Source organism: Uliginosibacterium flavum, assembly GCF_040566545.1.
In the GTDB taxonomy this organism is placed as follows: Bacteria; Pseudomonadota; Gammaproteobacteria; order Burkholderiales; family Rhodocyclaceae; genus Uliginosibacterium; species Uliginosibacterium flavum.
In genome coordinates this window covers 112,753-160,255 of record NZ_JBEWZI010000011.1, presented here as the reverse complement: position 1 = coordinate 160,255, position 47,503 = coordinate 112,753, and the positions used below count along the sequence as shown (strand labels likewise).

The 47,503-nt window shown below is 61.1% G+C and carries 43 protein-coding genes and 1 riboswitch (1 of these 44 cut by a window edge); of the genes, 22 read left to right on the top strand and 21 right to left on the bottom strand.

Annotation, left to right across the window (positions count from 1 at the left end; all coding sequences use genetic code 11):
• The 3 genes from ABXR19_RS11975 to nrdG form a co-directional block, all read left to right on the top strand.
• The coding region (locus ABXR19_RS11975; RefSeq protein WP_354601368.1) for a putative bifunctional diguanylate cyclase/phosphodiesterase at positions 1–1,240 on the top strand (1,240 nt) is incomplete at its 5' end.
• 219 nt (positions 1,241–1,459) lie between these two features.
• A riboswitch (cobalamin riboswitch) is annotated at positions 1,460–1,658 on the top strand.
• 180 nt (positions 1,659–1,838) lie between these two features.
• Positions 1,839–4,040 carry an anaerobic ribonucleoside-triphosphate reductase gene (gene nrdD, locus ABXR19_RS11970; RefSeq protein WP_354601367.1) on the top strand — a complete coding sequence of 734 codons (2,202 nt, stop codon included), beginning with the start codon at positions 1,839–1,841 and terminating at the stop codon, positions 4,038–4,040.
• Entirely contained in the window at positions 4,037–4,483 is a 447-nt protein-coding gene (gene nrdG, locus ABXR19_RS11965) for an anaerobic ribonucleoside-triphosphate reductase activating protein (protein WP_354601366.1), read from the top strand. Before nrdD ends, nrdG begins: the two co-directional genes overlap by 4 nt.
• A 177-nt stretch (positions 4,484–4,660) precedes the next feature.
• Here the strand turns inward: nrdG and ABXR19_RS11960 are convergent, their stop codons facing one another.
• The 9 genes from ABXR19_RS11960 to ABXR19_RS11920 form a co-directional block, all read right to left on the bottom strand.
• On the bottom strand, positions 4,661–5,086 hold the full coding sequence (locus ABXR19_RS11960) for a F0F1 ATP synthase subunit epsilon (RefSeq protein WP_354601365.1): 426 nt from the start codon (positions 5,084–5,086) through the stop codon (positions 4,661–4,663).
• A 99-nt stretch (positions 5,087–5,185) separates the two neighbouring features.
• On the bottom strand, positions 5,186–6,610 hold the full coding sequence (gene atpD / locus ABXR19_RS11955) for a F0F1 ATP synthase subunit beta (protein ID WP_354601364.1): 1,425 nt from the start codon (positions 6,608–6,610) through the stop codon (positions 5,186–5,188).
• A 23-nt stretch (positions 6,611–6,633) separates the two neighbouring features.
• Positions 6,634–7,503 carry a F0F1 ATP synthase subunit gamma gene (atpG, locus tag ABXR19_RS11950; protein ID WP_354601363.1) on the bottom strand — a complete coding sequence of 290 codons (870 nt, stop codon included), beginning with the start codon at positions 7,501–7,503 and terminating at the stop codon, positions 6,634–6,636.
• A 13-nt stretch (positions 7,504–7,516) separates the two neighbouring features.
• Entirely contained in the window at positions 7,517–9,055 is a 1,539-nt protein-coding gene (atpA, locus tag ABXR19_RS11945; protein ID WP_354601362.1) for a F0F1 ATP synthase subunit alpha, read from the bottom strand.
• Between the two features lie 10 nt (positions 9,056–9,065).
• Positions 9,066–9,602, bottom strand: coding sequence for a F0F1 ATP synthase subunit delta (locus ABXR19_RS11940; protein ID WP_354601361.1), 537 nt, complete (start codon positions 9,600–9,602; stop codon positions 9,066–9,068).
• A gap of 3 nt (positions 9,603–9,605) precedes the next feature.
• Complete coding sequence (locus ABXR19_RS11935) at positions 9,606–10,079, bottom strand: F0F1 ATP synthase subunit B (protein WP_354601360.1); 474 nt, start codon at positions 10,077–10,079, stop codon at positions 9,606–9,608.
• A 43-nt stretch (positions 10,080–10,122) separates the two neighbouring features.
• Positions 10,123–10,380 carry a F0F1 ATP synthase subunit C gene (atpE, locus tag ABXR19_RS11930; protein ID WP_354601359.1) on the bottom strand — a complete coding sequence of 86 codons (258 nt, stop codon included), beginning with the start codon at positions 10,378–10,380 and terminating at the stop codon, positions 10,123–10,125.
• Positions 10,381–10,445: 65 nt separating this feature from the next.
• A complete protein-coding gene (atpB, locus tag ABXR19_RS11925; protein ID WP_354601358.1) occupies positions 10,446–11,324 on the bottom strand; it encodes a F0F1 ATP synthase subunit A in 879 nt (292 codons plus the stop codon).
• Between the two features lies 1 nt (position 11,325).
• Positions 11,326–11,667, bottom strand: a complete 342-nt coding sequence (locus ABXR19_RS11920; RefSeq protein ID WP_354601357.1) for an ATP synthase subunit I — start codon at positions 11,665–11,667, stop codon at positions 11,326–11,328.
• A 608-nt stretch (positions 11,668–12,275) separates the two neighbouring features.
• Between ABXR19_RS11920 and aas the strand changes: the two genes are divergently transcribed.
• The 4 genes from aas (at position 12,276) to ABXR19_RS11900 (ending at position 19,954) form a co-directional block, all read left to right on the top strand.
• Entirely contained in the window at positions 12,276–14,456 is a 2,181-nt protein-coding gene (gene aas, locus ABXR19_RS11915; protein WP_354601356.1) for a bifunctional acyl-ACP--phospholipid O-acyltransferase/long-chain-fatty-acid--ACP ligase, read from the top strand.
• A 153-nt stretch (positions 14,457–14,609) separates the two neighbouring features.
• Positions 14,610–16,766 carry an AMP-binding protein gene (locus ABXR19_RS11910; protein WP_354601355.1) on the top strand — a complete coding sequence of 719 codons (2,157 nt, stop codon included), beginning with the start codon at positions 14,610–14,612 and terminating at the stop codon, positions 16,764–16,766.
• Positions 16,767–16,921: 155 nt separating this feature from the next.
• Entirely contained in the window at positions 16,922–18,814 is a 1,893-nt protein-coding gene (locus tag ABXR19_RS11905; protein ID WP_354601354.1) for an MFS transporter, read from the top strand.
• A 240-nt stretch (positions 18,815–19,054) separates the two neighbouring features.
• Complete coding sequence (locus ABXR19_RS11900) at positions 19,055–19,954, top strand: substrate-binding periplasmic protein (RefSeq protein WP_354601353.1); 900 nt, start codon at positions 19,055–19,057, stop codon at positions 19,952–19,954.
• A gap of 176 nt (positions 19,955–20,130) precedes the next feature.
• Here the strand turns inward: ABXR19_RS11900 and ABXR19_RS11895 are convergent, their stop codons facing one another.
• Together ABXR19_RS11895 and ABXR19_RS11890 are read right to left on the bottom strand one after the other, a co-directional pair.
• Positions 20,131–22,446, bottom strand: coding sequence for a sensor histidine kinase (locus tag ABXR19_RS11895; protein ID WP_354601352.1), 2,316 nt, complete (start codon positions 22,444–22,446; stop codon positions 20,131–20,133).
• Between the two features lie 254 nt (positions 22,447–22,700).
• Positions 22,701–23,072, bottom strand: a complete 372-nt coding sequence (locus ABXR19_RS11890; RefSeq protein ID WP_354601351.1) for a hypothetical protein — start codon at positions 23,070–23,072, stop codon at positions 22,701–22,703.
• A gap of 441 nt (positions 23,073–23,513) precedes the next feature.
• Between ABXR19_RS11890 and ABXR19_RS11885 the strand changes: the two genes are divergently transcribed.
• The 8 genes from ABXR19_RS11885 (at position 23,514) to ABXR19_RS11850 (ending at position 31,164) form a co-directional block, all read left to right on the top strand.
• The gene (locus ABXR19_RS11885) at positions 23,514–24,707 is read left to right on the top strand and encodes a multidrug effflux MFS transporter (RefSeq protein ID WP_354601350.1); all 1,194 of its coding nucleotides are present in this window, start codon (positions 23,514–23,516) and stop codon (positions 24,705–24,707) included.
• A 48-nt stretch (positions 24,708–24,755) separates the two neighbouring features.
• Positions 24,756–25,346 (top strand): RdgB/HAM1 family non-canonical purine NTP pyrophosphatase, encoded by a 591-nt coding sequence (gene rdgB / locus ABXR19_RS11880; protein ID WP_354601349.1) that lies wholly within the window; start codon positions 24,756–24,758, stop codon positions 25,344–25,346.
• A gap of 8 nt (positions 25,347–25,354) precedes the next feature.
• Positions 25,355–27,412, top strand: a complete 2,058-nt coding sequence (locus ABXR19_RS11875; protein ID WP_354601348.1) for a DUF1631 family protein — start codon at positions 25,355–25,357, stop codon at positions 27,410–27,412.
• 28 nt (positions 27,413–27,440) lie between these two features.
• Positions 27,441–27,782 carry a DUF2782 domain-containing protein gene (locus ABXR19_RS11870; RefSeq protein WP_354601347.1) on the top strand — a complete coding sequence of 114 codons (342 nt, stop codon included), beginning with the start codon at positions 27,441–27,443 and terminating at the stop codon, positions 27,780–27,782.
• 314 nt (positions 27,783–28,096) lie between these two features.
• Complete coding sequence (locus tag ABXR19_RS11865; protein WP_354601346.1) at positions 28,097–28,519, top strand: hypothetical protein; 423 nt, start codon at positions 28,097–28,099, stop codon at positions 28,517–28,519.
• A 68-nt stretch (positions 28,520–28,587) separates the two neighbouring features.
• The gene (hemF, locus tag ABXR19_RS11860; protein ID WP_354601345.1) at positions 28,588–29,643 is read left to right on the top strand and encodes an oxygen-dependent coproporphyrinogen oxidase; all 1,056 of its coding nucleotides are present in this window, start codon (positions 28,588–28,590) and stop codon (positions 29,641–29,643) included.
• Positions 29,644–29,647: 4 nt separating this feature from the next.
• Positions 29,648–30,163, top strand: coding sequence for a hypothetical protein (locus tag ABXR19_RS11855; RefSeq protein ID WP_354601344.1), 516 nt, complete (start codon positions 29,648–29,650; stop codon positions 30,161–30,163).
• Positions 30,164–30,237: 74 nt separating this feature from the next.
• On the top strand, positions 30,238–31,164 hold the full coding sequence (locus ABXR19_RS11850; RefSeq protein WP_354601343.1) for a YwqG family protein: 927 nt from the start codon (positions 30,238–30,240) through the stop codon (positions 31,162–31,164).
• Between the two features lie 26 nt (positions 31,165–31,190).
• On the opposite strand, the gene ABXR19_RS11845 is transcribed toward ABXR19_RS11850, so the two are convergent.
• Complete coding sequence (locus tag ABXR19_RS11845) at positions 31,191–31,763, bottom strand: adenine phosphoribosyltransferase (protein ID WP_354601342.1); 573 nt, start codon at positions 31,761–31,763, stop codon at positions 31,191–31,193.
• 91 nt (positions 31,764–31,854) lie between these two features.
• Here ABXR19_RS11845 and ABXR19_RS11840 point away from each other — a divergent pair, with 91 nt between their 5' ends.
• The 4 genes from ABXR19_RS11840 to ABXR19_RS11825 all read left to right on the top strand — a co-directional run bounded on the left by ABXR19_RS11840 (position 31,855) and on the right by ABXR19_RS11825 (position 34,817).
• Positions 31,855–32,421: a TIGR00645 family protein gene (locus ABXR19_RS11840; protein ID WP_354601341.1), complete on the top strand. Its 567-nt coding sequence runs from the start codon at positions 31,855–31,857 to the stop codon at positions 32,419–32,421.
• A gap of 127 nt (positions 32,422–32,548) precedes the next feature.
• Positions 32,549–34,069 carry a fumarate hydratase gene (locus ABXR19_RS11835; RefSeq protein ID WP_354601340.1) on the top strand — a complete coding sequence of 507 codons (1,521 nt, stop codon included), beginning with the start codon at positions 32,549–32,551 and terminating at the stop codon, positions 34,067–34,069.
• A 117-nt stretch (positions 34,070–34,186) separates the two neighbouring features.
• Positions 34,187–34,549 carry a hypothetical protein gene (locus ABXR19_RS11830; RefSeq protein WP_354601339.1) on the top strand — a complete coding sequence of 121 codons (363 nt, stop codon included), beginning with the start codon at positions 34,187–34,189 and terminating at the stop codon, positions 34,547–34,549.
• A gap of 40 nt (positions 34,550–34,589) precedes the next feature.
• Positions 34,590–34,817 (top strand): DUF2835 family protein, encoded by a 228-nt coding sequence (locus tag ABXR19_RS11825; protein WP_354601338.1) that lies wholly within the window; start codon positions 34,590–34,592, stop codon positions 34,815–34,817.
• A gap of 9 nt (positions 34,818–34,826) precedes the next feature.
• Here ABXR19_RS11825 and ABXR19_RS11820 read toward each other — a convergent pair whose 3' ends face one another.
• From ABXR19_RS11820 to phnG, 8 genes are all read right to left on the bottom strand, one after another.
• Positions 34,827–36,026 carry an MFS transporter gene (locus tag ABXR19_RS11820; RefSeq protein ID WP_354601337.1) on the bottom strand — a complete coding sequence of 400 codons (1,200 nt, stop codon included), beginning with the start codon at positions 36,024–36,026 and terminating at the stop codon, positions 34,827–34,829.
• Positions 36,023–37,171: an alpha-D-ribose 1-methylphosphonate 5-triphosphate diphosphatase gene (locus ABXR19_RS11815; RefSeq protein WP_354601336.1), complete on the bottom strand. Its 1,149-nt coding sequence runs from the start codon at positions 37,169–37,171 to the stop codon at positions 36,023–36,025. The genes ABXR19_RS11820 and ABXR19_RS11815 overlap by 4 nt, the downstream gene beginning before the upstream one ends.
• A gap of 172 nt (positions 37,172–37,343) precedes the next feature.
• On the bottom strand, positions 37,344–38,066 hold the full coding sequence (gene phnL / locus ABXR19_RS11810; RefSeq protein ID WP_354601335.1) for a phosphonate C-P lyase system protein PhnL: 723 nt from the start codon (positions 38,064–38,066) through the stop codon (positions 37,344–37,346).
• Between the two features lie 208 nt (positions 38,067–38,274).
• Positions 38,275–39,054, bottom strand: coding sequence for a phosphonate C-P lyase system protein PhnK (gene phnK, locus ABXR19_RS11805; RefSeq protein ID WP_354601334.1), 780 nt, complete (start codon positions 39,052–39,054; stop codon positions 38,275–38,277).
• The gene (locus ABXR19_RS11800; protein ID WP_354601333.1) at positions 39,051–39,917 is read right to left on the bottom strand and encodes an alpha-D-ribose 1-methylphosphonate 5-phosphate C-P-lyase PhnJ; all 867 of its coding nucleotides are present in this window, start codon (positions 39,915–39,917) and stop codon (positions 39,051–39,053) included. Before ABXR19_RS11800 ends, phnK begins: the two co-directional genes overlap by 4 nt.
• The gene (locus tag ABXR19_RS11795) at positions 39,914–41,038 is read right to left on the bottom strand and encodes a carbon-phosphorus lyase complex subunit (protein WP_354601332.1); all 1,125 of its coding nucleotides are present in this window, start codon (positions 41,036–41,038) and stop codon (positions 39,914–39,916) included. Before ABXR19_RS11795 ends, ABXR19_RS11800 begins: the two co-directional genes overlap by 4 nt.
• A 1-nt stretch (position 41,039) precedes the next feature.
• On the bottom strand, positions 41,040–41,666 hold the full coding sequence (gene phnH / locus ABXR19_RS11790; RefSeq protein WP_354601331.1) for a phosphonate C-P lyase system protein PhnH: 627 nt from the start codon (positions 41,664–41,666) through the stop codon (positions 41,040–41,042).
• Positions 41,666–42,112, bottom strand: coding sequence for a phosphonate C-P lyase system protein PhnG (phnG, locus tag ABXR19_RS11785; protein ID WP_354601330.1), 447 nt, complete (start codon positions 42,110–42,112; stop codon positions 41,666–41,668). The genes phnH and phnG overlap by 1 nt, the downstream gene beginning before the upstream one ends.
• A 141-nt stretch (positions 42,113–42,253) precedes the next feature.
• Between phnG and phnF the strand changes: the two genes are divergently transcribed.
• On the top strand, positions 42,254–42,982 hold the full coding sequence (gene phnF / locus ABXR19_RS11780) for a phosphonate metabolism transcriptional regulator PhnF (RefSeq protein ID WP_354601329.1): 729 nt from the start codon (positions 42,254–42,256) through the stop codon (positions 42,980–42,982).
• 420 nt (positions 42,983–43,402) lie between these two features.
• A complete protein-coding gene (locus ABXR19_RS11775) occupies positions 43,403–44,161 on the top strand; it encodes a hypothetical protein (protein WP_354601328.1) in 759 nt (252 codons plus the stop codon).
• Between the two features lie 1,137 nt (positions 44,162–45,298).
• On the opposite strand, the gene ABXR19_RS11770 is transcribed toward ABXR19_RS11775, so the two are convergent.
• On the bottom strand, positions 45,299–46,459 hold the full coding sequence (locus ABXR19_RS11770; RefSeq protein ID WP_354601327.1) for a glycerophosphodiester phosphodiesterase: 1,161 nt from the start codon (positions 46,457–46,459) through the stop codon (positions 45,299–45,301).
• A 793-nt stretch (positions 46,460–47,252) separates the two neighbouring features.
• Between ABXR19_RS11770 and ABXR19_RS11765 the strand changes: the two genes are divergently transcribed.
• Positions 47,253–47,503, top strand: partial view of an alpha-D-ribose 1-methylphosphonate 5-triphosphate diphosphatase gene (locus tag ABXR19_RS11765; protein ID WP_354601326.1) — the 5' portion only. 907 nt of this gene lie beyond the right edge of the window; the window shows 251 of its 1,158 coding nt (coding positions 1–251); the start codon lies at positions 47,253–47,255; its stop codon lies beyond the right edge, outside the window.

Sequence of the window (47,503 nt, the reverse complement as noted above, 5' to 3'; positions counted from 1 at the left end):
AGCGGTGGTGCTGCTCGATATTGACCATCTGGGTGCCATCAAGGGCACGCACGGCCTTGCCACCAGCGACGAAATACTGCAGAGGGTCAGCCAGCGCTTGCGCAGCCGGATCCGTGACAGCGATGTTCTGGCCCGCTCACGTAGCGATGGTTTCGCGCTGATCGCCAGCCATATCAAAACGGATGCCGGCGTCGACGTATTCTGCGAAAAACTCACCGGGAGCCTGAAGGAGGTTTTCGAGATCGATGGCATCCACTTCAAACTCACCGCCAGCATCGGCATGGCGATGTATCCCGCAGATGCCGTGACGGCCAGTGATCTCCTCGCGGCGGCCGAGTTGGCCCTGCAGGATGCGAAGAACGCTGGTTCCAGCCAGATCCGCGTGTTTCATTCCTCGCTGCAGGAAGATTTCCGGCAACGCATCGGTTTTGAATCTGCGCTGCGCGAAGCGCTTGGCAAGCAGCAGTTTTTTCTCTGCTACCAGCCCCAGGTCTGTGCCACGAGCGGCCGCACGCTGTCCATGGAAGCCCTGATCCGCTGGCAGCACCCGGAATACGGACTGGTCTCGCCCCTCGATTTCATTCCCTTGGCCGAGACCACCGGCCTCATCACCCATATCGGCGCCTGGGTCATCTACACCGCCTGCGCCCAGCTTGCGACGTGGCGGCAGGCGGGGCACGATTCGCTGCGCATGGCCATCAATCTTTCAGCCACGCAGTTGCTTGATCCGTACCTTGAAGAAACCATCCTCGACGCACTCGCGCGCACCGGCCTCACGCCAGCGGATATCGAACTGGAGATCACGGAATCAGTCCTGATCCAGGACCCGAAGCATACGGTCGAGCGCTTCGTCGCCCTGCGCAATCTGGGCCTGCGTCTGTCTATCGATGATTTCGGCACGGGCTACTCATCCCTGAGCTATCTGCGCGTCCTGCCAGTACAGGCCTTCAAACTGGACCGCAGCTTCGTGGACGGCATGAACAAGGATAAAACCAGCCTCGAAATCTGCCGCAGCGCAATCCGGCTGGCGAAAAACCTCAAACTGGATATCGTTGCCGAAGGCGTCGAAACCGAAGAGCAGGCACGCCTGCTGCGCGAACTGGGCTGCCCGATCTTTCAGGGCTACCTCTTCGCCCGACCGCTTGGCGCTGATGCTGCCGGACAACACCTGCAAGGCAATCGACAGCCTTACACCGTCACGCCCCTCATGGGATTCGGGCAGGCACCATCCACGCCTTGAAACGCTCGTCCGGACTGCCAACTACTGAGCCGGAATGATGACTTTCTTTTGAAAAAAAGATAGCAATGCTGGTCTTGCCCTCAACTACATCAATGACCTGCAGATTGTCACTCGGGGAGTTTTTCGAGAACGCCACAGAAACCCCATATGTAGTTGTCCAGCGTCAACTAACGACTATATGTAGTCATTCGCTCCTTGCGCACGCCGAACGCATCAAGCTAAAGTCCGGTCCACGACGGTTCCCGCAAGGGATCAAAAGGGAATCCGGTAGTGACGCATTTGTCGCCGAGCCGGAGCTGCCCCCGCAACTGTAGGCGCGGAATCGCTGCTCACTTCTGCCACTGGGCGTCGCCCCGGGAAGGCCGAGCAACGATGAGGATGCGCCAGCCAGGAGACCTGCCGCCGCATGATCGGATGCTCACCCGCACAGCGGGCGGCATCCCAACCCGGGGCGGGGTGCCTCCCGGCGGATCGTGCCGGACCTTCTCTTGGTCCGGTGCAATTCCCGACCGGCACGCCGCGAAAGCCTGAATGCTTGCAACTCTAAGTGCCGCTTTGACGTGCATCTGCAGCAGGAATCTAGTCTTTGGAGAAGCCCATGCTTGAGGTTCTGAAACGCGACGGTACGACTGCATCATTTGACATCCTGAAAGTGGCGGTGGCCTGCCAGAAGGCAGCCGCCGCTGCGCAGATCGAGAATCCCAGTGCTGTGGCGCTGACGCTGGCCTCCGAGGTCGAGGCGCTGTGCCGGCAGCACTCGCAGAATGTGATCGACATCCCGACCATTCAGCAGCATGTGGAAGACGCGCTGATGCGCTCGCACCCGGAAGTGGCGCGCCTGTACATCGAGTATCGCCATGATCGCGACAGCATTCGTGTGCGCGGCTCCAAGCTGCATGCACAGCTGATGGGGCTGGTCGATAAGACCGATCAGGAGGCGGTGACCGAGAATGCCAACAAGGATGCCAACGTCTTCCCGGTGATGCGCGACCTGATGGCGGGCATCGTCTCCAAGCAGTTCGCCAGCAACTTCCTGAGCAAGGAAGTGCTGCAGGCCCATAACAATGGCGACCTGCATTTCCATGACCTGGATTACTCGCCCTTTCTGCCTTTCACCAACTGCTGTCTGGTGGATCTGCAAGGCATGCTGGGGAACGGTTTTCACCTCGGCAATGCCGGGATCGAGAGCCCGAAGTCCGTTGGCGTTGCTTGCGCTGTCACCGCCCAGATCATCGCCCAGGTGGCCAGCCACCAGTACGGCGGCACGACCATCCCGAACATCGACCAGACGCTCGCGCCCTATGTGCAGAAGAGCTACGAGAAAAATCTGGAAATTGCACGCCAGTACGCCATCGCCGAACCGGAACGCTATGCCCGCGAGCGCACCGAGAAAGAAACCTACGACGGCATTCAGGGTTGCGAATACGAGATCAATACGCTGTTCAGCTCCAACGGCCAGCAGCCCTTCGTGACCTTTTCTTTCGGCATGGGCCGCAGCTGGCAGGAGCGTTCGGTGCAGCGCGCCATCCTGCAGGTGCGCATCAAGGGCATGGGCAAGGAAGGCATCACGCCGGTCTTCCCAAAGCTGGTGTTCTTCATCGAGGAAGGCCTGAACCTCAAGCCGCAAGATCCGAACTACGACATCAAGCAGCTGGCGCTGGAGTGCGCCTCCAAACGCATGTACCCGGACATCATCTCGGCGAAGCTCAATCGTGAGCTGACAGGGTCTTCCATTCCCGTTTCGCCGATGGGCTGCCGCAGCTTCCTCGGCGCCTGGCATGACACCGAGGGCCGTGAAGTGCTGGCCGGGCGCAACAATCTGGGCGTGGTCAGCGTGAATCTGCCGCGCATCGCCATCGAGGCGCAGCAGGATCAGGCGCGCTTCTTCGAGATTCTGGACGAGCGTCTGGAACTGGCGCGCAAGGCGCTGATGATCCGCATTGAACGCCTCGAAGGCGTGAAGGCCAACATCGCGCCCATCCTCTATACCGAAGGCGCTTTCGGCGTGCGTCTGAAGCCGGATGACGAGATTCTGCCCATGCTCAAGAACGGCCGCGCGTCGATCTCGCTGGGCTACATCGGCCTGCATGAAGTCGGCCTGCTGATGTCCGGCGGCGAGCATCCTTACGACAATCCTGCGGTGCAGGACTTTCTGCGCCGCGTCGTCAGCCATCTGGCGCAAGCCACCGTGCGCTGGAAAGAGGAATCGGGCTGGGGCTTCTCGCTCTACTCCACACCCAGCGAGTCGCTCTGTCACCGTTTTTGCAAGCTGGATACGGCACGCTATGGCGAGCTGCCCGGAGTGACCGACAAAGGCTATTACACGAACTCCTTCCATCTGGACGTGGCGCGCAAGGTCACGCCCTTCGAGAAAATCGCTTTCGAGCAGGGCTTTGCCGATTCCGCCTCAGGCGGACACATTACCTACGTGGAGTTGCCCAACATGCGCCACAACCTGAAGGCGCTGGAGCGGATCTGGGATCACGCCATCGAGCACGTGCCCTACTTCGGCACCAATACGCCAGTGGATTCCTGCGGCAAGTGCGGCTTCATGGGCGAAGCACTGGCCACGCCGGAAGGCTTCACCTGCCCGGACTGCGGCAACCATGACAGCGCCAGCCTCTCGGTGACGCGCCGAGTCTGCGGCTACCTAGGCAGCCCGAACGCGCGGCCCTTCAACGCCGGCAAACAGAAGGAAGTGATCCGGCGCATCAAGCATCTGGCCGCGCCCGACACTGAAGAAGAGGTATTGAACGAGCAGATCGAGCGCCTGCGGCACTCCGAAGCCATGGTGGCATGAACTACGAGCGTTACTACAGTTGCGACGTCCTCAACGGCGAAGGCCTGCGCGTGACCCTGTTCGTAACGGGCTGCGCGCACGCCTGCCCCGGCTGCTACAACCCCTCAACCTGGAACCGGCTGGCCGGCCTGCCTTTCACCGACGAAGTGCGCGAGCAGATCCTCGATCTGTGTGCAGATCACGATGGCCTGAGCCTAACCGGTGGCGACCCGCTCTTACCCGCCAACCGCGAAGCCATCACCGACCTATGCCGACGCTTCAAGCAACGTTACCCGGCCAAGGACATCTGGCTGTGGACCGGCTACCGGCATGGAGAAGTTGCAGATCTGCCCTTGCTGCGCGATGTGGACGTGCTGATTGACGGCCGCTACCTGCAGGACCAGCCCACAACCCAGCCCTGGCGCGGCTCGGACAATCAGCGCCTGTTGCGCTTGTCGGCATAGCCCTATCCGCAGAAGGTCGCCAGCACTGCTTCGCAGGAGCACCGGCCTGAAGGCCCTTGCACAAGGCCGATCTACAGCTAGGCATGACGCAGAGACAAGCTCAGCGCGGCTCTTCGAGCATCGACAATAAAAAGGCGCCCGAGGGCGCCTTTTTATTGTCGATGCCTTGCCTGGCGATCAGTGCCCGCGGTGGCGGAAATGATCCAGTGCGGCCAGCTGCGCAATCGCTTCGGCCAGTTCGGCCTGTGCTTGTGCGTAGTTGATGTCCTGCTGCTTGTCGGCCATCGCTTCTTCGGCGCGCTTCTTGGCTTCCATGGCTTTCGCCTCGTCCAGATCGCGGCCACGAATGGCTGTGTCGGCCAGTACGGTGACCAGATTCGGCTGCACTTCGAGCATACCGCCAGCAACGAAAATGACTTCTTCTTCGTCCTTGCCAGCCAGCTTGATCCGTACCGTGCCCGGACGAATGCGAGTCAACAGCGGAGCGTGGCCAGGCAGAATACCCAGATCGCCCGACTCGCCCGGCAGGGAAACCATTTCAGCCAGACCGGAGAAGATTTCATCTTCGGCGCTGACAACATCGACGTGTACGGTTATTGCCATTTTTTGACCCCAGTGAGGAGTGAGGAGTTAAGAGTGAGGAGTTGGAGTCACTGTTCGGCTTCGCCGAACAAATATTGACTACTCACTCCTCACCACTCCTTACTGCAGAGTTTTTGCCTTCTCGATGGCTTCTTCGATGGTGCCTACCATGTAGAAAGCCTGCTCGGGCAGATTGTCGTAGTCGCCCGCGACAATGCCTTTGAAGCCTTTGATGGTGTCCTTCAGGGTGACGTATTTGCCCGGCGCGCCGGTGAACACTTCAGCCACGTGGAAAGGCTGCGACAGGAAGCGCTGGATCTTGCGGGCGCGGCCCACGGCCAGTTTGTCTTCCGGGGCGAGTTCGTCCATACCCAGAATGGCGATGATGTCGCGCAGTTCCTTGTAACGCTGCAGGGTTTGCTGCACGCCACGCGCCACGTTGTAGTGCTCTTCACCGACGACCAGCGGATCCAGCTGGCGGCTGGTGGAGTCGAGCGGATCCACTGCGGGGTAGATACCCAGCGAGGCGATATCACGCGACAGCACAACAGTGGAGTCCAAGTGCAGGAAGGTGGTCGCAGGCGACGGGTCGGTCAAGTCATCCGCTGGCACATACACGGCTTGGATGGAGGTGATCGAGCCGACCTTGGTGGAGGTGATGCGTTCCTGCAGCTTGCCCATTTCTTCAGCCAGCGTCGGCTGATAGCCCACGGCGGAAGGCATGCGGCCCAGCAGGGCGGACACTTCGGTGCCGGCCAGGGTGTAGCGGTAGATGTTATCCACGAAGAACAGGATGTCGCGGCCTTCGTCACGGAACTTCTCGGCCATGGTCAGGCCGGACAGGGCGACGCGCAGACGGTTGCCCGGCGGCTCGTTCATCTGACCGAACACCATCGCAACCTTGGATTCCTTGAGGTTGTCGAGCTTGATGACGCCAGCTTCGGCCATCTCGTGATAGAAGTCGTTACCTTCGCGGGTACGTTCGCCCACACCGGCGAACACCGACAAGCCGCTGTGCTGCTTGGCGATGTTGTTGATGAGCTCAAGCATGTTAACCGTCTTGCCCACGCCGGCGCCACCGAACAGGCCAACCTTGCCGCCCTTGGCAAACGGACAGACCAGATCGATCACCTTGATGCCGGTTTCGAGCAGATCCACGGAAGGCGAGAGTTCGTCGAACTTTGGCGCGCTCTGGTGAATTTCGCGACGCTCATCGCATTCCACCGGGCCGGCTTCGTCGATCGGCCGACCGAGCACATCCATGATGCGGCCCAGCGTACCGTGACCCACCGGAACGGTGATGCCAGCGCCCGAGGCATTGATCTTCATGCCGCGACGCAAGCCATCGGCCGAGCCCATGGCAATCGTACGCACAACGCCGTCGCCGAGCTGTTGCTGGACTTCGAAGGTCAAACCCTTCTCGACCAGCGGATTTTCCTCTGAAACATCGAGCTGCAATGCTTCGTAAATCTTTGGCATGCCGTCGCGCGGGAACTGGATGTCCACCACGGAACCGATACACTGAACAACGGACCCTTGACTCATTGTCATATCCTCAATAACTAAAATCAAACAGCTGCGGCACCGCTGACGATTTCCGAAATTTCTTTCGTGATCGCCGCCTGACGCGTCTTGTTGTAAACGAGCTGGAGTTCCTTGATCACCGTGCCGGCATTGTCGGAAGCGGCCTTCATCGCGACCATCCGCGAGCTTTGCTCCGAAGCAATGTTTTCGGCCACTGCCTGATACACCAGCGCTTCGACGTAACGCAGCAACAATTCGTCGATAACGCTTTGCGGATCGGGTTCATAGAAATAATCCCAGCTGTGTGTCGGCGTGCCCATACGCTCACCGGAAAGCGGTAGCAACTGCTCGATCACCGGCTCCTGACGCATGGTGTTCACAAAGCGCGTGTAAGCGATATAAACCGCATCCACTTCGCCCGCCAGATACTTGTCGATCATGACCTTGACCGGGCCAATCAACTTGTCCAGATGCGGAGCATCGCCGACGTGGGTCAGATGCGACACCACGGACGCGCCCATGCGCTGCATGAAGCTGTAACCCTTGTTGCCGATCGCCGTGACCGCCACATCCTTCGCACCCTGAGCCTGCCAATCGCGCATCGTATTCACCGCCATCCGCAGGATGTTGGTGTTCATTGCGCCGCACAGACCCTTATCGGTGCTTACCAGCACCATTCCGATGGCCTTGCGCGTTTCACGCACGGTCAGGAAAGGATGCTGGTAATCATCAATATGAGCATGCGAGAGGTGGGCCGCCAGTCGACGCACCTTCTCGGCATAGGGACGGGCGTGCCGCATCTTGTCCTGCGCCTTGCGCATTTTGGATGCGGCCACCATCTCCATGGCCTTGGTGATCTTCTTGGTGTTCTGGACGCTCTTGATCTTGGTCCGGATTTCTTTACCGCCCGCCATGATGATGTCCCGGTTACGCCCAGCTCTTCTTGAAATCGATGATCGCGGCTTTCAACATAGCCTCGGCATCGGCGTCCAGATCCTTGCTGGAGTCGATCTTGTTCATCAGCTCGGCGTAACTGCTACGCATGAACTGATGCAGAGCGGCTTCGAAGGGCAGAATGCGCTTGACGTCGATTTCATCGGTGTAGCCACGTGTCACTGCATACAACGTGACGGCCATTTCAGCCGTCTGCAGCGGTGCGTATTGCGGCTGCTTGAGCACTTCCACCACGCGTCGGCCACGCTCGAGCTGCTTACGGGTCGCATCGTCCAGATCGGAAGCGAACTGCGCGAAGGCAGCCAGCTCGCGATACTGCGCGAGGTCGGTACGGATACCGCCGGAAAGCTTCTTGATAACCTTGGTCTGGGCAGCACCACCAACGCGCGACACCGAGATACCGGCGTTGATGGCGGGGCGGATACCGGCGTTGAACAAGTCGGTTTCGAGGAAGATCTGGCCGTCGGTAATCGAAATCACGTTGGTCGGCACGAAGGCGGAAACGTCACCGGCCTGGGTTTCGATCACGGGCAGCGCGGTCAGCGAACCGGTCTTGCCTTTGACTTCTCCGTTGGTGAATTTCTCGACATACTCTTCATTCACACGCGCAGCACGTTCCAGCAGACGCGAGTGCAGATAAAACACATCGCCCGGATAGGCTTCGCGGCCCGGCGGACGGCGCAGCAGCAGGGAGATCTGGCGATAGGCCCAGGCTTGCTTGGTCAGATCGTCATAAACGATCAGAGCATCCTGACCACGGTCGCGGAAATACTCGCCCATGGTGCAGCCGGCATACGGAGCGATGTACTGCATCGCGGCAGAGTCGGAAGCGGAAGCCACCACCACAATGGTGTACTCCATCGCGCCGTGTTCCTGCAGCTTGCGCACCACGTTATTGACGGTGGAAGCTTTCTGGCCGATGGCCACATACACGCAGAAGAGGTTCTTGCCCTTCTGGTTGATGATGGCATCGATGGCCACAGCCGTTTTGCCGGTCTGGCGGTCGCCAATGATCAGCTCGCGCTGGCCACGGCCCACCGGAACCATCGAGTCAATCGCCTTGATACCTGTTTGCACCGGCTGCGACACTGACTTGCGCCAGATCACGCCAGGGGCGACCTTTTCGATCTTGTCGGTGACTTTGGCGTTGATCGGGCCTTTGCCATCGATGGGTTGCCCCAGCGCATCGACCACACGGCCAATCAGCTCGGGGCCGACCGGCACTTCCAGAATGCGGCCGGTACATTTGACCGTATCGCCTTCGGAGATGTGTGCGTAATCGCCCAGCACCACAACACCCACGGAGTCACGCTCCAGATTCATGGCCAGGCCAAAGGTGTTGTTCGGGAATTCGAGCATTTCGCCTTGCATGACGTCGGCAAGACCGTGCACGCGGCAGATACCGTCGGTCACCGTTACGACGGAACCTTCGTTGCGCTCGGTAGCGCCAAGTTGCAGGCTCTGAATGCGGCTCTTGATGAGATCGCTGATTTCAGACGGATTGAGTTGCATGAATGTGCTCCTAGTTCTGTAGCGCGGCGGCCAGGGTGGCGAGCTTGCCGCGCACCGAAGCATCGATCACTTCGTCACCAACGGCGATACGCACGCCACCGATCAATTCGGGGTCGATCCGTAACGTGATGCGCACTTTTGATTTGAAGTGCGCCTCAATGTCGGCAGTCAGGCGGGCAAGCGCAGTATCGTCAATGGGGAATGCGGAGGCCACGACAGCATCCAGCACGCCTTCATGCGCATTTTTGAGTTGCGTAAACAGGGTGTCGATTTCAGGCAGGAATTGCGCACGATCGGCTTCGACCAGCACCTGCAAGAAATTCGCCTGAGCAGTCCCGGTGCCAATCTCTGCGGTTTGCTGCAGCAATTGCACGATCTGCGAGGACGTAGCAGCAGGATTACCGATGCAATCGAGCAACTGCGCATCTGTCGCAACAACCGACAGACGCGTCAGTGCCGACGCCCAGACATCCAGCGTGCCCTGTTCGCGGGCCAAGGCGAAGACGGCCTCGGCGTAGGGACGCGCAAGGGTGACGTTTTCAGCCATGGCTTAGCTCAGTTCCTGTTGCAGGTTGGCCAGCAAGTCGGCATGCGCCTTGGCATCGATCTCGCGGCGCAGGATGCGCTCGGCACCTACAACCGCCAGAGCAGCAACCTGGCTACGCAGATCTTCCTTGGCACGTTGCACGACAACAGCGGCTTCGACTTCAGCGGCTTCGCGGGCAGCTGTAACAATCCGCGTCGCCTCGGCACGGGCATCCTCGACAATCGACGCGGCCTGCTTTTCAGCACCGAGACGAGCATCTGCGGCTGATTCGCGCGCTTTTTTCAATTCTTCACCAACGCGTTTTTCCACCAGCGTCAGATCAGTCTTGGCTTTGTCGGCTGCGGCCAGGCCATCAGCGATCTTTTTGGCGCGCTCGTCGAGTGCTTTCTCGATCGGTGGCCACACGAATCGCATCGTGAACCAGGCCAGCACGAAAAACACCGCGATCTGCGCGAACAGGGTTGAGTTCAGATTCACCGTAAGACTCCGGTCAGGTGTAGAGAAGGGCGGTTGCCCTGAATCAGCCTGCGACGACAGCGAACGGGTTTACGAATGCGAACAGCAGCGCCATACCAACACCGATCAGATAAGCAGCATCGATCAGACCAGCCAGCACGAACATCTTGATCTGCAGCGCGTTCATCAGCTCAGGCTGACGGGCCGATGCTTCGAGGTACTTGCCGCCCATCCAGGCCACACCGATACACGCACCGATGGCGCCCAGACCGATGATCAGACCACAAGCCAGCGCAACAAAACCCATGACATTTGATTCCATGACAACTCCTGATTGATTAATGAGGTTGGTTAAAACCGGTAAAAAATGTACTGCAAAAACCTTGATCAGTGGCTCTCGTGAGCCTGACCGACATACACCAGCGTCAGCATCATGAAGATGAATGCCTGCAGCACGATCACCATGATGTGGAAAATTGCCCAGGCCGATCCTGCCGCCACACCCGCCAGCCACAGCGTTATGCTGCCAGCGTTCGGGCCGGTCCAGGCGGCGCCAAGGAGCGCGATCAACATGAAAATAAGCTCGCCGGCAAACATGTTACCGAACAGACGCATGCCGTGCGAAACAGTCTTGGCGAGGAATTCGATCAACTGCAGCGTCAGGTTGAAAGGGGCCAGGAACCATTTGTCGCCAAACGGAGCGGAAATCAGCTCATGGGCAAAACCACCAACGCCCTTGATCTTGATGCTGTAATACAACGTCACCAGCAGCACACCAATAGCGATGCCCAACGTGCCATTCAGGTCAGCAGTCGGCACGACACGCTGATAGGCGTGATGCGGATCGATACCCAGCAGCGGAGCAAAACCGTCCGCCCAGATGCGCGGCAGCAGATCGACCGGCAGCATATCCATGGCATTCAGCAGAAAGATCCACATGAACACGGTCAGGCCCAGCGGAGCGACGAACTTGCGCGACTCCTTGCTGTGGATCAGGGACTTGGTCTGATCCGCCACCATCTCGAACAACACTTCAATCGCCGCCTGGAAACGTCCCGGCACGCCGGAAGTTGCCTTACGCGCCACGATGGCCATCACCAGTACAGCCAGCAGACCGACCGACGCCGAATAAAACACGGTGTCGTAATTGATGATATGAAAATCAACCAGCTTTTCCTGCTTGTGCCCCGTCGAATTGAAGTGGACAAGGTGGTGCTTGATGTATTCGCTGGCGCTGGGGCCGGTAGCCTCGTGTTCGTTTGCCATCTTAAAGTTTCACCAAGAATGCAAAAAAGTTCGCTTGCAAAGTGATGATCAATCCCATCACCAATGCGCCCCAGTGCGCGCCAGGAATCAGCAAGCCCACTGCGACAAGAAATCCGATTGACAAGACAGTCTTGACTGCCTCGCCGACAAAAAATGCTGTGACCTGAGCGCTACCGCGCCGCCCAGTCGTATAAGTCAAAAACCACGCAAACAACAAACTGGGCAACACACAGGTCGCACCGCCGATTGCCGCCCACGTTGCACCGCGCAATCCAAAAACCAAGGCCGCGATAAAAACTCCGATCAATGCCGCATAAGCCTGCAGGCGAACCAACTTGAACATCGTGTCTGGAAGCGGCCCTGAAGGTGGCGCGGAGGCAAAAAACCGACCAATCTTAGAAGTCTGTTGCAACCAAGTCAATCATGCTGCGCCGCGGAAAACCCTTACAAAATTGAGGGTAAGCTCGACACAAGCGTAAAAGCGACTAACGGCGAGGAAAACCCTTACAAAAGGCCTGTAAAAATAATTTCATAACTTTCCTTGATTGTGCGCAACAGCACGACAAATTTCCTTTGCGCCAGATCACAAACACTTCACCGAAGCAAATCATGAAACGTCTTCATCCGCTTCGACACAGGCAACTGAGAATCGGCAGCAAGTAATGCGCCAACAACCAGACCCTCAACCCCCTCACGCACCGATCTTCGTCTGCATGCACGGCCTGTCGCTTTGTCCATGCGGGCCATGCTGCAGCGCAGAGCAGCTATCCACCACGGTTTGCGCTACAGTCGCGCGCTCTGGCTGCCCGCTCATGTGGCATTGCCAACAAAGTCGAGTTTGTTTCCAGACAGATCATGCCGCGAAGACAAGGCGCAGATCTGCGCTGGTGCACGGCAAGACGAAGTCGACAAATGCAGGACTGGTCTGGAAACGAAAGAGGAGATTCACCCATGAGCCTGGCCAAGCGCGTCGGCCTCTTCACCCTGCGCACACTCGCCCGTGTGCTGTTCCGCATTGAAGTACGCGGCAACCCCCGGGTGTTTGCGCACAAGCTGCTGATCATTGCCAATCACGAGTCTTTCCTCGATGGGCTGCTGCTGGCGATCAGCCTGCCGCAACGCCCGCTTTTCGTCGTACACACCGGCGTGTCGCGCAGCCTGTTTTTCCGCATCCTGCTCAAGGCCGTGGATTTTCTGGCGGTCGACCCGACCAGTCCGATGGCCATGAAGACGGTGATCCGGGTGATCGAGAGCGGCCGCCCGGTGGTGATTTTCCCCGAGGGGCGCATCACCACCACCGGCAGCCTGATGAAGACCTACGACGGCCCGGCGTTCGTCGCCGCCAAGACCGGCGCGACGATCCTGCCGGTGCGCATCGACGGGGCTGCGCGCACTTACTTCTCGCGCCTCTCCGGCCAGCATCCACGCCAGCTTTTCCCGCGAATCACGATCAGCGTGCAACCCATCACGCGCATCGACATGCCCGATGCACCGACCGCCCGCGAACGCCGCCGCATCGCGGGCGACGCAATGCGCCGCCTGATGCAGGAGATGATCTTCGCCAGCCGCCCGCGTCAGACTTTGTATGAAGCGCTGCTCACGGCGGTGACGATCCACGGCCGTTCCTGGCCGCTGGTGGAAGACATCAAGCAGATCGAATACAACTACGGCGATCTGCTAAAAATGACTCTCGCACTGGGGCGTCTCGTCGGGCGCAAGTGTGCCGAGGGGGAACGCGTCGGTGTATTGCTGCCGAATCTGGCGCCCACACTGGGTCTGATCTTCGGCCTGTCGGCTTTCCGCCGCGTGCCGGCGCTGATGAACTACACCTCGGGTGCGGAGGGCATGCTCGCGGCCTGCGAAGCCGCGACGATCAAGCGCATCGTCACCTCACGCGCCTTCATCGAACAGGGCAAACTGGAAGACAAGATCGCGGTCCTCGCCCAGCGCTACCAGATCCTCTATCTGGAAGATCTGCGCGCCCAAATGACGGGCTGGGACAAGGCCTGGCTGATGCTGTGGGCGCTGCGCTTCCCGAGCTGGGCGGTGCCCGGTGGCAGCGATGCCGAAGATCCGGCGGTGGTGCTATTCACCTCCGGCTCCGAAGGCAAGCCCAAGGGCGTGGTGCTGTCGCACCGCGCGCTGCTCGCCAACATCCAGCAGGCCCGCGCGGTGGTGGATTTTTCCTGCGAAGACAAGCTGCTCAGCGCGCTGCCGCTGTTCCATTCCTTCGGCCTGACCGTGGGCGGACTCCTGCCCGCGATCTCCGGTGCCAAGGTGTTTCTCTACACCTCGCCGCTGCATTACCGCGTCATTCCCGAGCTGGTGTATGACCGCAACTGCACCATTCTGCTGGGCACCAGTACCTTCCTGTCGAACTATGCCAAGCACGCCCACCCCTATGATTTCTATCGCCTGCGTTACGTGATTGCTGGCGCTGAAAAGCTCACCAGCACGGTGCGCACCAACTGGTTCGAGAAGTTCGGCATCCGTATTCTGGAAGGCTACGGCGCCACCGAGTGCGCCCCGGTTCTCGCCGTAAATACGCGCATGGCGTATCGCACCGGCTCGGTCGGCCAGTTACTGCCCGGCATGCAGGCGCGTCTGGTGCCGGTGCCCGGCGTGGACGTAGGCGGCGCCTTGCACGTGACCGGCCCGAACGTGATGAGCGGCTACCTGCGCTCCGAAAACCCTGGCGTGCTGGAAGCACCCTCCTCCGAAGTCGGCCCCGGCTGGTATTCCACCGGCGACATCGTGGATATCGATGCCGATGGCTATCTGTACATCGTCGGCCGCATCAAACGCTTCGCCAAGATTGCCGGCGAAATGATCTCGCTGGAATCTGTCGAGCGCCTCGCTACCCAGGCCTCGGACAAGGGCACGCACGCGGCAACCAGTCTGCCCGATGCGCAGCGTGGCGAAACGATCCTGCTCTACACCACCGACAAGACGCTGAGCCGCGAAGCCTTGCAGGCCGCCGCACGCAGCGGTGGCTGGCCGGAGATTGCGGTGCCGCGCAAGCTCGTGTTGGTCGAAGCGCTGCCAGCACTGGGGTCGGGAAAAACGGATTACGTGACACTGAAACAGTGGGCGGAATCGACCCAGAGCGAAACTCAGAACCCGGCAGTCTGAAGAGCCGCGCCCAGCGGACTTCTTCAGGCATACCGGTTGAAGAAGTCCGCTGGGCGCGGCTCTTCAGCCTTTCAACAAATCAGACCAAAATCAAGACTGGCGCGCGGTTTCTGTGACACCCTTGCGCCAATTAAAAAAGCGGGTGGAGACTCAATGTTGCGCTGGATTCTGAAGGGCTTGCTGCGCCCGTTTTTCCGCATCGTGTTTCGCGTGCGTGTGCATGGCAACGCCCGGGTCAAGGCCGAACGCCTGTTGATCGTGGCCAACCACGAATCCTTTCTCGATGAGTTGTTGCTGGGCCTGTTCCTGCCGCAGAAGCCCGTATTCGTGGTGTATTCCACCGCCACCCACAGCCGCCTGTTCCGCTTTATGGCCCTGGGCTTGATCGACTATCTGGCCATCGATCCGAACAATCCGATGGAGCTCAAGTCGGTGATCCGTCTGGTCGAATCCGGCCGCCCGGTGCTGATCTTCCCCGAGGGGCGCATCACCACCACCGGCAATCTGATGAAGACCTACGACGGCCCCGGCTTCATCGCCGCCAAGACCGGCGCGACCATTCTGCCGGTGCGCATTGATGGCGCTGCACGCAGCTACTTCTCGCTGCTGCAGGGCAATTTCCCGCACTACCTGTTCCCGCGCATTCGTCTGTTCGTGCAGGAACCCACGCGCATCGAGACGCCCGCAGCCAAACACGACGAACAGCACTATCTGGCCGGCCAGGCCATGCATCGCGTGATGACTGACATGATGTTCGCCGGCCGCGCGGAACAGACCCTGTTTCAAGCTCTGCTGCAAGCCGCACGCATTCAGGGGCGCCGCTGGCGCGTGGTCGGCGACGTTGAGCACGTTGACGGCTCGTATGCTGAAATCATCAGCCGCAGCATGTTGCTGGGGCGCGAGCTGGCCCGCCGCAGCACGGATGGCGAGCGCATCGGCATCCTCCTGCCGAATGTCGCCACCCTGCTGGCGCTGATCTTCGGCCTCACCGCCCAGCGCCGCGTCCCTGCCATGCTCAATTACACGGCCGGTGCCGACGCGCTGCAATCGGCCTGCACCGCCGCCTGCGTGCGCAGCATCGTCACCTCGCACAAGTTCATCGAGCAGTTCAAGCTCGACGACAAGCTGGCGGCGCTGCAGGGCATCGAGTTTCTCTATCTGGAAGACCTGCGCGCCAACGCGCGTCTTTCCGACAAGCTCTGGTGGCTGCTGTGGGCGCGCTTCAATCCGCTCGCCAACTGCCCGCCTGCCTCGCCCGAAGATGCCGCGCTGGTGATGTTCACCTCCGGCTCCGAAGGCAAGTGCAAGGGCGTCGTGCTGTCGCACCGGGCGATTTTGTCGAATGTCTCGCAGATGCGCTCGGTACTGGATTTCTCGGTCAACGACGTGATCCTCAACGCCCTGCCGCTGTTCCATTCCTTCGGCCTCACCTGCGGCGGCCTGATCCCGCTGCTGTGCGGCGCCAAGGTCTTCCTCTATCCCTCGCCGCTGCATTACCGCGTGATTCCGGAGCTGGCCTACAACGCCTCCTGCACCATCCTCTTCGGTACCAACACCTTTCTCGCCAACTACGCCAAGCACGCCCATCCCTTCGATTTCCACCGCCTGCGCTACGTCGTGGCCGGCGCCGAGAAGATCACCGAACCGGTACGTCAGCTGTGGTTCGAGAAATTCGGTGTGCGCATCTTCGAAGGCTACGGCGCCACCGAATGTGCGCCGGTGCTCAGCGTCAATACCCAGATGGCTTACCGCTCCGGCAGCGTCGGCCAGTTCCTGCCGAGCGTGCAAACCCGCATCGTGCCGATGCCCGGTGTCGAATCAAAAGACGGCAACACTTGCGGCCAGCTCCACGTCAGCGGCCCGAATCTGATGTCCGGCTACCTGCGCTTCGAAGCGCCCGGCATCCTGCAGCCAGCCGAATCCGACATCGGCCCCGGCTGGTATGACACCGGCGATATCGTCGAAGTCGACGCCGACGGCTTCGTGCATGTGATCGGCCGCGTCAAACGCTTCGCCAAGGTCGCTGGCGAAATGGTCTCGCTCGGCGTGGTCGAGTTGATCGCCGCCAAGGCCGCGCCAGAATTCCAGCACGCCGCTACTGCCCGGCCCGACGAAACGCGCGGCGAATCCATCCTGCTGTTCACCACCCAGCCCGATCTGGCGCGCAGCGCACTGGTCGAGATCGCCCAGGCCGGCGGTTTCCCCGAACTGGCGGTGCCGCGCAAGATCGTCCACGTAGAGGCGCTGCCGCTGCTGGGCACGGGCAAGATCGATTACGTGACGCTGAAGCAGTGGGCGCTGGAGGCCTGAGACTTGCCCCGTTCCCGAGGTGGGAATAAGCGCCTGCACCGCATTTGTAGGTGCGACTTCAGTCGCACGCCACGCGTGGATGGCCGACTGAAGTCGGCCCTACGCAAACCAATACTTGCGCTATCCTGCGCCCAGATAAATCAGGCATTCACCCCATGTCCACAGACCCGTCCCGCTCCACCTCGCAGCTGCTCACCGCGCGCCGTTTCGGCCCGCTGTTTGCCACGCAGTTCTGCGGCGCCTTCAATGACAATCTGTTCAAGAACGCGCTGATCCTGCTGGTCGCCTTCAAGACCGGCAAGGTCATGGGCATGGAACCGGCGATGATCGTGCAGCTGGCGGCCGGTCTGTTCATCCTGCCCTTCTTCCTGTTCTCGGCGATGGCCGGGCAGGTCGCCGACAAGTACGACAAAGCGCGTCTGATCCGCATCATCAAAGCCATCGAAATCGGCATCGCCACGCTCGCCACCTTCGGTTTCGCGACGGCGCATGGCGAACTGCTGCTGGCGGCGCTGTTCATGATGGGTCTGCATTCGACCTTCTTCGGTCCGCTCAAATATTCGATCCTGCCGCAGCATCTGCACGAAGACGAACTCGTCGCTGGTAACGCCTGGGTGGAAAGCGCCACCTTCGTCGCCATCCTCGCTGGCTCGTTGCTGGCCGGTGTGCTGATGAGCATCAAGCCGGATGGTGCGATCTATGCCGGCGTCGCTTGTGTTCTGATCGCCATCGCCGGCTATCTGACCAGTCGCGGCATTCCGGATGCGCCGCCCTCGGCGCCCGATTTGCGTGTGAACCTGAATCCGCTGACCGAGACCTGGCGCAACATCCGCCTCGTCTATCGGAACCGCACCGTCTTCCATTCGACCATGGGCATCTCGTGGTTCTGGTTTTACGGTGCGCTGTTCCTGACCCAGTTCGCGCCCTTCGTGAAGGACGTGCTGGGCGGCAACGAGATGATGGTCACCGCCCTGCTCGGCACCTTCATCGTCGGCATCGCACTCGGCGCCTTCCTGTGCGAACGCCTGTCGGGCAAGCACGTGGAAATCGGTCTGGTGCCGCTCGGCTCCATCGGCCTTAGCCTGGCCGGCGTCGACCTGTGGCTGGCCAGCCCGAGCGGCGTGCCGGCGCCCACCGATCTGATGGCCTTCGTCAGCCATCTGGCGAACTGGCGCATCCTTGCCGATCTGCTGCTGATCGGCGTAGCCGGTGGCTTCTTCACCGTGCCGCTGTATGCGCTGATCCAGCAACGCTCGGAGCCCGGCGAGCGCTCGCGCGTGATTGCCGCCAACAACATCCTCAACGCCGCCTTCATGGTCGCCTCGGCCGGTTTTGCTGCACTGGCCCTGAGCCACGGCCTGTCGATTCCGCAAATCTTCCTCGCCACCGCCATCATGAACGCCGCCGTGGCCGTGTATATCTACGGGCTCGTGCCGGAGTTCCTGATCCGCTGCATCGTCTGGGTCTTGATCAAAACGGTATATCGTCTGCGCGCCAGCGGCCTCGAACACGTACCGGAACAAGGAAGCGCGCTAATCGTCTGCAACCACCCCAGCTTCATCGACGCGCTGATCATCTCGGCCATGTGTCGCCGCCCGATCCGCTGGGTGGCGGACTACAACATGTACGCCAAGCCGGGCCTGAACTACTTTTTCCGCACCATCGGCGCGATTCCGATGGCCGCTGCGCGCGAAGATCGCAGCGTGCTGATCGCCGCCTACGACAAGATCGCCGCCACGCTGGAAGCCGGCGAGCTGATCGGCATCTTCCCCGAAGGCCGCGTCACCGACACGGGCGAGATTGAAGCCTTCAAGGGTGGCGTCAGCAAAATCCTCAAACGCAATCCGGTGCCGGTCGTGCCGATGGCGCTGCGCGGCATGTGGGGCAGCTTCTTCTCGCGCAAGGATGGCGCAGCCATGAGCAAACCGCTGCGCCGGGGCTTCTTCAACCACATCGAATTGATCGTTTCTGCGCCGGTATCGCCCGAGAATCTCACGCCTGTGGCACTGCACGACATCGTGCAGGGGCTACGCGGTGATCAACAGTAGGCAGTCGAAGAGCCGCTTCCAGCGGGCGTCTACAGCCGCCTTGCCCGCACATGCAAGCGGGGAGGGACTCTTCAGCGGCACTGTGAATTGTGTCCCGCGGCGCTGCCCACCGGGGCGAAGATCCTCGCAAAGAAAGCCGACTGCTGCCATTCTGACAAGGTATTGACCTCAGACTTCAGGCTTGCCAACCATCACCAGCCCATGCGCCCGCGACTCCTCATCCTCCGCAGAATCCTTGTCTTGTTCGCCCTGCAGCTTGCCGCAGTCGGCGCAGTGGGCGCGGAAGATCTGGTTCGTCTGGCGCGACGCGAAGCAGCCCAGATGACCACGCCCTTTACGGAAACGGTACTCCTGGAAGCCCTGCGGCGCAGCGAAGCGCGTTATGGACCGTGGAAAATCGAACACGTGCAGCATCCGATGGCACGCGCCCGCCTGCTCGAAGATCTGCTTAACGACCATGACGTGAATGTCGTCATCGCCGCCAGCCAGCTGGACTGGGAAGAGCAGACCTTGCCCATCTGGATTCCGGTGGATATGGGGCTCTCCGGTCTGCGCATCGGCCTCATTCGTCAGGGGGCCCAGGCCCGATTTTCCAAGGTAAATTCACTCGACGATCTAAGCCAGCTGCGGCTCGGCGTCGGGCTTGGCTGGTCCTCGCGCAAAGTGATGGAAGCCAACGGCCTGCAACTTGAATTTGCCGCGAATCAGGAGGCTCTCGTGCGCATGTTGCTGGCCCAACGGCTGGATTATTTCCCGCGCAGCATCAGCGAAGCCTTTATCGAACATGCCGATTTCTCGCGCCAATATCCCGAACTGGCCATCGAAAGTGGTCTGCTGCTCGATATGCCGCTGCCGACTTACATCTTCGTTTCGCCCAAATATCCCAAGCTGGCCGAACGCATCACGCTCGGCATGGAGAAGCTGGTTCGCGACGGCAGCCTGCAAAAAATGGTGATTCGCGCTCATGAGGACATTCTCGCCAAGGCGAAACTGTGTGGACGGAAAATGATTCACATCCCCAATCCTCTACTTTCATCCCTTCACCCCCTGAAGCGATCAGAGCTGTGGTTCGACCCCTACGCCCCCGGCGGATTGTGCCAGGCAACTTTCCCTGCCGGCCGTGAAAAGAAGCGCAAGTGATCCGGGCTGGGCGCCGGCGCAGGCTTGTGTCCGGCCAGGACGCCTGACGATCGCCGACTATTGATTGGGCACGCAAATAGTGACGCGTGCCGGTCGTAGGGCCGACTTCAGTCGGCCAGCCGAGCATGGCGTGCGACTGAAGTCGCACCTACGTTTCAAACTTGAATCGGGCCGAATCAATAAAGCCGACTTTCAAGCGTTTCCGCCCGCTCACGCAAGCTCTGCAACAGCGCATCGAGTTCATCCGCAAGGGCCAGCATACGTTCGGCCACATCCGGCCGACCTTCACGCGCACTCAGGTCAGCCTGCACGGCGGCGGCCGACAAGGCGCCCGCCTCCACACTACCCGCCAGGGAGGTGAGGGAATGCGAAATCCGGCTCGCACTCTCCAGATCTTGCTGCGCCACCAGCGCGCGTAGTTTTTCCGGCGTTGCGCCATGCGTGTCGAGCAGGATACCCAGCAATTTTTCCGCGAATGCGGAGCGCCCCTTGTAGCGTTCAAGCAAGGCATTCCAGTCAATCAGGGCCTTGGGCTCGGACACTGTCGGGCCGAGCGGCGGGGCTTTTGCCTCGGCGGCAAGGCCGCTGTGGGTGTGCTTGCGCAAGGTTTCGATGAGCAGCCCTTCGTCGATCGGCTTGGTCACATGCGCCAGCATCCCTGCGGCAAGACAACGCTCGCGCTCCTCGCGCATGGCATGCGCGGTCAGGCCAATCACGGGCAAACCAGGAAAACTGGCAGTCACCAGACGCGCCAGCTCGTAGCCATCCATGACCGGCATCTGTATATCCGTCAGGACGACATCGAAGGCCTGCGCGCCTTGCTGCGTGAGCATATCGAGCGCGATGCGGCCGTTTTCGGCAAAAACCACCTCTGCACCATGAAACTTGAGCAGGTCGTCGAGCACCACACGATTGAACTCGACATCCTCTGCCGCCAGCACCCGCAGCCCCGGCAAGCCCGGCCCTTGATTCAAGGGCAGATACGAAGCCCGGTCCTGCTCTGCGGGAGTCTCTTCCAGCAACAGCCTCAGCGTAAACACGCTGCCCAGTCCTTCCGTGCTTTCCACCAGAATCTCACTGCCCATCTGCTTCGCCAGACTCTGGCTGATCCCCAGCCCCAGACCTGAGCCGCCGTAGCGCCGCGTCGTGGAACTGTCCGCCTGTTCAAAAGGACGAAACAAGCGCGAGAGCTGCTCTGCATTCATGCCGATACCGCTATCGCTCACCCGGAAACAAACGTGTTGTTCAGCGTAAGTCACAGCCAGGGAGATTTCGCCCTTTTCGGTGAATTTCACCGCATTCGACAGCAGGTTGAGCAGGATCTGCTCGATGCGCAACTGATCGCCCATCACCCAGCCCGGCAGATCGGGGGCCAGTTGGCTGCTGAGCATCAAACCCTTGGCCCGGGCACGTTCGCGCACCAGATCCAGACTCTTGTAAATGCTTGAAACGAATTCGAAGGGATGCGGATCAATCACTACTTTGCCGGCTTCAAGCTTGGAAAAATCCAGAATCTCGTTGATCACCCCGAGCAAGTGTTCGCCGGCCTCAAGAATCTGCTGCGCCTGCACCCCGGCCTTGCGCCCGTGGCTCTCGCGCATGACGCTGCGCGCCAGCCCCAGCACGGCATTCAGTGGGGTACGGATCTCATGACTCATATTGGCCACAAAAGCGCTCTTGGCACGATTGGCCAATTCAGCCGCATCCTTCGCCTCGGCGAGCTGGGCGGTACGCTGCGTCACGGTTTGCTCGAGTTCTGAGCGATGCCGCTGATCCGCCTCGTACACCGCCTGCTCGGCCTGTTTGCGCTCAATGATGGTGGAACGGAAACGATGCATCGCACTGATCATCCGCCCGAACTCATCCGTCCGGCCTTCCGCTGGCAGCGCTGCGCCGACATTGCCAGCGGCCAGCTGATCCAGCCCTTCGGCAATCTGGTTCAGTGGCCGGGTCGAAGAACGAAACATCCACAATGCTGCAGCCGCCGTAACCAGCGCCATCAGCAAACCGCCAGCGCCGGTTTCAAGCATGCTGCGATACAGGCCGGCATCCAGCGAGCTGCGTGAAAACGACAGCTCAATGCGGCCGACTTCGCGCTGCTGACGCGGTGTCGAATACACGATGTTGCGTGTCACCGAGAGCAGGACCTCGCCGCCGGGAACCTGCTCGCCACGATCCATCACCACGGTTCCGGCACTGTCGATGACCTTCACCCTGCGCACATCGGCATGCGATTCAAGCGCCTGCACCCCGGCACTCACCGCCATTTCGTTGTACTCGTACATCGGATGCGCCAGCGATTCAGCCAGCAGATCCGCGAGACGCGCCGCGCGGGCCTTCTGCTCCTGCTCGTAGACTTGGGCGTTGCGCAGGAAAAGGATGCCGCTATAGAGCGACACCGCCAGCATGATGCCGCCCATGATGGCCACCATCATGCGCAGACGGAAGCTGCCTTCCCACTGATCCACGAATCGTTTGAAAAACCCCGTCACTGACACTCCAGAAAGCTCATCAGACATACAGAGCCTAAATGAATGGCTGGGTATTTGAAAGCCAAGACTGACGGGCATTTACGTCCGATGAAAGGCAATAACTTCGAACGGCGAGAGCCGGTTTGTGCCGTCCTGTGGGCTTTGCCCTGAAGGCAGTCATGCCATTCGCGCACAAGCGCGTGGGAAATAGCGATGCGGATAGGGCTGCTGCAGAGCGAGGCGGCGTGCGCCTCTCCGGCCGCCTCCAGCAACAGTTATTTACTCAGGCGCTTTTTCCGGTACGCACCATCCATGCTCCCCACAGCACGTTCGGCGCAGGCACTCGCGCAATTGCGGGTGCTGACTTCCAGATCGTCGCCGGCAAATTTCAGCGTCGCCGAGCAGGATTCGCTCTTGTCCGGCGAAGTGTAGGTGGCTCGCTCGGCATCAATCATCGCTAGCTTGCCTTCAAGGCCGCAAGTGGTCGGAAAACCGCCCTGTCCGGTAACCGAGTTGATCGAAAAATCGACACTCTGGCCTTTCTGACGGATCACAACCTCACCGTTCTGCTTGGTGTATTTGCCGCTGACGTCGGCCTGCGCAGTCGCGGCAAACGAGAGCAAACCGATCACGAAAATTGCTTTCACAGACTTCTCCTCCGGAATTGATCTGGCCCGATACTCGGGCTCCACGGCAAGGGGCCGGGCTACTCCGAGCGATGACTCTTTACGCTGAATTGCTGCACGCGCAGCTTGCCGTCAAAGACGCGCCACAGGAAAGCACGATCCGACCGCAGGCGCAGATGCCGCAGGGCGACATTCTACTCTGCGGCAGGGTTGCACCCGCACCGACCGACAAGCTGAACTTTTCGTCACATTCAAACCTGCCTGAAGAGCCTCTCCTGACGGACTTCTTCAAGCAGCCATGCTGTACAGCCACGCCCCGTGCGGCTCTGCGACTTGATGCCTCGCAGACACAGGTCAGAAGAGGCTCTTCATGGCAGCGACTTTTGCTGCGCTGCGTGCTAGGGTTCGACCTGCGAACTATCCTCCTCAGTCCGGCCGCCCGGCCACATAAAAAAGCTTCCGATGAAAATTTCCTACGCCATGCTGGCGCTGCTGCTGGCTTTCCTGAACGCCATCGGCCCGTTTTCGATTGACGCCTATCTGCCAGCCTTCCCAGCGATGCAGGCGGATCTGGCGACCGATGCGGTGGCCATGCAGCAATCGCTCACCGCCTACATGTTGCCCTTCTCGATCATGATGTTGTGGCACGGCGCGATCTCCGATGCGCTGGGGCGCAAGCGGGTCATCGTAGCAGGCCTGATCCTGTTCAGCCTGGCGTCGCTGGTCTGCGTGTTTGCGCCGAATGTGCATGTGCTGATCATTGGCCGCGCCTTGCAAGGCCTGTCTGCTGGCGCCGGCGTGATCGTCGGCCGCGCCATCGTGCGCGATCTGTTTGACGGGCCGGCCGCGCAGCGCCTGATGTCGCACATCGCGATGGTCTTCGCCATATCGCCGGCGATTGCGCCAATTCTTGGCGGGGCGCTGGGCGAATGGTTTGGCTGGCGCGCGATCTTCGTGTTCCTGAGCGTGCTGGCCCTGGCGCAGTTGGTGATGACCCTGCGTTTCCTGCCCGAAACCCTGCCCGTAGAGAAACGCCAATCACTGCATCCGGCCCACATGCTCGCCGGCTATGTGCAGATCCTCGGCAACCCGGCTTTCGTGCTGATGGCGCTGACCATGTCTTTCTTCTTCGCCGGCTTCTTCCTGTATGTGATGTCGGCGCCAGTGTTCCTGATGCAACATCTGAAGCTCGGCCCGACCGAGTTTGGCTGGCTCTTCGTGCCCCTGGTGACCGGCATGATCAGCGGCTCGCTACTCGCCGTGCGCCTGTCGCATCGCCTCAAGCCGGCCGCCATCATCCGTGTTGCCTTCTGCATCTCGGCCACGGCCGCCATCCTGAATCTGCTGGCCAACTGGCTGCTGCCGGATCTGATCATCACGCGCATTCCACAACTGACGATCCACACCCTGGCGCTGAATCTGGCCTTCCCGAGCATGACCCTGATGGCCCTGGACATGTTCCCGGATCGGCGCGGCATGGCCGCCAGCTGTCAGGGCTTCATCCATACGCTGACCATGGCCATCGGCGCCGGCGTGATTTCGCCACTGCTGTGGGACACGACGCGCCACCTGGCGCTGGGAATGGCTGCGTCATGGCTGCTAGCGCTCGGCTGTTACCTGCTGAACCGACGGGTGCTGCGCAAACAGACGATCTGATTCCGGGACTACAATCCGCCTATTCACTTCACTCCGGCCATTGCCACCATGAAAAAACTCGTCCTCGCCTCAGGCAACCTCGGCAAGCTGCGTGAATTTCAGGCCCTCCTCGCCCCGCTGGGCTGGGACGTGATCCCGCAGGCAGAATTGAGCGTACCGGAGGCGGACGAGCCGCACTGCACTTTCATCGAAAACGCTTTGGCCAAGGCGCGCCACGCCGCCGCCTACACCGGCCTGCCGGCACTGGCCGATGATTCAGGCATCTGCGTCAGCGCCCTGCTCGGCGCACCGGGCGTGCATTCCGCACGCTTTGCCGGCGCACCGAAATCGGACGAGCGCAACAACGCCCTGTTGGTCGAAAAGCTGATTGGCGAAGAAGACCGGCGGGCGCATTACGTCTGCGTGCTGGCCTTCGTGCGTAATGCCGAAGACCCGCAACCCATCATCGCCGAAGGCGAATGGCATGGTCACATCATCGACACCCCGCGCGGCGCGGATGGCTTCGGCTACGACCCCTATTTCTACCTGCCGCAAATGGAGCAGACCGCCGCCGAACTGGAGCCCGCGCTGAAGAACACCCTGAGCCATCGCGGCAGCGCCTTTCGCCAGCTGCTGGCACGTTTGCAACTGGAGAGCTGAGACCCGCCATGGCCGATCACACCGCCCTGCTGGCTGATTGCCGCACCGAGTTCGCGGCCGCGTTGGTCGCTGCTGTGGCCGAGATCGGCATCCGCAGCCCGGCACTGGTCGATACGCTGAGCCGCCACGCCGGCCGCGCTTTCGACGAGCTGGCGGGCCTGCACAATCAGGAAGAATTCAAGAAGCTGCGCAGCATGACGGCGTCACGCATCAGCCTGGTGCACCCGGAAGATATGGATCTGACGGTGGCGTTGATCAATCTGAGCCACAGCCTGGCGGATGCCTGCGACCGCGAACTACCGCGTCTGCATCTGCTGTTCATGCGCCTGCTGGATCAGGACAACTCGACCCCCGAGCAACTGCCGGTCGGCCCCGAGGCCGTCTGCATCGCGCTGCGCGCCATGTGCGACGAGGGCGAACTGGTTGGCGAAGCACGCCTGGAGTTGCCGGGCCGGGTCGAAGTCCATCTGGTCAAGGCGCTACGCGATCTGTACACCCGGCTTACGGACACGCTGCAAACGGAAGGCGTGGCGCCGCAGTCCCTGCTGCGATCCGGTGGCGACGGCCCACAAGCAGGCTATGCCTCGCCAGGCCACTCCCAGAGCGACTCTTCCGGCATGGGCTATGGAGAGGCAGGCCAGGCCTCGCTCTCCGAAGAACGCGTGTCGGACAATCCCCTCGGCCGCCTGCAGGGCGCACTGCTGCGCCGGCGCGGTGGCGGTGGCGGTGGCGGTGGCGGTGGCGGTGGCGGTGGATATGGTGGTGGCGGGGGCCTGCAGATCGACCCGAGTCTGCTTGCAGCCATCATGGAACGTGTCTTCATCTGGCTCAACGAACGCCAGCAAACGGCCGCCGCCCAGCCTTATGGCGACAGCGGCCCGGCGACCAACTTCGCCGAGCTCAACAGCCTGCTGCCGGCGGATAACAATGCCGCACTGGATGCCATCGGCCTGTCTTTCGATGTACTGGCGACCGACCCCGAACTGTGCGCCTCGATCAAACCGAGTCTGGAGCGCCTGCGTCTGCCGCTCTCCAAGCTGGCCCTGCTGGATGCCGGCGTACTCACCGACCCGCAACACCCGGCGCGGCAGCTGCTCGACGTGTTGTTGCGACTGGCCATGAGCCTGCCACCGACCGCACTGCCGGATCATCCGGTGTGCCGAGCCATCGAGACTGCGGCGCACGCGGTACAGCGCGATTTCGAACGCGAGGCAGAGGTCTTCGCGAAAGCCAGCGCACCGCTCGAAGCACTGGATGCCGCCCGCCGCGACAATCTGACCCGGCGCAGCGTGGCCCTGCTGGCTCTGGCCGACAGCGAAGCACGCCGCGAACATTCGCGCAGCCGCGCGGCACGGGCGATTCGCGCGCTGTGCGCGGGCGATGTCCCGGTGCCGGTACGCGCCTTTCTCGAACAACTGTGGGTCCGCGTGCTGGCTGCCATTCATCAGCATGCCGGCGAGAAGTCAGAGCCCTGGTTCCGCGCCCTGACCACTGCCAACCAACTGGTGGACAGCGTGCAGCCCAAGGCCGATGCCGCAGCGCGACAACAACTGGTCGCCAGCCTGCCGAAAATGATCGCCCAGCTGCGCGCCGGGCTGGATGCCATCGGCACGCCAGAGAAGCTGCGCGAGCGCGCCTTCCAGAGCTTTGTGGAATGCCACACGGCCGTCATGCAGGGCAAGCCGCCGGCGATTAGCGAGGTGGACAAACTCGAAATCGCCAGCGCGCCGCGCATTGAAACCGTTCCTGACACCCCCGGCATGTACGTTGTGCGTCTGGCGCCGGAGTTCGAGGCCGAACGCGCGCTGCCGGAGTGGATCAATGCCCTGGCCGCCGGCAGCTGGCTGCAGCTGAGCCTGCCCGATGCCGACCCGCGCCGCCTGTGCGTGGGCTGGACCGGCGGCACTCCGCGCCTGCTGCTGGCGGCCGATCCAGACAGCGATTTCACCCTCCTCTTCCCGCAACGCTGGCTGCAAGCCCGCGCCGTAGACAAAGCTGCGACGCCCTTGTTGCCCGATGGCGTGTTCGAACGCGCTGCCGAAGCCGCCATCGCCCGCTATCATTGAAGTACTTATCCCACTGCGGGAGCACATCATGAAAAACACCCACCGTCTGAGCCTGCTTGCCACCATCCTGAGCCTTGCGTGCGGCCTTGCCCTGGCGCAAAAACTCGAACCCCTGCCCGAGCCGCCGCCCCCTCCGCCCAGCGGCCTGCCCGACATCGGCGGCGTCGAACCGGAAGTCACCATCCGCAACCGGGGCAATGATCGCTACGAGGAATACCGCGTACATGGCCAGCTCTACATGATCAAGATCACCCCGCGCATCGGCAAACCCTATTACCTCGTTTCGAAAGAACGCAACGGCAAGTTCGAACGCTTCAACGACCTCGACAAGGGCTTCGTCATGCCTCAGTGGGTGCTGCTGAGCTGGTAAGACCAATCCAGCGTGACGTGCAGGAGTCTAGTTCAGGCGCACGCCACTCTGGATTGACTGATTGAAGTCCGCTGTGCACAAGTAGCAACCCGGCGCGATCTCCGGTTTATGTCCGCGTCTGTGGCGCAGAGCATGCCTGGAACCCGCATCAGACGCACTTCCACAGCCACCCTGCCATGGAAGCCGCGCCCATGTTTTATCTCCGGCATGGCATGCTGAAGAGCCACGCCCACAGCGGCTCTTCAGCACCCTGAAAGATCTGCTGCGAATACAAAGCCGGACGCCAGACCTTAATCATCGTTCAAGGAAAAAACATGCGCGTGTTTCTGGTAGTTGGGGCGTGGATGCTCGGAGTTTTGGCGGTACTGGCGCTGGCCGGATTCATCCTGTGGTCCAACTATGGACGTGAATACGTCGATGCCATTCAAACCGCCGCTCAGGAAGGCGCCGCGATCGGCAAGTCAAAAGACGACGGCAGCTGTTACGCGCTGACACTGGACAAGTTGAAGGCATGCGACAGCTTCAAATGCACGCTGGAAACGAAAACTTTTGCCTCCAGTTGCTTTCGCAGTACCCGCGTCCAGACCGGATTCTGCGAGGACGTTCCGCGCATCTCCAATGTCGTCAAATACCTGAGCTGGCTGGGCGACACCTGCGAGGAAGCCGCCCCGGACAACGACAATTGCGGCAAAGTGCTGGAAGAAGTTGTGAAATACTGCTCGTCCCGGAGCCACTGAAGTTTCCGCAGCGCGGCCAGGCTCAAAGAGCCGCGTGACATTTTCCCCTCCGCCCCCAGACGAACACCATGACTATCGACGCCCGCCCCGTCCGCGACTATCTGCTCAGCCTGCAGCACAACATCGTCAGCGCCCTGGAAGCCTTCGATGGTCAGGCTTTTTTTGAAGACCGCTGGCAACGACCAGAGGGCGGCGAAGGCATCACCCGCGTAATCGAAGGTGGCCATTTCTTCGAGCGCGGCGGGGTGAATTTCTCCCACGTTTTCGGCGACAAACTGCCGCCCTCCGCCACCGCCAATCGGCCGGATCTGACCGGCGCGGGCTTCGAAGCCATGGGCGTGTCGCTGGTGCTGCACCCGCGCAACCCGCATTGCCCGACGGTGCACATGAATGTGCGTTTCTTCATCGCGCGGCCGAAGGACGAGACCCTCTCTGCACCCCAAGACACTCCAGCGCAGGCACGGTCGGGCGATTTTCCGGGAGCGAGCCAAGGCGCTGCCGAGGAGGCGACGAGACAGGCCATGGACGGCCGGCGAGGAGCCCCCGCAGGCAGCAACGCAGGCGCAGCCCCGGAAAATCGCCCGACCTGGTGGTTCGGTGGCGGCATGGACCTGACGCCTTACTACGGCGTCGAGGAGGACGCCCGCAACTTCCACACCACCTGCAAGCAGGCCGTCGAGCCCTTCGGCCCCGAGCTGCACCCGCGCTTCAAGGCTTGGTGCGACAAGTACTTCTTCCTCAAGCATCGCAACGAGGCGCGCGGCGTCGGCGGCCTGTTCTTCGACGATTTCAACGAACTCGGTTTTGACGACAGCTTCGCCCTGATCCGCAATGTCGGCGACGCCTTTCTCAAGGCCTACCTGCCGATCATCGAAGCCCGTCGCGACAGGCCTTACGGCGAGCGCGAACGCGACTTCCAGGCCTATCGGCGCGGCCGTTACGTGGAATTCAATCTGGTCTGGGATCGCGGCACGCTGTTCGGCCTGCAATCGGGCGGGCGCACCGAATCGATCCTGATGTCCATGCCGCCGGAAGTAAAATGGCGCTACGACTGGCAGCCCGAGCCGGGCAGCGCAGAAGCCAAGCTGTACACCGATTTCCTGCCACCGCGCGACTGGATCTGAACCGATGAGTAGCCAAAGCCCACGCCGCAATCTGGCCAAAGAACTCGCCGCAGCCGCAGCCGCTTACCAGAGCGCAGCCGTCATCCCGCATTGCCCCAGCTGCGCAGCGCCCTGCTGCAAGCTCGACAAGCTCGTGCTTGAACTCGACTGGGCGCAGACCAAGGGGCTGTGGCGCTTGGAAGAATCACGCAAGGAGTTCGACAAACGCCTTGCCGCAGGCCGTGGCCCGATCGAAATCCGCCCGGCCAATGGCCTCTACTACGCCCACAGCCGCCCCTGCCCGGCCTTTGATGCAAGCTGCGGCTGCACGGTCTACACGACGCCCCTCAAACCCGTGGGCTGCAGCGACTTCCCGGTATATGAAGACGAAGGCCGCATCACCGCCGACCTGCGCTGCGAAGCCGTGGATCTTGAGGCGCTGAAGGCTACGATTAGCAACACGCTCGGGCCGGATGCCCGTATCCGGCAGTCCGCCGACAAGGAGTTCCCGTTTCTGGTGACGCTGACTGTAAAGCGGTAAATCGCCAAGATCAGATTTGCAGCGTCCGCGTTGCGAAATCCACCAGCGTGACGGCTTCAAACGAGCATTCCTCCATGCCCATCCCCCCGCGAAAATTCATCATGTCGCTGAGCATCCTGCTGATCCTGACGCTTGTCGCCGCCGTCCTTCTCCTCCGGGCATCGCCAGAAAAACCGGGCCAGAACCTGCCACACACCGAGGCGCCAAGCATCCCCGCAGAGTGGCCGACGATACAGGCGCTACTCGAGCAGAACGCCCTGCCCGCCATCCACATCAAACTGCTCAAAGACAAACCGACGCGCGCCAGCCAATCCAGATTTGGCGGCCAAGCCTGGTGGCCAGCAGGCAAGCCCTACCCGACCGGCAAAGACGGCCAGCCGCTGGTCTTTCTGGCGCAAATCAATTTTTCGGAGCTGGATGGCAAGCTCGCCGATTACCCGAGCACGGGGCTGTTGCAATTCTTTATCGGCAACGATGATTTGTATGGCATGGATTTCATTGACCAGACGCTCCCCCTCGAACGCTATCTGGCCATGAAAAAGAATTTCGCCGTGATCTATCACCGCGAAATCAATGAGTCCGCACCTGGAGCCATACCGGGTGCTGCAGCAAAACCGGATGAGCTTCTCCCGCACCGCGGCGAAACGGCAATCGCCCTCTCGCTGGGCCGCGACATCGCCAACCCGTCGGACTACCGCTTCAGGAAAATCCTGGCGCCACTTGGCGACTTGAGCGAAGCCAGTGAAGAGTACGCCTTCGAAACACTCAGCCAGTCGCCCACCCACAAACTTGGAGGCTACGCCGCCTTCACTCAGGAGGATCCCCGTGGCTATGCAGCCAGCGGCGAAGAATGGCAGCTGCTATTTCAGATCGATACCGATTCGAACGATCATTTCGAGGTCATGTGGGGCGACGTGGGCATCGCGAATTTCTTCATTCGCAAAGCGGACTTGAAGACGCTGGATTTTGACAAGGTCTGGTACAACTGGGATTGCCACTGAACACCCCGACGTACAACCCGTCCGTCTCAATGCCCCGCAAAATCCACCAGCGTAAACAGCTTCAGGCCGGAGTCGCGTAGCAGCTTCGATCCGCCCAGCTCCGGCAGATCAACAATCGCCGCGCCTTCCACCACCGTGGCGCCGAGGCGTTCCAGCAGCTTTTTGCCGGCCATCATGGTGCCGCCGGTGGCGATCAGGTCGTCGATCAGCAACACGCGGTCGCCACTCTTGCAGGCGTCGGCGTGCAGCTCGACGGTGGCGCTGCCGTACTCCAGCTCGTACTCCTCGGCAATCGTGGTGTAGGGCAGCTTGCCCTTCTTGCGGATCGGCACGAAACCCACGTTCAGCTCGTAGGCCACAATCGACCCGATGATGAAGCCGCGCGCATCCAGCCCGGCCACCACGTCGATCTTCTGGTGCATGTAGCGCAGCACGAAATGCTGAACCAGCACGCGCAGCGCGGCCGGATCCTGCAGCAGCGGGGTGATGTCACGGAATTGCACGCCGGGCTGGGGCCAGTCGGCTACGGTGCGGATATGGTCACGCAGGTCATTCGGGTCAAGCAGCATGGCGGTATCCTGAACGATGGGTTGCCGCATTCTAGCCGCCCGGCTGCAGCAACGCCGGCTGCTATACTTTCCTACTGATCGGGCACAGACCCGGCAACCCTTAATCGACCCTGTAGAGACCATGAAAAAGCCCATTTCGCATCATCTCGAAGCCTTCCTCTTCGGCAGCCGCTGGCTGCAAGCCCCGCTCTACCTCGGCCTGGTCTTCGCCCAGGGCGTGTATGTCTTCAAGTTCCTGCAGGAGCTGATTCACCTGGTCGGCGGCGCGAACTCGATGACTGAAGTGGATATCATGCTCATCGTGCTGGGCCTGATCGACGTAGTGATGGTCGCCAACCTGCTGATCATGGTCACCGTCGGCGGCTATCAGACTTTCGTCTCCAAACTGGATCTGGACGAGCATCCCGACCAGCCGGAATGGCTCTCACACGTGAACGCCGGGGTGCTGAAGGTGAAGCTGGCCACCGCGCTGATCGGCATCTCCTCGATCCACCTGCTCAAGACCTTCATCGAGGTAAGCAGCAAGATGGCCCAGGCCGGCGATCCTTTTTCCCTGAGCAAACTGGAGCACGGCGTGCTGATGCAGGTCGGAATTCATCTGACCTTTGTGGTGTCGGCGCTGGTGATGGCCTATACCGACCGCATCATGACCAGCACGCTGGTCGTCAGCAAACAGCTTGAACACTAAAGCAATTTGCACAAAACGCAGGGCCGACCCTTCGACAGGCTCAGGAGAGCCTTCAGTCGGCCACCCACGTTCGGAGTGCGACTGAAGTCGCACCTACGACAGCCCCACCAGCGCAAAGAGAGAGCCCATGACCACCACCATCAAGCAAGCCGACCTGATCGACAGCGTCGCCGCCGCCCTCCAGTACATCAGCTATTACCATCCCGTGGATTACATCAAGGGCCTGGCCCGCGCCTACGAACTGGAAGCCAGCCCGGCCGCCAAGGACGCGATGGCGCAGATCCTGATCAACTCGCGCATGTGCGCCGAAGGCCATCGCCCCATCTGTCAGGACACCGGCATCGTCACGGTCTTCCTCAAGGTCGGCATGGACGTGCGCTGGGAAGGTTTTTCCGGTTCGCTCGACGACGCCATCAACGCAGGCGTGCGCCGCGCCTATCTGCAACCGGACAACAAACTGCGCGCGTCCATCCTCGCCGACCCGGCCGGCAAACGCACGAACACCAAGGACAACACGCCGGCAGTGATCAACATGAGCATCGTGCCGGGCGACAAGGTCGACGTCACCGTCGCCGCCAAGGGCGGTGGCTCCGAGGCCAAGTCCAAGTTCGCCATGTTGAATCCCTCGGATTCCATCGTCGACTGGGTGCTCAAGACCGTACCGACCATGGGCGCCGGCTGGTGCCCGCCGGGCATGCTCGGCATCGGCATCGGCGGCACCGCCGAGAAGGCCATGCTGATGGCCAAGGAAGCGCTGATGGAGCCGATCGACATCCTCGATTTGATCGCCCGTGGCCCCAGCAATCGCGCCGAAGAACTGCGCATCGAGCTGTACGAAAAAGTGAATGCCCTTGGCATCGGCGCGCAAGGCCTCGGCGGCCTGACCACCGTGCTCGACGTCAAAGTCATCGACTACCCGACCCACGCCGCCAATCTGCCGGTGGCGATGATCCCGAACTGCGCCGCCACGCGCCACGCCCATTTCGTGCTGGACGGCAGCGGCCCGGTCTATCTCGATCCGCCGTCACTCGAAGACTGGCCAAGCCTGACCTATGATTCGTCCAAGGGCAAACGCGTGAATCTGGACACCGTGACGCGCGAGGAAGTCGCTAGCTGGAAACCCGGCGACGTGCTGCTCCTGAACGGCAAGATGCTCACCGGCCGCGACGCTGCACACAAGCGCATGACCGACATGCTCAACAAGGGCGAGAAACTGCCGGTGGATCTGGCCGGCAAGTTCATTTACTACGTCGGCCCGGTCGATCCGGTGCGCGACGAAGTCGTCGGCCCGGCCGGCCCCACCACCGCCACGCGCATGGACAAGTTCACCGAACAGGTGCTGGCGCAAACCGGTCTGCTCGGCATGATCGGCAAATCCGAGCGCGGCCCGGCCGGCATCGACGCCATCAAGAAACACCAGTCGGTGTACCTGATGGCCGTCGGCGGCGCCGCCTACCTCGTCTCCAAGGCAATCAAGGCCGCGCGCGTGCTGGCCTTCGAAGATCTGGGCATGGAAGCCATCTACGAATTCACCGTGCAGGACATGCCGGTGACCGTCGCCGTGGATTCCACCGGCATCTCGGTGCATGAGACCGGGCCGAAGGAATGGCAGACCCGGATCAGCCAGATCGGCATCAAAGTGGTCTGATCAAGATAAGCCCGCAGCGATGCGGGCTTTTTCTTGAATGGCTGGATAACCGCTCAGGGCGGGCATCTACAGACATACCATCCACAAACCCCTGCCTGACAAGGCTCTTCAGGCAGCATGCTTCAAAAACAAATCCAGGAGCGGCTCTCCAGCATGCAGTCACGCATTCATCCAGGTTTCCAGAAATCACTGCAGCGCCGCTTCATAACCATCTGGATTGCCGCCGCGCTGAGCATCAGCGGCGGCCTGTTGCTGCACAGACAGGGCTATCCGCTGCTGGGCTGGGTGCTGAGCGGCCTGTTCGGCATACTGGTACTGGGCGGCCTGCTTTACCTGAGCTGGCGCCTGCACCACGTCAAATGCCTGGAATGTGGCGGCAAGACCCGTACGCGCAAAGATGCAACGCGCACGCAATGGGTCGCGCAATGTGAGCAATGCCAGATCGAGTGGGATCTGCAGACCGGCGCCGGCGGCGACTGAACTGCTGCAAGGCAGGCTTGAGACTGGCAAAATTCAGCGCATGAAACACTTCGACTTCCGCCTCGACATCTCGCCCGAGCAATACCTGCCGTATTACCGCGGCCGGGTGACGCAGGTCGTGATCCGTCTGGCGGATGGCCATACCGTGAGTTTTCCGGCGAACCTGCTGCGCCAGTTCGTTCAGGCCGATGGCATTCGCGGTGACTTCACCCTGAGTTGTGACGAGCAGAACAAAGGCGCCACGCTGCAGCGCAAGAGCGGGCAATAAGGCGAGGCCTCAGCTGTCAGAACGATCAAGCCCCTGATTCGCCTTCAGATAAAAGACGAAGGCGGCCGCGGATATCACCGCCAGCACCAGTGCCATCTGCGTATAGCGACCGCCTTGATCCAGCAGCAGCGCGATCAGCATCGGAGCGCAGGCCTTGGCGAAGAAGGCGGGGGCGGCGATCTGCCCGTTGATGCGGCCGAACTGCTCGCGACCGAACAGCTCAACCGGCACCGTGCCGCGCACGATGGTCATCACGCCATTGGCGGCGCCGTAAATGATCACGAACAGCAGCGCCAGCACGCTCAGCTCGGCGGCCTGCCAGAGCAGAAACATCGCCAGCGTCGTCAGCGCAAAGCACGTCAGCCCGACCATTCTGGCCGAGAGTCGGCGCGCGACGCTGAATTCGAGGATACGGCCGGTGACCTGCAGCGGGCCGATCAGTGAGGCGATCCACACCGCCTGTGTCGCCTCGCCGGTGGCCGCACTGAGGGCACCAACCACATGGGCGCCGATGCCGGAAAACACGAAGGCATTCAGCGTGAAGGCGGCGGCTAGCAGGATCAGGCTGCGGCGCAGGGTCGGGGACAAGCCGGGCCTTGCCGGCTCGCTGGTGGAGTCGGTGCGTGGCGGCTTCGGGGGGATTTTGGGCAAGACCCAGCGATGCAGCGGGAAGCACAGCAGCAGGTGGAGAGCGGCGAAGCTCAGCAAGGCGGTGCGCCAGTCGAAGCTGCGTTCGAGCTGCCAGGCCAGTGGCCAGAAAGCCGTGGAGGCGAGGCCGCCGAAGAGGGTGAGTGCGGTCAGCGCGCGGCGATAGTGTGCGCCGGCAAGCTGGCTCAGCGCCGGAAAGGCGGCGTCATACAGGCAGCAGGCCATCGCAATGCCAGCGAGCAGCCAGCCCGCGAAGAACCAGGGCAGGCTCGGGGCCAGCGCGATCAGCGCCAGCGCGAGGGCAGCGAGCAGCGAGCCGGCGCACAGCACTGCGCGCCCGCCCAGACGATCGATGGCGCGCCCGGCGGCCGGGGCCGCCAGGCCCGAGGTGGCAAGGCTGACCGAGAAGGCGCCGAAGATCCAGCTGCAGCTGCAATCCAGACTCGCGGCCATCGCGCTGGCGAGTACGCTGATGCTGTAGTACAGGCTGCCCCAGCCGATGATCTGGGTGACGCCCAGCGCCGGCACGACATGCCACAGACGTGCCGGCGCGGCGCTCATTGCGGGTAATGCGCCGCGAACACCTGTCGCCCGCCGACCCAGGTGGCGCTGATGGCGGCATGCGCGCCCGGCTGGGCCACGCTGATCAGATCCGCGCGTTTGCCAACCGCGATCTCGCCACGATCGGTGAGCCCTGCGGCATGCGCCGGTCCCTTGCTTACCAGACGCACCGCTTCGTGCAGCGGAAAGCCTTCGCGCATGTGCAGGGCCTCGACTGCGGCGAGCATGGTGGCCGGGGCGTAGTCGGCACACAGGCAATCCGCCACGCCGGCGCGGATCGCGTCGATGGCGCGGATGTTGCCGGACTGGCTGCTGCCGCGCATCACGTTGGGGGCGCCGAAAATCGTGGACAGCCCGGCCGCGTGGGCGGCTTGCGCGGTTTCCAGATTGATCGGGAACTCGCTCATCGAGGCGCCGAGTTCCTTCATGGTGGTGACGCGCGCGTGGTCGTCATCGTCATGACTGGCAGTGGGTACGCCCAGCCTGCGGGCCTGCCCCATCACGGCGAGCACACGGTCGTCGGCGGTTTCGCGGGCCTGGCGCTTTTCCTCGGCAATCATCTCGGCCGCCTCGCGGCTGCTGCCGTGGTTGCCCATCATGTAGGCGACATAGGTTTCGAGGTGGCGGAACTGCCCCTGGCCGGGGGTGTGATCCATGATCGAGAGCAGATCCACGCCGCCTTCGTCCAGCAGGGTGGTGATGTAAGGCATGGCGGTAATGTCGGTGATCTCGTAGCGCACATGGATGCGGTTATCGACCAGCTCCTGCCGCTTGAAGGTCTTCAGCGCGCGCACCAGATCGCAGGCGGTGTCGTTGTTGCGCACGCCCCATTCGGCATGGGCGAAAGACAGGGCATGAAAGGGCGTGGTGATGCCCGCGGCGGCGTTGCGGCGGTCGATATTGAGGCAGGCGAAGTCATGCGGAAACAGCACCTTGGCACGCGGCTCGCACTCCTTTTCGATGGCGTCGCAATGCAGATCGATCATGCCCGGCATCAGCCATTGCCCTTGCAACGAGATCTCGCGCGCTCCGTTGCCGGATTCAGGATTGATGGCGCGGATGATGCCGTCTTCGATCAGCACGGAAGCGTCTTCCAGCACTTCGTCAGCGAGGACGACACGGGCGTGGGTCAGGTGAGTTTTCATGGGCAGATTCTCTGTTTGATGCTGCGGTCGAAGAGGCAGGTGAGCTATTAAGGACACATCGAAGGTGCGGCCAGCGTGTTTCTGAATTGATGAAAGCAAATCAACACCGTCATTCCGGGCTTGACCCGGAATGACGGATGAGGGGCGGTTCTGAACTTTGCGCAGCACAGTGCTAGGCCGCATTCGCCAGTGGCGCACTGATCGCTTGCACCGGCAGACGGCGGGTGGCGACGGCTTCGCGTACTTCGGCGTCGTGAAAGATGCCGACCACACCAGCGCCGCGTGCGCAGGCCTCGCGGATCAGTTCGATCACCACCGCGCGATTGGCGGCATCCAGCGAAGCCGTCGGCTCGTCGAGCAACATCACCGGCTTTTCGGTGATGAAGCCGCGCGCTACGTTCACACGCTGCTGTTCACCGCCGGAGAAGGTGGCCGGCGGCAAGGCCCACAGGCGCTCGGGCAGATTCAGGCGGGCGAGCAGGCCAGCGGCGCGCTGGCGGGCTTCGGCTTGATCGGCGCCCATGGCCAGCAGCGGCTCGGCCACGATGTCTTGCGAACTCACGCGCGGAATCACCCGCAGGAACTGGCTCACGTAACTCAGCGTAGAGCGGCGCAGTTCGATGATCTGCTGCGGGCTGGCACGGGTGATGTCGATGCGCGCCAACGTGCCGGCTTCGCGCAGCCAGATCTGACCGCTGGCGGCCAGGTAGTTGGCATACAGACAGCGCAGCAGCGTGCTCTTGCCCGCACCAGACGGGCCGTCGAGCACCAGACATTCGCCGCGCTCCAGCTCGAACGAGATTTCCTCCAGTACCGGAATACGCACCCCACCCTGCGGGTGCAGGGTGAAGTGTTTGCTGAGTGTGCTGACCTTGATCAGGGTGGATTCATGCATGGGATTCTCCGTAATGCCAATATCAAGTAAAGCCCGGACCACCGTTCGCCCTGAGCGTAGCGCAGCGAAGTCGAAGGGTTGGCCCCCGCCATTCATGCTTCGACTTCACTCGCTTCGCTCCTTACGCTCAGCACGAACGGCCAACGTTTTGCCATCTTCGTAAAGCGTCAATGAGCGCAGCGTATTGCGCCGAATGTTGTGTTAAAGCTCACGCCGCCAACACCGACGACACCAACAACTGCGTGTAAGGGTGCTGCGGGTCGTCCAGCAGTTGATCGGTGAGGCCGGTTTCCACGATGCGGCCGTGGCGCATCACGATCAGGCGGTGGGCCAGCAGACGGGCCACGGCCAGATCGTGGGTGACCAGAATCACCGCGATGTGCAGTTCGGCTGCGAGCCGGCGCAGCAGGTCGAGAAAGCGGGCCTGCACCGACACGTCCAGCCCGGCGGTGGGCTCGTCCATGAATACCAGACGTGGCTCGGTGACCAGATTGCGGGCGATCTGCAGGCGTTGCTGCATGCCGCCGGAGAAAGACGTTGGCGCGTCGTCCAGACGCGTCTCATCAATCTCCACCCGGCGCAGCCAGTCCAGCGCCACCTCGCGGATGCTGCCGTAATGGCGACTGCCGACGGCCATCAGGCGTTCGCCAATGTTGGCGCCCGCTGACACGCGCATGCGCAGACCATCGCGCGGGTTCTGCCGCACAAAGCCCCAGTCCGTGCGCCACAGCTCGCGCAGACGCGCATCCGGCAGGCTCGCCAGATCAGTCATGCCTTGGCCGTGGATGTCGTAAAGCACACTGCCGGCGTCCGGCTGCAACTGGAATGCCAAAGTGTTGAGCAGGGTCGATTTTCCCGAGCCGGATTCGCCGGCGATGCACAGCACCTCGCCGGGATAGAGATCAAAACTGACCTGTTCGCAGCCGATGCGATTGCCGTAGAGCTTTGCCAGATCGCGCACCTGCAGAAGCGGACTCGTGGGTCTCATGCTGCCATCTCTCCTTTATGTCCTGCCGCCTGACGGTCTGCGCAGTATTCGGTGTCGGAGCACACGAACATGTGGCCGCCGGCATCGTCGAGAATGACTTCGTCCAGATACGCATCCGTGGCCGCGCACAGCGCACAAGGCGCTTCCCAGCGTTCGATGCTGAAGGGGTGGTCGTCAAAATCCAGCGAGCGCACATCGGTGTAAGGCGGCACCGCATACACGCGCTTTTCGCGGCCTGCGCCGAAGAGCATCAGGGCCGGGTTGCGGTGCATTTTCGGGTTATCGAATTTCGGAATCGGCGAGGGGCGCATCAGGTAATGGCTGTTCACGATCACCGGATAGTCGTAGGTCGTGGCGATGCGGCCGTGACGCACGATGTCCTCGTACAGCTTCACATGCATCACGCCGTATTCCGACAGCGCGTGCATCGTGCGCGTCTCGGTCTCGCGCGGCTCCAGCCAGCGCAGCGGCTCCGGAATCGGCACCTGGAAGACCAGCGTCTGGCCCTCGGCGAGCGGCGTTTCCGGGATGCGGTGGCGGGTCTGAATCATCGTCGCCTCGCGCGTTTTCTCCGTGGTGGCGACACCGGTCACCTTGCGAAAGAAGCTGCGGATATTGACCGCGTTGGTGGTGTCGTCCGCACCCTGGTCGATCACCTTCAGCACATCCTTGGATCCGATGACCGAGGCCGTCACCTGGATGCCGCCAGTACCCCAGCCGTAAGGCAAGGGCATTTCACGGCTGCCAAACGGCACCTGATAGCCGGGGATCGCCACCGCCTTCAGCAGCGCGCGGCGGATCATGCGTTTGGTCTGTTCGTCGAGATAGGCAAAGTTGTAGCCGGTTTGCATGGGTGCGTTCATTCGGCAAGCTCCTTGGGTTTGACCGATTCGCGAGCTACACGCAGCGCGCGCTCCGCCTCCCATTCCGCGCGCAGGCGGCGCAGCAATTCGAGGTTGGTCTGGAAATCCACGTAATGCGGCAGCTTCAAGTGCTGCACGAAACCGGAGGCTTCCACGTTGTCACTGTGGCTCAGCACGAACTCTTCGTTGTTAGCCGGCTGCTCGGTGTCTTCGCCCAGCTCGCCAGCGCGCAGCGCGCGGTCGCACAGCGACATGGCCATCGCCTTGCGTTCCGCATGGCCGAAAGCCAGCCCGTAGCCACGCGTGAAGTGCGGCGCCTGCGTGGCACTGCCTTCGAAATCATTGATCAACTGGCACTCGGTCAGCTCCACTTCGCCGATCTCCACCGCAAAGCCCAGTTCATCAACGAAGACTTCCACCGGCACCGCGCCGAAGCGGATTTCGCCAGCGAAGGGATGGGTGTTCGAGTAGCCGCGCTGGGTGGAATAACCCATCGCCAGCAGGAAGCCTTCGTCACCACGCGCCAGATTCTGCAGACGCGTCGCGCGGTCTGTCGGGAAGAGCAGCGGCTCGCGGGTCAGGTCGAAAGGCGCAGCCTCGTCACCCGTTTGCCGGCTTTGCTCCAGCAAGCCTTGCTGGCCGAGAATATCGCTCACGCGCGGCGCGCAGATCGGTGCCGCATCGGCCACCGTGGCCGGGCTGGCCGGCGTGCTCTCATCGAGCAGGCTGAAATCGAGCAGGCGCTGGGTGTAATCGTAGGTCGGGCCGAGCACCTGGCCGCCGGGCAGATCCTTGAAGGCTGCCGAGATGCGGCGTTCGATGCGCATGCGGGCAGTGTCCAGCGGCAGGCTGTCGGCCAGGCGCGGCAGCGTGGTGCGATAGGCGCGCAACAGAAAAATGGCCTCGATCAGATCGCCCGCCGCTTGCTTGATCGCCAGCGCGGCCAGCTCTTCGTCATACAGCGAGCCTTCGCCCATTACCCGCGCCACGGCCAGGCGCATCTGGCTGCGGATCTGGGCGATGGAGAGTTCAGGCACGCGGGTGTCGCCCCGCCGGGCTTGGGCCAGCAGTTCGTGGGATTGCGTGATGGCGCGTTCGCCACCTTTGACGGCTACATACATATCAGCCCTCTTCCTTGATTTGGGTGGTGCGTGGCAGGCCGGCAATGCGTGTGTCGCAGCACAGAAGCATGTCCACGCCAAGGGGGAAACGCGCCCGGTTCTCGCGCACGAAGGCGCTGGCGGCCGCGCTCCAGCCGCCGACGCCAAGTGCCTGGCTGTGTTCGATGCCTGGGCCGCGCAGGCTCAGCGGGCCAGTTGCGTTCAGTTCCGCCACTTCGATCAGCAGGGTCGCGGAACGATCCGGAAACGCGGGTTCGCCCAAACGCAGCGCATCCAGCGGCGGCAATTCAACCAGCGCGCCGAGCAGCACGAAATGCGCCTCGGCCAGATCCGTCGTGAGCGGGCAGCCGCAGTGAAAGCGCAGGTAATGGCCGGCAGCCGCATCGCGCAGGGCGGGCGACAACCATACCGGCGTGTCCTTGTCGGCCAGCGCCAGCAAGACAGCCGATTGCGCCGCGCCCACACCGGGCGGCGGGGCGGGCAATGTCAGATGGGCTTCCAGCGGGCAGATGCGGCCGGGGCGGGCGAGCGTTTCAAGCACCGCGCGGAAGCAGGCCTGTGCGTCATGCACGGGGTCGGCAAAGCCGGGCTGCAGGTGGGCGAGATCGAGTTCTACGGCCTGATTCATCAGTCTTCTCCGCGCACAAGGGTAAAGAAATCGACCCGGCTCGCGGCGACTTCGGTCGCGCGCTGCTGCTGGCGCGCCTGCTCGGCGGTGGCGAGTGCCGTGATCACCTCGGCGTGCACACGTGCAGCGGATTCCGGTTGTTGCAACAGCGCATCACACAGCGCGATCATCTCGGCCTGCCGCGCGCTGCGCCCGCGCACCGTGCCTACGCCTACCGTGCCATCGGCCAGGCGCAGCGTGCAGCGAGTCAGGGTTGCTTCACCCAGATTGAATTGCGCGCCATCGCCGCCGATGCGCGCACGCAACATGACCATGCCGGTTTCAGGGCGACGCAGCCAGGTGAAGGCAGGCGTCTCGTTCAGCGCCGCAAAGCGCTCGGCCAGCAAGCCAGCCGGGCTGCGTGCCAGCAGGCCCAGCGCACTGCGGCGGTCGGTGTAGTCAGTCATGCAGGTATCCATATTGGTGTAAACGTATAGACAACTTGGCGTGGTTGATCGGGTTCTTTTTTGCGTTGTTGTCGATTATTCCCGGTGTACATGAAAGTTTCGTGAAGCCCGGCTATTCTTGTCGCACAACTGGGAGCCAAGATGAGTCTGGAACGAGGAAGTGGCGTCGCCGTGTGGCGCCAGATTGAAAGCGCATTGACCGAAGACATCCGCCAGCAGGTGTTCGCCGCGGGCGAGCGCCTGCCCAATGAAAGCGAGCTGGCCGAGCGATTCGGCGTAAATCGCCACACCGTGCGCCGAGCGCTCGGCGTGCTGGAGCGCGGCGGCCTGATCCGCGTGGAGCAAGGGCGCGGCACCTTCGTGCAGGATTACGCCATCGACTACACCATCGGCAAGCGCACACGCTTTTCGCAGAATCTGGAAAACGTCGGCCTGGCTTCCAGCATGGAATTGCTGCGCGCCGCCGAACTGCCCGCCACCCCGGAAGTCGCCAAGGCCCTGGGGCTGCGGCGCGGCGCCAAGGTGGTACAGATCGTGACCGTGGGTCGTGCCGAAGGCCGGCCGATCAATATTTCCACCAGTCATTTCCCGGCGGCCCGTTTTGCCGGCATTGGCGAACGGGTGCGCGAGCTGGGCTCCATCACCCGGGCGCTGGCCGAATTCGGCGTGGATGACTACACGCGCGGCGCAACCAAAGTCACCGCCCGCCTGCCGGACAACGAAACCGCCCGCCTGCTCTCCCAGCCGCGCACCCGGCCGGTGTTGCAGGTCGAGTCCATCAATCTGGATGCCGCAGGCGCGCCGCTGCAATATTCAGAAGCCAGTTTTTCCGGCGACTGGGTGCAGCTGGTGTTTGATCCGGGGCAATAAATCCGGCCCCGCAAAGTGCGCTTGCAGGTGCCGGGAGGCGTGGTGGTACTGTTATCATGCCAACGTGCTGGGTGAGATGGCTATCAGCAATCAGTCATGAATGGACGTTCGAGCCGTATGCCGAAAGCGGGCATTCAAGGGCGCCGCAGGGAACAATGAGCGAAGCGAATTGCGCCGGATGGGGTGATTCTGGCGCGAAATGCTTTAAATAAAGATCCCGCTACTCCAAGCAGCAACTGCTTGTGAAGATCAACCGCCAGAAAACGCGGGCTTGTGTCGATGTGTTTGTAGCGCGCCATCCGAAAGTCTCCAGAGTCAATGTGTGTTGAAGTCTTGCGATGACAAATCGTTCACCGCAGAATGCGGACTTCTGTAGATTTTTCTACATCCTCGTTAGACATTCGAGTTCATTCTCAAAACATGTTCGCTTCTGTCCAAAACTATTTGCATACACTCTCGACAGACAGCAAAGGGCGAGCCGCAATCCATTTCTCGGCTGAAGTGCATGAGTTCTCAACCATTGTTAGCAAGATCGTTGAAACACTGCAGATCTATCACTCCGTACATCCTGAGATTGATGCTGATCCAAAGCATGTCGCCTTTGGTCTTATGACCAAAGGAGCCAATACACTCATGGCAGGCTTTGAGCTTGCCCTTACGGGATATTTTTGGGAGCCCCAGATTCTCTTCAGGAGTGCACTCGAAGGGTTTGCAACTGCTTGGGATATTGTTAACAACCCTAAACGATTTGCAGTATGGCAAGCCGGAAAGAAATTTTCTTCGACTGATAGCATTTCAAACCTGAAGAAAGAGATCGAACCTGTTGGGAAGATGTATGGCTTCTTATCTGAAATGTATGTTCATACATCACCGATCAACAGTTCTCCACCTATGTTTGTCTCGCAGGGCGAGGCTAAATTTCAGTTTTTTGGCTATCTGCCTCCAGACAAAGAGGACGTAAGAAAAGGAGAGGTCTACGTCGCATTGCTCACCAGCTTTGTTTGTCTCCAGCTTACTGAGATCATCTTTCATAACTACGCCAAAGAGCTTGAAACAATCGAGAAAATTCCTGGGACAGACACGGTATCGACCAAAGTGAGTGCTCGCCATCGAAAATTTGTTGATGCTGCTATGGCGCACTTCTCAACACGCTCAAAGGATCCATCCGCATGCTTCTAATTTTGCGTGATCGCCCCCAAAAAGTGCCTAACGAATTCCGTCGAGAGGAACCGCCCACAAGCTGCGCTTGTGGGTTCCCAACCGTCCGCAACGAGTCACTTTACGATAAGTGCTTATGAAACCGCCACTACCCGCTCTTGGTCTTGTGTTGGCCGTCGCCGTCGCCGGGTGTGTTGACGGCACCGTTGATGGCGTTAAAAATGCTTCCGGGGAAACTCCCGTCAAGTACGTTACTTGTTCGCCCGGCGAAAAGTCATGTTTTGTCTCGGCTAGATTTAAAGATCTCGACTCATGCCAATTCCACAAAGAGTGGTCAGAAATGCTCTGCGATAAAATTTCCACTCCTGGAAAAATGGTGTGTACCACTGAACAATCATCTGTTGCATCGGCGTATTGCACGCTTTAGCTATGTGTCGCGCGTCGAGAGGGACCACCGACAAGCTGCGCTTGTGGGTTCCCTTCGCGGCTTCGCCGCTACGGCGGCCCATCACGTCAAACATTAAAACGTCCGCTTTCCAAAAGCCCGACCGTCCTCAGCGGCTCGAAACACACACTCAAAGCACCCATCTGAAGAGCCGCATCAGGCGGACTTCTCCAGCATGGCTGCCCGCACTGACAGGCGCAGTGCGGCTCTTCGGGCATGCCTCAAAAATCCCTCAGCCATGTGCCGCGAGGTGCTGCCACGCCACCCACGAGCAGCTTGCCCTGGCGCTACTCACGGCCCATTTCTGAAAATACCCGCTGACCCGTTTTGCATTGGTGCGGTCGGCCTTCTGCCTTCGGCAAACCCCAGTAATGCCATCCCCGGGCCCGGCGCGATTGCGCTTCGGAAGTCTGGCGCAGCACGTAGGGTGCAATAAGCGTTAGCGCATTGCACCGGATGTTGGCGCAATCACCTGTAGGCGAGTTCTTTTGTCGCAAGCTCCCGGTGCAGTGCCCTTCGGTTATTGCACCCTACGAACAACCGCTTTCAGCCAGCACGCGGACATCATGGCAACAGCGCCGTGATCAAGTTCTGTGGATTGCGACAATACTTGAATTCAATACCCTGCCGCCTTCTCTACCTGCATTCCCACGCCTCCGCGTGGGAACAGTGAAACCGCTGCGGGATCGCGAGTCACGCGACCCCGCATGTCCTTAGTTGGCAGGCATGTCTTTTCGCGCGGCTACGCCGGTAGCAGGGAAGTCGGTGAATACACCGTCAATGCCCAGCTTGAAGTAAGCCTGCATTTCTACCGTTGGGTCCTTGAAGCCATAACCGCTGGCATCGTTGCGGAAAGTCCAGGTGTGCACCAACAAACCCTTGGCATGGGCGCGTTCGATCACCCCGGTGGATCCATCGACTCGGCGGTCGTTGATGGTGATTGTTGTGTCGCCAGTACGCTCGACACCATCCGCCACGGTCTTCAACAAATATGGCTTCCAAGGCCCGATCGCGTCGGCGTAGGTCTTGACGAAGGTGAGGCCGGTCTCGGTCAGCAGGTCAGAGAACAAGCGCGCATCGCTCTTTACAACAAAGTCGTAGGGCTGGCGGTACGGCGCTACCAACGACATCGATCCGTCGGCATTGACGTCATCGGCATCGATCAGTTGCACCAGGCGAATGTCGGTCTTGGTGTTCAGGTATTGCAGGTTCGACACCTCGAAAGACTGGATGAACACTGGCGCACTGGCTGTGTTGCCATAGGCTAGATGCAGCATCGTCACCAGTTTGTCTTCAAACACCTTGGCGCCGAACAGGCCTTCGTGGAACGTTGAGTGCTTGATCTCCGGGTAGATACCGACGGATCGGCCAGCCTTGGCCGCCTCTGTCTTGACCATTGCGATCACCTCGGCCAGCGTCGGAATTTCGTACAAGCCATTCGATCCTTGCGGTCGGCTGGCATTCGACTGCAGGGCACGCAGTGTCTTGATTTCGGCCAGGGTGAAGTCGCTGGCAAAATAGGCGGTCGTCGAAACGCCATCGACATTTCTGGTGCTCTTTCGAGAGCTGTCAAATTTGACGGCAACGTCGGTAGTGCCGTCGAGCATCGGCTCATGGCGGGCGATCATCTCACCATCCTTGGTGAGTGTCAGGTCGGGCTCGATATAGTCCGCACCTTGCTCGATAGCGAGTTTGTAGGATGCCAGCGTATGTTCAGGCAGCGTACCCGAGGCGCCACGATGGCCGATTACCAACGGAGCCTTGCCGTCCAGTGTCTTCCAGGTGACTACGCTGGAACCTGAAGAGCTCGCGGCGTTGGTTTCCGGCGCAGAACTATCACCACCACCACCGCAGGCGGCAAGATATCCGATCATGCCAAGGCTTATTGCCGAGATGGTTAGCAAGCGCCAGACAGGTGCCGGGCGGGCTGAATTTGAAGCAAACATTGAACGTTCTCCTGAAGAGGGAAATGGCCATTCGAACCATTCAACAATCATCCTTCTCGACCATGTCAATCGAGTGACAAGATAATGACAAATCAAAGCAGATCCATCTGTTCAAACTGAGTCAGACCTTGGGCGTCAAAGAGCTCATCAAGCGCCCACAGGGTTGCAGCTAGTTCAATGGGATTGCAAAGTCCGACTGGCATCCCAGCCTTGCAGAGTGCGCAGGTTCTTTTCCCTGCGCACGCGGTTCAAGGTCATCACTCATGCTTGGCGCTATTTGTGGGACCGATGGTGCGCAAGCCTTCGGCTTTCGCACCCTACGAAGGTCTTTTTTTTGGCCGAAACACGCAATCAAAACACCCACCTGAAGACCCGCACCCGCCGGACTTCTTCGGCATGACTGTCCGCACAGGCAGGCGCAGTGCGGCTCTTCGGGCATGCCTCAAAAATCCCCTCAACCACGTGCCGCCCGGTGTTGCCACGCCGCTCATGAGCAGCTTGCCCGGGCACTGCGCACAGCCTATTTCTGAAAATACCCGCTGACCCGTTTTGCATTGGTGCGGTCGGCCTTCAGCCTTCGGCAAGCGCGTGTGATGCCATCCCGGGCCCGGCGCGATTGCGGCTCTGAAGCCTGGCGCAGGCTTCCAGCTCATTTATTCGTCTACACGAATCTGTAAAGAGCGCTGTGTATTCTGGGGGTTTCCAGGACGGGGCAAGGAACATGCAAACCATCGAGACACTGCGCTCACTGGGCCGGATCGTGGGCGGTAAGGTGTTGAGTTCTACTGGCTGGTCTGAGGAGGCGGTGCATCTTGCAGACGGCCTGATTGGCGGTGCGCCCACGACGGGGCAGCGTCTGGATGCGCGCGGCTGTGTGGTGCTGCCGGGCATTGTGGATTTTCATGGCGATGCGTTCGAGCGCCAGATCATGCCGCGCCCGAAGGTGAGTTTTCCGCTGGATGTGGCGATGCT

Excerpts from the sequence above, each read along its gene's own strand:
- atpD (WP_354601364.1), bottom strand. The coding sequence starts at position 6,610 with ATGAGTCAAGGGTCCGTTGTTCAGTGTATCGGTTCCGTGGTGGACATC.
- ABXR19_RS11825 (WP_354601338.1), top strand. The coding sequence starts at position 34,590 with ATGAAACACTTCGACTTCCGCCTCGACATCTCGCCCGAGCAATACCTG.
- ABXR19_RS11800 (WP_354601333.1), bottom strand. The coding sequence starts at position 39,917 with ATGAACGCACCCATGCAAACCGGCTACAACTTTGCCTATCTCGACGAA.
- hemF (WP_354601345.1), top strand. The coding sequence starts at position 28,588 with ATGACTATCGACGCCCGCCCCGTCCGCGACTATCTGCTCAGCCTGCAG.
- ABXR19_RS11820 (WP_354601337.1), bottom strand. The coding sequence starts at position 36,026 with ATGAGCGCCGCGCCGGCACGTCTGTGGCATGTCGTGCCGGCGCTGGGC.
- ABXR19_RS11885 (WP_354601350.1), top strand. The coding sequence starts at position 23,514 with ATGAAAATTTCCTACGCCATGCTGGCGCTGCTGCTGGCTTTCCTGAAC.
- ABXR19_RS11870 (WP_354601347.1), top strand. The coding sequence starts at position 27,441 with ATGAAAAACACCCACCGTCTGAGCCTGCTTGCCACCATCCTGAGCCTT.
- ABXR19_RS11775 (WP_354601328.1), top strand. The coding sequence starts at position 43,403 with ATGTTCGCTTCTGTCCAAAACTATTTGCATACACTCTCGACAGACAGC.
- ABXR19_RS11835 (WP_354601340.1), top strand. The coding sequence starts at position 32,549 with ATGACCACCACCATCAAGCAAGCCGACCTGATCGACAGCGTCGCCGCC.
- atpA (WP_354601362.1), bottom strand. The coding sequence starts at position 9,055 with ATGCAACTCAATCCGTCTGAAATCAGCGATCTCATCAAGAGCCGCATT.
- phnK (WP_354601334.1), bottom strand. The coding sequence starts at position 39,054 with ATGAGACCCACGAGTCCGCTTCTGCAGGTGCGCGATCTGGCAAAGCTC.
- atpE (WP_354601359.1), bottom strand. The coding sequence starts at position 10,380 with ATGGAATCAAATGTCATGGGTTTTGTTGCGCTGGCTTGTGGTCTGATC.
- ABXR19_RS11840 (WP_354601341.1), top strand. The coding sequence starts at position 31,855 with ATGAAAAAGCCCATTTCGCATCATCTCGAAGCCTTCCTCTTCGGCAGC.
- ABXR19_RS11920 (WP_354601357.1), bottom strand. The coding sequence starts at position 11,667 with ATGTTCAAGTTGGTTCGCCTGCAGGCTTATGCGGCATTGATCGGAGTT.
- ABXR19_RS11850 (WP_354601343.1), top strand. The coding sequence starts at position 30,238 with ATGCCCATCCCCCCGCGAAAATTCATCATGTCGCTGAGCATCCTGCTG.
- ABXR19_RS11905 (WP_354601354.1), top strand. The coding sequence starts at position 16,922 with ATGTCCACAGACCCGTCCCGCTCCACCTCGCAGCTGCTCACCGCGCGC.
- atpG (WP_354601363.1), bottom strand. The coding sequence starts at position 7,503 with ATGGCGGGCGGTAAAGAAATCCGGACCAAGATCAAGAGCGTCCAGAAC.
- ABXR19_RS11960 (WP_354601365.1), bottom strand. The coding sequence starts at position 5,086 with ATGGCAATAACCGTACACGTCGATGTTGTCAGCGCCGAAGATGAAATC.
- phnL (WP_354601335.1), bottom strand. The coding sequence starts at position 38,066 with ATGCATGAATCCACCCTGATCAAGGTCAGCACACTCAGCAAACACTTC.
- ABXR19_RS11855 (WP_354601344.1), top strand. The coding sequence starts at position 29,648 with ATGAGTAGCCAAAGCCCACGCCGCAATCTGGCCAAAGAACTCGCCGCA.
- phnH (WP_354601331.1), bottom strand. The coding sequence starts at position 41,666 with ATGAATCAGGCCGTAGAACTCGATCTCGCCCACCTGCAGCCCGGCTTT.
- ABXR19_RS11770 (WP_354601327.1), bottom strand. The coding sequence starts at position 46,459 with ATGATCGGATATCTTGCCGCCTGCGGTGGTGGTGGTGATAGTTCTGCG.
- ABXR19_RS11830 (WP_354601339.1), top strand. The coding sequence starts at position 34,187 with ATGCTTCAAAAACAAATCCAGGAGCGGCTCTCCAGCATGCAGTCACGC.
- ABXR19_RS11910 (WP_354601355.1), top strand. The coding sequence starts at position 14,610 with ATGTTGCGCTGGATTCTGAAGGGCTTGCTGCGCCCGTTTTTCCGCATC.
- ABXR19_RS11940 (WP_354601361.1), bottom strand. The coding sequence starts at position 9,602 with ATGGCTGAAAACGTCACCCTTGCGCGTCCCTACGCCGAGGCCGTCTTC.
- phnF (WP_354601329.1), top strand. The coding sequence starts at position 42,254 with ATGAGTCTGGAACGAGGAAGTGGCGTCGCCGTGTGGCGCCAGATTGAA.
- atpB (WP_354601358.1), bottom strand. The coding sequence starts at position 11,324 with ATGGCAAACGAACACGAGGCTACCGGCCCCAGCGCCAGCGAATACATC.
- ABXR19_RS11795 (WP_354601332.1), bottom strand. The coding sequence starts at position 41,038 with ATGTATGTAGCCGTCAAAGGTGGCGAACGCGCCATCACGCAATCCCAC.
- ABXR19_RS11865 (WP_354601346.1), top strand. The coding sequence starts at position 28,097 with ATGCGCGTGTTTCTGGTAGTTGGGGCGTGGATGCTCGGAGTTTTGGCG.
- ABXR19_RS11815 (WP_354601336.1), bottom strand. The coding sequence starts at position 37,171 with ATGAAAACTCACCTGACCCACGCCCGTGTCGTCCTCGCTGACGAAGTG.
- nrdD (WP_354601367.1), top strand. The coding sequence starts at position 1,839 with ATGCTTGAGGTTCTGAAACGCGACGGTACGACTGCATCATTTGACATC.
- phnG (WP_354601330.1), bottom strand. The coding sequence starts at position 42,112 with ATGACTGACTACACCGACCGCCGCAGTGCGCTGGGCCTGCTGGCACGC.
- nrdG (WP_354601366.1), top strand. The coding sequence starts at position 4,037 with ATGAACTACGAGCGTTACTACAGTTGCGACGTCCTCAACGGCGAAGGC.
- ABXR19_RS11875 (WP_354601348.1), top strand. The coding sequence starts at position 25,355 with ATGGCCGATCACACCGCCCTGCTGGCTGATTGCCGCACCGAGTTCGCG.
- rdgB (WP_354601349.1), top strand. The coding sequence starts at position 24,756 with ATGAAAAAACTCGTCCTCGCCTCAGGCAACCTCGGCAAGCTGCGTGAA.
- aas (WP_354601356.1), top strand. The coding sequence starts at position 12,276 with ATGAGCCTGGCCAAGCGCGTCGGCCTCTTCACCCTGCGCACACTCGCC.
- ABXR19_RS11845 (WP_354601342.1), bottom strand. The coding sequence starts at position 31,763 with ATGCGGCAACCCATCGTTCAGGATACCGCCATGCTGCTTGACCCGAAT.